The sequence below is a fragment of the Bauldia sp. genome (assembly GCF_020442045.1).
Classification (GTDB): Bacteria; Pseudomonadota; Alphaproteobacteria; order Rhizobiales; family Kaistiaceae; genus Bauldia.
In genome coordinates this window covers 1-43,535 of record NZ_JAGRLA010000159.1, presented here as the reverse complement: position 1 = coordinate 43,535, position 43,535 = coordinate 1, and the positions used below count along the sequence as shown (strand labels likewise).

The 43,535-nt window shown below is 64.7% G+C and carries 39 protein-coding genes and 1 pseudogene; 32 read left to right on the top strand and 8 right to left on the bottom strand.

What is annotated here, in order from left to right; translation table 11 throughout:
• The 6 genes and pseudogenes from KDJ86_RS17720 to KDJ86_RS17695 form a co-directional block, all read left to right on the top strand.
• A pseudogene (locus tag KDJ86_RS17720) lies at positions 1-123 on the top strand (ABC transporter permease); the annotation flags it as partial.
• On the top strand, positions 110-1,030 hold the full coding sequence (locus KDJ86_RS17715; RefSeq protein ID WP_291748887.1) for an ABC transporter permease: 921 nt from the start codon (positions 110-112) through the stop codon (positions 1,028-1,030). The pseudogene KDJ86_RS17720 and the gene KDJ86_RS17715, both read left to right, overlap by 14 nt.
• 104 nt (positions 1,031-1,134) lie before the next feature.
• Complete coding sequence (locus KDJ86_RS17710) at positions 1,135-2,205, top strand: BMP family ABC transporter substrate-binding protein (protein WP_291748884.1); 1,071 nt, start codon at positions 1,135-1,137, stop codon at positions 2,203-2,205.
• Between the two features lie 288 nt (positions 2,206-2,493).
• On the top strand, positions 2,494-3,675 hold the full coding sequence (locus KDJ86_RS17705; RefSeq protein ID WP_291748880.1) for a urate hydroxylase PuuD: 1,182 nt from the start codon (positions 2,494-2,496) through the stop codon (positions 3,673-3,675).
• A 31-nt stretch (positions 3,676-3,706) separates the two neighbouring features.
• Positions 3,707-4,228, top strand: a complete 522-nt coding sequence (gene uraD / locus KDJ86_RS17700) for a 2-oxo-4-hydroxy-4-carboxy-5-ureidoimidazoline decarboxylase (protein ID WP_291748878.1) — start codon at positions 3,707-3,709, stop codon at positions 4,226-4,228.
• Positions 4,225-5,496, top strand: a complete 1,272-nt coding sequence (locus tag KDJ86_RS17695) for an allantoate amidohydrolase (protein ID WP_291748874.1) — start codon at positions 4,225-4,227, stop codon at positions 5,494-5,496. Before uraD ends, KDJ86_RS17695 begins: the two co-directional genes overlap by 4 nt.
• A gap of 36 nt (positions 5,497-5,532) precedes the next feature.
• Here KDJ86_RS17695 and KDJ86_RS17690 read toward each other — a convergent pair whose 3' ends face one another.
• The 3 genes from KDJ86_RS17690 to KDJ86_RS17680 all read right to left on the bottom strand — a co-directional run bounded on the left by KDJ86_RS17690 (position 5,533) and on the right by KDJ86_RS17680 (position 9,750).
• On the bottom strand, positions 5,533-6,330 hold the full coding sequence (locus KDJ86_RS17690) for an ATP-binding cassette domain-containing protein (protein WP_291748871.1): 798 nt from the start codon (positions 6,328-6,330) through the stop codon (positions 5,533-5,535).
• Complete coding sequence (locus KDJ86_RS17685; RefSeq protein WP_291748868.1) at positions 6,323-8,581, bottom strand: ABC transporter permease; 2,259 nt, start codon at positions 8,579-8,581, stop codon at positions 6,323-6,325. Before KDJ86_RS17685 ends, KDJ86_RS17690 begins: the two co-directional genes overlap by 8 nt.
• Positions 8,582-8,667: 86 nt before the next feature.
• The gene (locus KDJ86_RS17680) at positions 8,668-9,750 is read right to left on the bottom strand and encodes a substrate-binding domain-containing protein (protein WP_291748866.1); all 1,083 of its coding nucleotides are present in this window, start codon (positions 9,748-9,750) and stop codon (positions 8,668-8,670) included.
• Between the two features lie 345 nt (positions 9,751-10,095).
• On the opposite strand from KDJ86_RS17680, the gene KDJ86_RS17675 reads away from it, so the two are divergent.
• From KDJ86_RS17675 to KDJ86_RS17640, 8 genes are all read left to right on the top strand, one after another.
• Positions 10,096-10,980 carry an SMP-30/gluconolactonase/LRE family protein gene (locus tag KDJ86_RS17675; protein WP_291748863.1) on the top strand — a complete coding sequence of 295 codons (885 nt, stop codon included), beginning with the start codon at positions 10,096-10,098 and terminating at the stop codon, positions 10,978-10,980.
• Between the two features lie 58 nt (positions 10,981-11,038).
• Positions 11,039-12,751 (top strand): thiamine pyrophosphate-requiring protein, encoded by a 1,713-nt coding sequence (locus KDJ86_RS17670; protein WP_291748861.1) that lies wholly within the window; start codon positions 11,039-11,041, stop codon positions 12,749-12,751.
• 198 nt (positions 12,752-12,949) lie between these two features.
• The gene (locus KDJ86_RS17665) at positions 12,950-13,999 is read left to right on the top strand and encodes a TRAP transporter substrate-binding protein (protein WP_291748858.1); all 1,050 of its coding nucleotides are present in this window, start codon (positions 12,950-12,952) and stop codon (positions 13,997-13,999) included.
• Positions 13,996-14,559: a TRAP transporter small permease gene (locus tag KDJ86_RS17660; protein ID WP_291748855.1), complete on the top strand. Its 564-nt coding sequence runs from the start codon at positions 13,996-13,998 to the stop codon at positions 14,557-14,559. Before KDJ86_RS17665 ends, KDJ86_RS17660 begins: the two co-directional genes overlap by 4 nt.
• 12 nt (positions 14,560-14,571) lie before the next feature.
• Positions 14,572-15,897, top strand: coding sequence for a TRAP transporter large permease (locus KDJ86_RS17655; protein WP_291748852.1), 1,326 nt, complete (start codon positions 14,572-14,574; stop codon positions 15,895-15,897).
• 129 nt (positions 15,898-16,026) lie between these two features.
• On the top strand, positions 16,027-16,560 hold the full coding sequence (locus KDJ86_RS17650) for a L,D-transpeptidase (protein WP_291748849.1): 534 nt from the start codon (positions 16,027-16,029) through the stop codon (positions 16,558-16,560).
• A gap of 122 nt (positions 16,561-16,682) precedes the next feature.
• Positions 16,683-17,471, top strand: a complete 789-nt coding sequence (locus KDJ86_RS17645; protein WP_291748846.1) for a hypothetical protein — start codon at positions 16,683-16,685, stop codon at positions 17,469-17,471.
• Positions 17,472-17,532: 61 nt separating this feature from the next.
• A complete protein-coding gene (locus tag KDJ86_RS17640; RefSeq protein WP_291748844.1) occupies positions 17,533-18,804 on the top strand; it encodes a low temperature requirement protein A in 1,272 nt (423 codons plus the stop codon).
• 114 nt (positions 18,805-18,918) lie between these two features.
• Here KDJ86_RS17640 and KDJ86_RS17635 read toward each other — a convergent pair whose 3' ends face one another.
• From KDJ86_RS17635 to KDJ86_RS17625, 3 genes are all read right to left on the bottom strand, one after another.
• The gene (locus KDJ86_RS17635; RefSeq protein WP_291748841.1) at positions 18,919-19,158 is read right to left on the bottom strand and encodes a hypothetical protein; all 240 of its coding nucleotides are present in this window, start codon (positions 19,156-19,158) and stop codon (positions 18,919-18,921) included.
• A gap of 96 nt (positions 19,159-19,254) precedes the next feature.
• Positions 19,255-20,025, bottom strand: coding sequence for a sulfotransferase family 2 domain-containing protein (locus KDJ86_RS17630; protein WP_291748838.1), 771 nt, complete (start codon positions 20,023-20,025; stop codon positions 19,255-19,257).
• A 188-nt stretch (positions 20,026-20,213) separates the two neighbouring features.
• Complete coding sequence (locus KDJ86_RS17625; protein WP_291748835.1) at positions 20,214-21,455, bottom strand: MFS transporter; 1,242 nt, start codon at positions 21,453-21,455, stop codon at positions 20,214-20,216.
• Between the two features lie 70 nt (positions 21,456-21,525).
• Here KDJ86_RS17625 and KDJ86_RS17620 point away from each other — a divergent pair, with 70 nt between their 5' ends.
• On the top strand, positions 21,526-21,948 hold the full coding sequence (locus KDJ86_RS17620; RefSeq protein ID WP_291748833.1) for a helix-turn-helix domain-containing protein: 423 nt from the start codon (positions 21,526-21,528) through the stop codon (positions 21,946-21,948).
• An 88-nt stretch (positions 21,949-22,036) separates the two neighbouring features.
• Positions 22,037-23,011, top strand: coding sequence for an NAD-dependent epimerase/dehydratase family protein (locus KDJ86_RS17615; protein WP_291748831.1), 975 nt, complete (start codon positions 22,037-22,039; stop codon positions 23,009-23,011).
• 100 nt (positions 23,012-23,111) lie between these two features.
• Here KDJ86_RS17615 and KDJ86_RS17610 read toward each other — a convergent pair whose 3' ends face one another.
• A complete protein-coding gene (locus KDJ86_RS17610; RefSeq protein WP_291748828.1) occupies positions 23,112-24,098 on the bottom strand; it encodes a LysR family transcriptional regulator in 987 nt (328 codons plus the stop codon).
• On the opposite strand from KDJ86_RS17610, the gene KDJ86_RS17605 reads away from it, so the two are divergent.
• From KDJ86_RS17605 to hydA, 14 genes are all read left to right on the top strand, one after another.
• Complete coding sequence (locus KDJ86_RS17605; RefSeq protein WP_367116841.1) at positions 24,097-25,671, top strand: amidase; 1,575 nt, start codon at positions 24,097-24,099, stop codon at positions 25,669-25,671. The two genes, KDJ86_RS17610 and KDJ86_RS17605, sit on opposite strands and share 2 nt — an antisense overlap.
• A complete protein-coding gene (locus KDJ86_RS17600; RefSeq protein ID WP_291748824.1) occupies positions 25,658-27,334 on the top strand; it encodes an ABC transporter substrate-binding protein in 1,677 nt (558 codons plus the stop codon). The genes KDJ86_RS17605 and KDJ86_RS17600 overlap by 14 nt, the downstream gene beginning before the upstream one ends.
• A 15-nt stretch (positions 27,335-27,349) precedes the next feature.
• Positions 27,350-28,369: an ABC transporter permease gene (locus KDJ86_RS17595; RefSeq protein ID WP_291748821.1), complete on the top strand. Its 1,020-nt coding sequence runs from the start codon at positions 27,350-27,352 to the stop codon at positions 28,367-28,369.
• Complete coding sequence (locus tag KDJ86_RS17590) at positions 28,366-29,253, top strand: ABC transporter permease (RefSeq protein WP_291748819.1); 888 nt, start codon at positions 28,366-28,368, stop codon at positions 29,251-29,253. The genes KDJ86_RS17595 and KDJ86_RS17590 overlap by 4 nt, the downstream gene beginning before the upstream one ends.
• Before the next feature lie 2 nt (positions 29,254-29,255).
• A complete protein-coding gene (locus KDJ86_RS17585; protein WP_291748816.1) occupies positions 29,256-30,311 on the top strand; it encodes an ABC transporter ATP-binding protein in 1,056 nt (351 codons plus the stop codon).
• Positions 30,311-31,381 (top strand): ABC transporter ATP-binding protein, encoded by a 1,071-nt coding sequence (locus KDJ86_RS17580; RefSeq protein ID WP_291748812.1) that lies wholly within the window; start codon positions 30,311-30,313, stop codon positions 31,379-31,381. The genes KDJ86_RS17585 and KDJ86_RS17580 overlap by 1 nt, the downstream gene beginning before the upstream one ends.
• Positions 31,282-32,313 (top strand): NAD-dependent epimerase/dehydratase family protein, encoded by a 1,032-nt coding sequence (locus KDJ86_RS17575; RefSeq protein ID WP_367116840.1) that lies wholly within the window; start codon positions 31,282-31,284, stop codon positions 32,311-32,313. The genes KDJ86_RS17580 and KDJ86_RS17575 overlap by 100 nt, the downstream gene beginning before the upstream one ends.
• Positions 32,310-33,089 (top strand): SDR family NAD(P)-dependent oxidoreductase, encoded by a 780-nt coding sequence (locus tag KDJ86_RS17570; protein ID WP_291748806.1) that lies wholly within the window; start codon positions 32,310-32,312, stop codon positions 33,087-33,089. The genes KDJ86_RS17575 and KDJ86_RS17570 overlap by 4 nt, the downstream gene beginning before the upstream one ends.
• Positions 33,090-33,107: 18 nt before the next feature.
• A complete protein-coding gene (locus KDJ86_RS17565; protein ID WP_291748804.1) occupies positions 33,108-33,878 on the top strand; it encodes an SDR family NAD(P)-dependent oxidoreductase in 771 nt (256 codons plus the stop codon).
• A gap of 23 nt (positions 33,879-33,901) precedes the next feature.
• Complete coding sequence (locus tag KDJ86_RS17560) at positions 33,902-34,807, top strand: allantoinase PuuE (protein WP_291748802.1); 906 nt, start codon at positions 33,902-33,904, stop codon at positions 34,805-34,807.
• The gene (locus tag KDJ86_RS17555) at positions 34,780-36,168 is read left to right on the top strand and encodes an ArgE/DapE family deacylase (RefSeq protein WP_291748799.1); all 1,389 of its coding nucleotides are present in this window, start codon (positions 34,780-34,782) and stop codon (positions 36,166-36,168) included. Before KDJ86_RS17560 ends, KDJ86_RS17555 begins: the two co-directional genes overlap by 28 nt.
• Positions 36,169-36,237: 69 nt before the next feature.
• Positions 36,238-37,317: an Ldh family oxidoreductase gene (locus KDJ86_RS17550; protein ID WP_291748797.1), complete on the top strand. Its 1,080-nt coding sequence runs from the start codon at positions 36,238-36,240 to the stop codon at positions 37,315-37,317.
• Positions 37,318-37,355: 38 nt separating this feature from the next.
• On the top strand, positions 37,356-38,579 hold the full coding sequence (locus KDJ86_RS17545) for a Zn-dependent hydrolase (RefSeq protein ID WP_291748796.1): 1,224 nt from the start codon (positions 37,356-37,358) through the stop codon (positions 38,577-38,579).
• Positions 38,580-38,620: 41 nt separating this feature from the next.
• A complete protein-coding gene (hydA, locus tag KDJ86_RS17540; protein WP_291748793.1) occupies positions 38,621-39,991 on the top strand; it encodes a dihydropyrimidinase in 1,371 nt (456 codons plus the stop codon).
• A 39-nt stretch (positions 39,992-40,030) separates the two neighbouring features.
• Here the strand turns inward: hydA and KDJ86_RS17535 are convergent, their stop codons facing one another.
• Positions 40,031-40,540 (bottom strand): Lrp/AsnC family transcriptional regulator, encoded by a 510-nt coding sequence (locus tag KDJ86_RS17535; RefSeq protein ID WP_291748790.1) that lies wholly within the window; start codon positions 40,538-40,540, stop codon positions 40,031-40,033.
• Between the two features lie 89 nt (positions 40,541-40,629).
• Between KDJ86_RS17535 and KDJ86_RS17530 the strand changes: the two genes are divergently transcribed.
• The gene (locus tag KDJ86_RS17530) at positions 40,630-42,108 is read left to right on the top strand and encodes an NAD-dependent succinate-semialdehyde dehydrogenase (RefSeq protein ID WP_291748788.1); all 1,479 of its coding nucleotides are present in this window, start codon (positions 40,630-40,632) and stop codon (positions 42,106-42,108) included.
• 11 nt (positions 42,109-42,119) lie between these two features.
• A complete protein-coding gene (locus KDJ86_RS17525) occupies positions 42,120-43,520 on the top strand; it encodes an aminotransferase (RefSeq protein ID WP_291748785.1) in 1,401 nt (466 codons plus the stop codon).
• Positions 43,521-43,535: the final 15 nt, after the last annotated feature.

Here is a 43,535-nt window from a genome sequence, read left to right as displayed (position 1 = left end):
CGGGTCTTCCAGGGCATGCTGCTCTTCTTCGTGCTGACCTGCGACACCTTCATCTTCTACCGGGTCCGCTTCGTTGCAGCCCGGCGACGCCAGGCGGGGGAGGTGACGCATGGACATGCTTGAGGGCATCCTGCTGACCATCGTCACCGCCGCGACACCCTTGGTCTTCGCCGCGATCGGCGAGCTGGTCTCCGAGCGCGCCGGCGTTCTCAACCTCGGCGTCGAGGGCATGATGGCGGTCGGTGCCGTCTGCGGCTTCGCGGCGGCCAATCTCAGCGGCGAGCCGGTTGTCGGGGTGCTGGCCGGCATCCTCGCCGGCATGGTCATGGCATCGCTCTTCGCCGTGGTGACGCTGATCTTCGTCGCCAACCAGGTTGCGTCGGGCCTGGCGCTGACGCTGTTCGGGCTCGGGCTCTCGGCGCTGATCGGCGACGCGTTTGTCGGCATCCCGGGGATCGGCATGCCCCATGTCCACATCCCGGTGCTTTCCGACATTCCGGTGGTCGGCGTGCTGATCTTCGGCGAGGATCCCCTGACCTATCTCGCGGTCATCCTGACCATCGTCGTCGCCTGGTTCCTGTTCCGGACGCGCGGCGGCTTGATCCTCCGCTCCGTCGGTGACAATCAGGTATCGGCGCATGCCCTTGGCTATGGCGTGGTCAAGGTGCGCTTCCTGGCCGTTCTCTTCGGCGGCGCCTGCGCCGGGATCGGCGGGGCTTACCTGTCGCTGGTCTATACCCCGCAATGGACGCAGAACATGACGGCCGGACGCGGCTGGATCGCCCTGGCGCTCGTCGTCTTCGCGAGCTGGCTGCCGGTGCGTGTCCTGATCGGCGCGGTGCTGTTCGGCGGCATCAGCATCCTCCAGCTCCACGCCCAAGGCTTCAACGTGCCGATCCCGTCGCAGTTCCTGTCGATGCTGCCATACCTGACGACCATCATCGTACTGGTGCTGATCTCTCGGAACCGGACGCTGCTTCGGGTCAATACGCCGGCCTGCCTCGGGCAGCCCTTTGTTCCCGATCGCTGACGGGGTTCGCCATGCTTGCATGGGCGGGATAAAGTGGCGCAGATTTTGCTGTTTAGTTGCGTGATCGAACGAGGAAGCGACACGTGGACAACCGGGAGAACCAAATGAACAAGTTTCTGATAGCTGCGAGCGCAGCGGCCGTGATTGCGATCGCCACCGGCTCCGCGGGAGCCGCGGACAAGCTCAAGGCCTGCTGGGTCTATGTCGGGCCGCATAACGACGGCGGCTATTCCGAAGGCCACGACAAGGGCCGCCAGATGGTCGAGAAGGAACTCGGCGACAAGGTCGAGACGACCTACGTCGAAAACGTGCCGGAGGGCCCCGACGCCGAACGCGCTATCGAGCGCCTGGCCCGTTCCGGCTGTGGCATCGTCTTCACCACCTCGTTCGGCTTCATGGACCCGACCATCAAGGTCGCGGAAAAATTCCCCGACGTGAAGTTCGAGCACGCCACCGGCTTCAAGACCGCGCCAAACGTGACGACCTATAATGCGCGCTTCTACGAGGGCCGCTACATCATCGGCCAGATCGCGGCCAAGATGTCGAAGAGCGGCGTTGCCGGCTACATCGTGTCCTTCCCGATCCCGGAAGTGGTCATGGGCATCAACTCCTTCATGCTCGGCGCCCAGTCGGTCAATCCGGACTTCAAGATCAAGATCGTCTGGGTCAATTCCTGGTTCGATCCGGGCAAGGAAGGCGACGCCGCCAAGGCGCTGTTCGACCAGGGCGCCGACATCATCACCCAGCATACCGACTCGCCGGCGCCGTTGCAGATCGCGCAGGAGAGGGGACTGCACGGTTTCGGCCAGGCCCATGACATGTACGACTTCGCGCCGAAGGCCCAGTACACGGCCATCGTCGACAACTGGGGGCCCTATTACGTCAAGCGCGTTCAGGCGGTCCTCGACGGGACCTGGGAAAGCCAGGCGAGCTGGGAAGGGCTGAAGGACGGCATGCTGGTCATGGCCGACTACACCAACCTTCCCGATGACGTCGTGCAGATGGCCGAGGAGACCGAGGCGGCGATCATTTCCGGCGATCTCCACCCCTTCAAGGGTCCGGTCTTCAAGCAGGACGGGACCGAGGTCGTCGGCGAGGGCGCCGTTGTCGACGACGGGACGCTGCTCGGCATGAATTTTTACGTCAAGGGTATCGACGGCGAAATCCCGCAATAACGGCCCGGTTCGTCGAGACAAATGAAAGTCGACGGTTCCACCCCTTGGCCTCCCCCCTCGTGGGGGAGGCCGGCCTTTGGGTTTCACGTTGCCTTGGGCGGTCCAAACCTCCCCCTTGAGGGGAGGTCGAAAGGCGCGGAGCCGAATGCGGAGCGCGTTTCGGGAGGGGGTGAGCCCGTGCTGTCTGGCATTACCCCCTCCCGAAGCTGCCATCGCTCCGCTCGGACAGCTTCGACCTCCCCTCAAGGGGGAGGTCGGGGCGCTGGCGTGGCGAGGTCCGGCTAAGCCATGTCCGGTTTCATCGTCGATTGGCTGAACCTGATCATCCGCTGGGCCCATCTCGTGGTCGGGATCGGCTGGATCGGCACGTCCTTCTACTTTATCGCCCTCGACCTCTCCCTGAGGAAGCGGGAGAACATGCCGGAAGGCGTCTACGGCACCGCCTGGGAGGTTCACGGCGGCGGCTTCTACCACGTCGAGAAATACCTGGTGGCGCCGAAGTCGCTGCCGCCGGACCTGCTCTGGTACAAGTGGGAGGCCTATCTCACCTGGGTCACCGGCTTCGGGCTGCTCGTCGTCCAGTATTACTGGAACGCCAATACCTTCCTCATCAATCCGTCGGTCCTGCCGCTGCTGCCGTCCCAGGCAGTCGTGATTTCGCTGCTCGGGCTCGCCGCCGGCTGGTTCATCTATGACGGCATCTGCCGTTCGCCGATCGGGCGCAATACCGGCATCCTCGCCGTCGCGGTCTTCGTGCTGATCATCGCCGCGGCCTACATCTTCAGCCATGTCTTTTCGGGCCGCGGGGCCCTGATCCATGTCGGCGCCTTCGTCGGCACGATCATGGCGGTCAATGTCTTCGGGGTGATCATCCCGAACCAGAAGAAGGTGACGGCGGCCCTGCTGGCCGGACAGTCCCCCGACCCGGCGCTCGGCGCGGTCAGCAAGCAGCGCTCGGTCCACAACAACTACCTGACGCTGCCGGTGCTGATCATGATGGTCAGCAACCACTATCCGATGCTCGCCAGCACCGGCCAGACGTGGCTGGTGATCGCGCTGATCCTCGTCGTCGGCGGCGGCACCCGCCATTTCATCAATCGCCACGACGCCCACGATCCGATCACCAAATTCTGGTGGGCGCTGCCGGTCACCGCGGTGGCGCTGATCGCCGCGATCTACGTCACCGCGCCGCGCAGCGATCCGGGGCTCGCCGGGATGGAGGTCAGCGAGGGCGAGGTGCTGACCATCGTCGCCCGCCATTGCGTGATGTGCCATTCGCCGCGACCGAGCCACGAGGGCTTCGACGCGCCGCCCAAGGATGTGGTGCTGGTGTCGATCGACGACGTCCGCAGGCACGGCGAGCAGATCATGGTTCAGGCCGTCAACGGCGACGCCATGCCGCTTGGCAACGAGACCGGGATGACCGACGAGGAGAGGCGCAAGCTTGGCGCTTTCATCCTGAGCCGGTAAACAACAGGCATCGTCAGAGATCGAGGATGCCATGGCGACAGAGCCGCTGCCGCTTGAAACCGCCAACCTAATGGAGACCGGCGAATTCGTCGGGATATTCGGCGATGTCGCCGAGCATTCGCCCTGGGTTGCGGAAGACGCCGCGGCGCGGCGGCCCTTTGCCAGCCTCGACGAACTGATCGCGGCCTTCCAGGCGGCGATCGGCGAGGCAGGTGTCGATCGCCAGCGCGCATTGCTGCGCGCCCACCCCGATCTCGCCGGTCGGGCCGCGGTCGCCGGTGGGCTCACCGAGGAATCGAGCCGCGAACAGGCCGGCGCCGGGCTCGACAGCCTGACGCCGGCGGAATTCGAGCGGATCACGAGCCTCAACGCCGCCTATAGCGAGAAGAACGGCATCCCTTTCATCCTGGCGGTCCGCGGCGCCACCAAGCACGACATCCTCGCCGCCTTCGAGGCGAGGATAGGCAATTCGCCCGAGCAGGAGCTCGTCACCGCGCTCGAACAGGTCTGCCGCATCGTCCGCTTCCGCCTCGAGGACCGGGTTGTTGGATGAACCGGGTCGAGCGGCCTCTGGGTGAACGCGCGCAGGCGATGATCGATGCCCTGGCATCAATCACCGCCGAGCCCGGCAAGCTGACCCGGCTCTACCTCACCGAGGAGCATCGCGAGGCGGCGCGGCTGGTCGGCGAATGGATGCGTCGCGCCGGCATGACCGTGCGGATGGACGCGGCCGGGACGATGCACGGGGTGCTGCCGGCGGGAAGGGCCGGACCGGGTTCGAACCGGCGGCTGCTGGTCGGCTCGCATATCGATACCGTCGTTGATGCGGGTCGCTTCGACGGCACGCTCGGCGTGATCGCCGGTATCCTCGCCGTCGAGGAGATGCGGGGCCGCGGCGTCTCGTTGCCCTTCGAACTGGAGGTTCTCGCCTTCGGCGACGAGGAGGGGGTGCGCTTCCCCAAGACGCTGATCGGTTCCTCCGCTGTTTCCGGGGCGCTCGGCGATACGATGCTGGACCTCGCGGATGCCGACGGGATCACCATCCGCGACGCGCTGCTGTCCTTCGGCGGAGACCCGGATTCGCTGGCCGACGAGGCCTATCTGCCGGGAAGCACGATCGGCTATCTCGAGGTCCATATCGAGCAGGGGCCGGTGCTCGACCAGGCGGCCCGGCCGCTCGGCGTCGTCAGCGCCATCGCCAGCCAGGGCCGCTACCGGATCAGCATCAAGGGCGAGGCCGGACATGCCGGGACGGTGCCGATGGACATCCGCCACGATGCCCTCGCCGCCGCCGCCCAGGTGATGCTCACCATCGAGGAGATCGCGCTCAAGCACGCCAAGGCCTCCTGCGTCGCGACCGTCGGCGAGATCAAGGCGATGCCCGGCGCCGGCAACGTCATTCCCGGGCTTGTCGAGTTCAGCCTCGACCTGCGGGCGGCAACCGATGAGGCCCGGACGACCGCCTTCGAGGCGATCCGCTATCGCCTCCGCAACATCGGCGCGAAGCGCGGCGTTCTGGTCTCGGTCGAGACGATGCACGAAAAGCCGGTGGCGACCTGCGCGCCGCGCCTCAAGACGGCGATCGCCGGGGCGATCGAAAGGACGACCGGCAAGAAGCCGATCGCGCTGATGTCCGGCGCCGGCCACGACGGCCAAGCGATGATCAGCCTCACCGATATCGGCATGATCTTTGTGCGCTGCCGCGCCGGGATCAGCCACAATCCGCTCGAACATGTCGAGCCCGAGGACCTCGGGACGGCGGTCGAGGCGCTGGTCGGGACGATCGAGTCGATCGCGACCGACTACGATCCGGGGGAATGACGCGCCCGTCCGCCACGCGCCGTCCGCATGCCCGGCTCAGGTAACCGCGGCGGCCTCCGCGAGCGCCTGATCGGCGGTCAGGGCGGTGTCGTGGGTGCCGGAGACGATGACCTGCAACACTTCCTGCTCCGTCGTGTGGGCGATGAACCGGTCGCCGACATTCTCGCCGCGTTTCAGCACCATTACCCGGTCGCCGACGGCGAAGATGTCCTGGAGGCGATGCGAGATGATGATCTGCGCCACGTTGTGTTTCTTGAGCTCGAGCATCGTCTCGAGCAGCCGCTCGGTCGCCATCACCGAGAGGTTGGCGGTCGGTTCGTCGAGGATGACGACGCGCGGCTCGAAGGAGATGGCCCGGGCAATGGCAACCGATTGCTGGCGGCCGCCGGACAGGCTCTCGACCCGCTGATAGACCGAGTTGACGTCGACCTTGAGCCGCTGGAGCACCTCATCGGCATCGCGATACATCCGCCGGCGGTCGACGAAGGGACCCCGCCGCGGCCAGCGTCCGAGGAAGATGTTCTGGCCGACATCCATGTTTCCGCACAGCGCGAAGTCCTGGTAGATCATCTCGATGCCGGCGTCGCGGCTCTCGTGCGGGCTGCGGAAGTTCGTCGGCTTGCCGTCGACCAGAACCTGTCCGCTGTCGCGGTGATAGGCGCCGGTGAGGATCTTCATCAGCGTCGACTTGCCGGCCGAGTTGTCGCCGACGAGACCGAGGATTTCGCCGGGATAAAGCACCAGATCGACGTCGATGAGTGCGTTCACCGCGCCGAAGGACTTGGTGATCCCCTTCATCTCGATGAGCGGGGTTCCGTGGGCGAGGTCAGACATTGACGGTCTCCGGCGTTGGAGATGACGAGCGGCGGAACCTGGCGCGCAGGAGGCCGAGGGCGTTGTTCTGGCGTACCCATATGTCGACCAGGACCGCGACGATCAGGATGCCGCCGACGAAGACGTTCACCCAGTGCTGCGGCATGGTGAAGCCTTCGACGTTGAGCTGGAGGAGGGCGCGAATGAGGGTGATGACCGCGGCCCCGGCAAGCGCGCCGATGACCGTGCCGTAGCCTCCGAAGATCGAGCCGCCGCCGATGATCACCGCGGCAATTCCGTCGAGCTCGCGGAACTGGCCGGCGACGGGATTGAAACTGCGGAAGTAGGCGATGTTGATGAGGCCGGCCATCGCCGCGCACAGCGCGCAGAACAGCAGCGCCGTGAAGCGGATCCACTTGGTGTTGATGCCCGCATAGTCCGCCGCGCGGCGGTTGCCGCCGGTGGCATATATGCGCTGGCCGTAGGGCATCAGCCCGAGCACGGTCCCGGCGATCACCGCGACCAGGATCATCCAGACGGTCTGGATGCTCATGACGTCGGTGATCGCGCCGATGAAGCCGGTGGGGTTGGGGATATCGAGGTAGGCGAGGATATCGTCGATCTTTCGCCCGATCAGGTTGTAGGATTCGTCCCAGCCGGTGAGCTGCTGGCCGGAGACGAGCCACGAGGCGACGCCGCGGGCGATGTAGAACATGCCGAGCGTGGCGATGAAGGCGGGCAGGTTGAGCACCACCGCGAGAAAGCCGTTGACGGCTCCCGCAGCGAGCCCGACGCCGAGGCCGACGAGCATCGCCGAGACGGGATCGAGGCCGAGCACCTTGAGCGAATAGGCGGCGGCGCTTCCGGCGAGCGCCAGCACGGCACCGACGGAGAGATCGATGTCGCCCGCGGCGATGACATAGGTGAGGCCGACGGCGATGAGTGCGAGCTCGGTGTAGTTGAGAAGCAGCGCGAAGCTGTTCGGCAGATACCACCAATAGTCCGGGCGAAGGATCAGCCCGACCAGCCACAGCAGCGCCGCGAGGATGATGGCGAGGGCGTCGCGGCGGGCGAGGAACTTGCCGAATCCCTTGGCGTTGTAGGCCATGTCGGAAGCCATGGCGCCCTTGGTCTGGGCGCCGACGATGGCGACGCCGCCGGCATCGGCGACCACCGGCGGCGGCCTGCCCTTGAGCCAGGCGACGATCCGCGCCGGAATGCGGCGGCGGATGATATAGGGCTCGATGAGGACCGCGATGATCAGCAGGATGCCGATGAAGGCGGGCACGGCCCCGGCCGGCAGCGTGAAGACCGCCTGGACCTGGACTTCCTGCCCGTTGATCTCCACCGTCCGCACCACCGGCCAGCCTTCGCGCAGCACCTTGTTGATCAGGAAGACCAGCAGCGCGCCGAGGTAGCTGCCGATCACCCGGCCGCGCCCGCCGAGGATCGATGCGCCGCCGATGATCACCGAGGCGATGACGATGAGTTCGGCCATCAGTCCGGTCTGGGGCGAAGTGCCCTTGTCCTGGGCGACGGCCATCAGTCCGGCGATCGTCGCGCACCAGGACGAGAAGAGATAGGCGCGCACCCTGACCCAGCGTGTCGGAATGCCGGCATAGATGGCGGCTTGCTCGTTGCCGCCGGTAGCGAATGTCTCGTAGCCCCAGCGGGTCTTGGCGAGGATGACGGCGCCGACGGCGACGACCACCAGCGCGATCACGATCTGGTTGTTGAATCCGAGGGCGTTGGTCTCGCCGAGCTGGAAGAACCAGGTGAAGTCGCGCGCCTTGATCGGATAGAGGATCGATTGGCCGCCGGTCAGCCCGAGCACGAAGCCGCGCCCTATGAAGAGCATGGTCAGCGTGGCGATGAAGGCGGGCACCCCGAGGATGGTGACCAGCGTGCCGTTGATCAGGCCGATCAGCGTGCCGAGCGCGAAGCAGGCGATGATCGCCGGCATCACGCCCATGTCGAAATGAGCGGGATCGAACACGTAGGCGAAGACGACCCCGACGAGGCCGAAGGTCGAGCCGACCGAGAGGTCGAGATCCTTGTTGGCGATGACGAAGGTCATGCCGACCGCCATCACCCCGTAGCGGGCGCTGTCGCGAAGCAGTGCCTGGAGCGCGTCGGTCGAGCCGAAGAAGCGGGGATTGAGGAATGCGCCGGCGATGTAGAGCAGGGCCATCATCACCAGGAGGCCGACCTCCCAGCCTCCGGCGAATTGCATCGGTCGGCGGCCAGGGGTCGATACGGTGGTGGTCGTCATCGCGGCACGATCTCTGTGGGTATCGAAGGTCGAGCCGCGGGAGAGGATATCCTCCCGCGGCCCGCCTCAGGCTATCCGGTCCTGGATTAGTTCTCGAACCGCTTGCCGACGTCGGCGACGTTGTCCTGGGTCACGAGCTGGGCGCGCGTGTCCAGGTTCGCAGCCGAGATGCCGCGGTCGATCTGCAGGTAAAGCTGCATGACCGGCCAGAAGCCCTGAAGGAACGGCTGCTGGCCGAGGGCACCCGTCAGGTTGCCGGCCTTGAGAGCCTCCTGCTGGGCCGGACCGAGGTCGAAGCCATAGGCGCAGATCTTGCCCGTCATGCCGGTCTGGGCGACGGCCTGGGCGAGGGCTGGCGTGAAGACGTTGTTGCCGGCGAAGGCACCGACCACGTCGCCGCGCGACTCGAACAGGTTGACGATGGCGTTGACCGGATCGTTGGGATCGGCATCCACACCGACGCCTTCCGGACCCGCGTCGACTGTGAACGCGTCGAGCTTGCCGGCGGCCTGCAGCCCCGCGACGATTGCCGCATAGGCCGACGAGACACGGTTGTTGACCTCGATGTTGCCCATCGCGGTCGAGTTCGGAAGGACGATCGAACCGCCTTCGACGCCCTTGTCGAGCAGGCACTGGACGAGCGCTTCGCCGGCGATTGCCGCCGCGGAGGCGTCCTGGCCGGTGTGGCTGATGCTGTTCCGGTGCAGGATGTTCGGATCGTATGAGTTGGTCGTGGCAATCGGGATGCCCAGTTCCTCGGCGGTCTTGACGATGTCGTCATAGGCGCCGACCTGCGGCGTCGTCATGATCAGTCCGTCGAGATTGGGATCCTGCAGGATCTGGTTGGTGATCTCGATGGCGCGCGCCGGGTCGTCGACCGGCGACTCCGAGCCGAGGAGCAGCACTTTCGCTCCGATCATGTTGGCGGCGGTCAGCGCCCCCGCATAGACCGGATCGAAGAAGCCGTTGCCGGCGGTGTGGGTGACGATGGCAAAGGTCAGGACGCCATCGTTGGAGTGGAAGTTCTTGGTACCGGGCGCCTCCTTGGCGGCATCCTCGAAGGAATATCCGCCGACGGCCTGGCCAACCGAGCCGGACTGCGCAAAGGCGCCGCCGGCCATCAATGACGCCGCCGCTCCTGCGGCTGCGATGGCGACAAGTTTCCTCATGTTTTCCTCCCATTTGGTCGTGCTTTCATCGCACAATTGACCCATCGGGACCGGGTGAGCGCCGCTTATCGTTGTCGAAAAATGCGTGCGGGCTCTTACGCCTGATTGATAGGCGCACTGCAATTGTAAGGCAGAGAAACCGGTTTGTCATGGCCCCTGATTGGACCGCTGTCCGGGCTCGGCCGAAGGCGGGTCGTCTGGAAACAGCGCCCCGCCGGCGCGACCATAACATCCGATGAAACCGTGAGGTGCGTACCGCAAATAGCGGCGTTGTCGCCGTCGCGCTGGCAATCGCGCGCGCAAGCGTGCAGGTTGCCGGCGAGTTGGCCAGAAACGGAGAGACCGGTGCTCGACTTCAAGCCGTTGAATGATATCCGCTGCGAACTCGGCGAAGGGCCGGTCTATGACGATCGCCGCAACGCATTGTGGTATTGCGACATCCTCGGCAGGTCGATCCATTGCTGCGAGCTGGCCGGCGGCGACACGCGGAGCTGGACGCTTCCGAGCGAGGTCGGGTCGCTTGGCCTCGCCGATTCCGGCAAGCTGGTTGTCGCCTTGCGTGACGAGGTCGGCATGTTCGATCCCGAAGACGGCACCTTCGAGAGAATCGCCTCGATCGAGGCCGACCTTCCCGACACCCGGCTGAATGACGGCAAGGTCGGGCCCGATGGCGCTTTCTGGGTCGGAACGATGGACGACGGCGACGTCCCGGTCAGGCGGCCGATCGGCGCCCTCTATCGCATCGATGCCGCCGGCTATGTCGAGCGGAAGGTCGAGGGTCTCCATGTCTCGAACGGTCTCGCCTTCTCGCCGGACGGGGCGACGATGTTCCATGCCGATTCCCGGGGGCCGTGGGTGGATTGCTGGGACTTCGATCCCGATACCGGTGCGATTGCGAACCGCAGGCGCTTCGTCGATCTGGACGATACCATCGGCCGGCCCGACGGCGGCGCCACGGATGCCGAGGGCTGCTACTGGAGCGCCGGGATCTCGGCCGGCAAGCTCAATCGCTTCTCGCCAGACGGCAGGCTCCTTGTCTCCTATGACGTGCCGGTCGTCGCGCCGACGATGCCCTGTTTCGGAGGCGAGGGCCTGGATCGGCTCTTCCTCACCAGCCTGCGGACGGGCCGCGATCCGGCGAAACTCGAGGCGCTGCCGCTGACCGGGACGGTGATCGTCGCCGACAGCCCGGTCGTCGGTTCGCCGGTCAGCCGGTTCCGCGACGCATGATCCGACGGCCAATATCCCCGGTTCACGCCCGCCTGCCGCGGCGGAGGGGATAGGGCGTATGGACACTGCCAGCACCGCCATCCTCGAGGCCCTGAGCGGCGCGGGTGTCTCCTGTCTCTTCGCCAATTTCGGCAGCGATCATCCGGCCCTGGTCGAGGCAATCGCCGCAGCGCAGGCCACCGGGCGCGAAATCCCCCGGGTCGTCACCTGCCCACACGAGATGGTCGCGCTCAGCGCCGCGCAGGGCCATGCCCAGGTCAGCGGCGAGGCCCAGGCGGTCGTCGTCCATGTCGATTGCGGCACGCAGTCGCTCGCCGGCGCCGTCCACAACGTGGCGCGGGCGCGGGTTCCGGTCTTCATCTTCGCAGGCCTGTCGCCGGCGACCCAGGAAGGCGAGCTCTTCGGCAGCCGCAACGAGTTCATCCACTGGCTTCAGGACGTTCCGGACCAGCGCGGCATTCTCCGCCAGTATGTGAAATACGAGAACGAGATACGGGCTGCCGCCAATGCCGGCCAGATCGTCCGCCGGTCGCTGCAGATCGCCGGCAGCGATCCGCGCGGTCCGGTCTATCTGGTTGCGGCGCGCGAGGTCCTTTGCGCCGAAACGGCATCGGCAGCCGGCGACCCGGCCGCCTGGCGCCCGGTCGCGCCAGCACCGCTTCCCGGCGAGGCGGTGGTCGAACTCGCCGAGGCGCTCGCCGGCGCGCATCGGCCGATCATCGTCACCTCCTATCTCGGCCGCAACAAGGACGCGGTCGGTGAATTGGCGAAGCTCTGCGATCGCCTTGGGATCGGCGTGCTCGAATCCGCGCCCGGTTACGTCAACTTCCCGCATCACGACCGGCTCTATCAGGGCAATTACTGGAACCAGCCGGTGCGGAATGCCGAGCTTGCCGAAGCCGACGTTGTGCTGGTGATCGACAGCGACATACCGTGGGTTCCGACGGTCAACCGGCCCAACGAAAAGGCGGCGATCTTCCATATCGACGTCGATCCGCTCAAGCCCTCGATGCCGCTCTGGTACATCGGTGCGCGTGCGACATTCGCCGCGGATTCGCTGACCGCCCTGCGGCAGATGAATGCCTGGCTTGACACCGCCACCGTCGACGGAAATGCGGCCGATGCCAGGCGAGCGCACTACGCGCGACGCCACGCCGACCGCTCGGCTCGCCTCGCGGCGGCCGAGAAACCCGATGGAGACGCGATTACCCCCGAATACCTGACGGCATGCGTGCGGGCGACCATCGACGATGAAACGATCGTTCTGAATGAAGGGATCACCAACTATCACACCATCTTCGATCACCTGGCCCGGTCGCGACCGGGGACGATGTTCACCAGCGGCGGCAGTTCGCTCGGATGGAATGGCGGCGCGGCGATCGGGGCGAAGCTTGCCGCGCCCGAACGGACCGTCGTGTCGATGACCGGCGACGGCTCCTACATGTTCTCCGTGCCGTCGACCGTTCACTGGATGGCCCGGCGCTACGCGACACCGTTTCTGCAGGTCGTCTTCAACAATCGCGGCTGGAAGGCGCCGAAATATTCCACGCTCGCCGTCCATCCCGATGGCCACGCAAGCCGCGCCGGCGACATCGGGGTGAGCTTCGATCCGCCGCCGGATTATTCCGCCATCGCGGCGGCCGCCGGCGGCGCCTTCGCCCGCAAGGTGGAGCGCCCGGAAGATGTCGAAGGCGCGCTCGCGGCGGGCCTCAGGGCGGTCAGGGAGGAAGGCAGGGCCGCGGTGCTTGATGTCTGGCTTCCACATCTATAGGAAAGCTGCCTGTGCGATCTCGTTGGAATATTCTTTTGATTTGTTCGATTTCCGAACAAAATACCTACTTATCGAGCGTGAATATCTGTGGCGCTATTGTCGTACGTTAGATATAATTCATAGAAAAACGGATTTGTCTTCGGCCATGATGGTCGAATGCGATTGGAAACGTGTTGAAGAACTTTGGAGGATAGCCACATGTTTGATCGCCGAACGCTCCTTTGCGGCGTGCTGGGCGGCATCAGTGCCCTTGCCCTGGCGGGCGGCGCCATGGCGCAGGAGCCGGAATTCACCCTGAAGCTGCATCACTTCCTGGGTCCGAAGGCGCCCGCGCAGACCAAGATGATGGAGCCATGGGCCAAGAAGATCGAGGAGGATTCCAACGGCCGGATCAAGATCGAGATCTACCCGTCGATGTCGCTTGGTGGCGCGCCGCCCCAGCTCTTCCGCCAGGTCGCGGATGGCGTGGTCGACATCATCTGGACGGTGAACGGCTATACGCCGAACCTCTTCCCCCGCTCGGAGGTCTTCGAGCTGCCGACGATCTACAACGGCGACATCACCGCGACGAACCTTGCCATGGCGGAGATGTTCGACGACTACCTCGCGGAGGACTTCAAGGACGTCCACGTCCTGTTCCTGCATGTCCATGCCGGCCAGGCGCTGCAGATGGCGGAAAAGCCGGTGCATCACCCCTCGGACCTTGACGGCCTGAAGCTCAGGGTGCCGGGCCCGACCGGCAATGCGGTGGTCGAGGCGCTCGGCGCGACGCCGGTGACGATGCCGGTGCCCGACCTGCCGCAGTCTTTGAGCACCAACGTCGTCGACGGGGCGCTTATCCCCTGGGAGATCATTCCGGCGCTGAAGCTGCAGGACGTCACCCAATACGATATCGAGGGGCCCGACAATCAGCGTTTCGGCACGACCACCTTCCAGGTGACGATGAACAAGGACACCTGGGACTCGCTGCCTGATGACCTCAAGGAGGTCTTCGACAAGAACTCCGGCGAGGAATGGCTGAAGACGATCGGACAGGTTTGGCGTGATGCCGACAACGGCGGCATCAAGGTCGCGACCGGTGCCGGCAACGAGCATATCGTGCTGAGCGAGGACGAGATGGCCGAGTTCGATACGGTCCTCGCGCCGGTGGTCGATGCCTGGGTCGAGGAGCGCTCGGCGCAGGGCATCGACGCCCAGGCGCTGGTCGACGCGGCGCGGGCGGCGATCGCCAAGTACAGCGCGAAGTGAGCTTCGCCTACGAGAGCGACCGGGAAGGGGCCTCCGGGCCCCGTCCATCCTTCCTCGGGCGGCTTGTCCGGTCGGTCATCCGGTATTGGGCCTTGCTCGGCGGCTTCATCATCGTCGCCCTGGTACTGCTGACGGCGGCCAGCGCGCTGTCGAACCTGGTCTGGAACAGGCCGATACCGGGCGACTACGAGCTCACCAAGCATTTCGTGGCGATCGCCATCTTCACCTTCCTTCCCTATTGCCAGCTCACCGGCGCCAACGTCACGGTGGATATCTTCACGGAAGGGATGAGCGCCCGGGCGCGCTCGGCGATGGTCGCCTTCGCCTCGCTTTTCGCCATCGCCTTCTCGCTCCTGCTGCTCCGCCAGATGTCGCTCGGCTTCGAGGATTACCTTCGCTATCCGGAGACCACGGCGACGCTCGGGCTGCCGCTCTGGACGGCCTTTCCCCCGATCCTGGTTTCCCTGGCCCTGCTGCTGGTCGCCGCCGTCGTCACCCTGATCGAGGGCTGGCGCGGCTGTCGCGGCGCGGCGGACGAGACGGCGGCGACGGCCGAATAAGGCGCAGGGGACATGGACGCCAGTTTCGCCACCGGCATCATCGGCCTCGTCGTCCTCCTGGCCCTGATCGCGATCCGCGTCCCGATCGCCTATACCATGATCCTCGTCGGCGTGGTCGGGACCAGCCTCCAATCCGGACCCAAGGTCGTTCTCTACCAGCTCAAGGACCTCGCCTATTCGCAATTCTCGATCTACGACCTGTCGGTGCTGCCGATGTTCATCCTCATGGGAGGTCTGGCGGCGCGCTGCGGGCTGAGCCGCGACCTCTTCCGGGCGGCCAACGCGTGGCTGGGGCGCTTGAACGGCGGCGTCGCGATGGCGGCGGTTGCCGCCTGCGGCGGCTTCGGGGCGGTCTGCGGATCGTCGACGGCGACCGCGTCGACCATGGCCCAGGTGGCGCTGCCGGAGTTGCGCCGCTACGCCTATTCGCCGGCGCTCGCCACCGGGACGATCGCCGCCGGCGGCACGCTGGGCATCCTCATCCCGCCGTCGGTGGTGCTGATCGTCTACGCGATCATCGTCGAGGCCAATGTCGTGACCCTGTTCGCCGCGGCGCTGATCCCGGGCCTCCTTGCGGTGGCGATGTTCCTCGTCACCGTCGCCATCTATGTCCGCTTCGTGCCCGGCGCCGGACCGCGCGGCGAGGCGGTCTCCCGGCAGGAATTCATCTCGGCGAGCATTGGGGTGCTGCCGATCCTCATCATCTTCGTCATCGTCGTCGGCGGCATCTATCGGGGCCTCTACAACCCGACGCCGGCCGGGGCGATCGGCGTCTTCCTGGTCGCGCTCTATGGCTTCGCGCGGCGCCGGCTTTCGATGCGCGATACGGTCGATGCGCTTCTCGAGACGGCGCGGACCAGCGGCATGATCTTCCTCATCCTGCTCGGGGCGGCGCTGCTTTCGATCTTCATGTCGCGGGCCGGCGTCCCGCAGGCCGCTGCCGCGGTCCTGCAGAACAGCGGCCTGCCGCCGATGGCGATCCTTGCGCTGATCGTCGTCATCTTCATCGTCCTCGGCATGCTGATGGACAGCCTGTCGATGATCATCCTGGCGATCCCGTTCTTCTGGCCGGTGGTGATCGATCTCGATTTCGGCATGCCGGTTGAGGATCTGAAGATCTGGTTCGGGATCATCGCCCTGATTGTCGTCGAGCTCGGCCTGATAACACCGCCGGTCGGCCTCAACGTCTTCATTATCAACGCCCAGGCGCGCGACATTCCGATGCGCGAGACCTTCAAGGGAGTCATGCCGTTTTTCGCCTCGGAGATCGTCCGGGTGGTTCTGTTGATGGCGATTCCGGCCATATCCCTCTGGCTGCCGCATCTCCTCAGGGGCTAGAAGCCTTGTTGTTCCGCAATTTGCGTCCTTGCTTTCGGGCGGGACCGCGGTAATTTCTGTCATGGCGCTGTCCGGCGCGGATTCCGGGCCGGCCGTTCCCCAATGTAGTCGAGAGCAGACAGGTCCGGGATGTCCATTCTTAGAAGGGTTGCCGTTGCGGGCATGGTGCTCCTGTCCACGATGGTCTTTGCGTCCGTTGCCTCAGCCGGCATCGTCGTTTCGATCGACAAGAGCGCGCAGCGGATGACCGTGACGGTCGATGGCGTGAAGAAATACTACTGGCCGGTCTCGACCGGCGCGCGCGGCTACACCACGCCGAGCGGAACGTTCCAGCCCTTCCGCATGGAGGAGGAGCACTTCTCCGAGGAATGGGACGACGCGCCGATGCCGAATTCGGTCTTCTTCACGCAGCAGGGCCATGCCATCCACGGCAGCCTGGCGACCCGCAACCTCGGCCGTCCGGTATCGCATGGCTGCGTCAGGCTCTCTCCGGCCAATGCGAAGACGCTTTACAACCTCATTGAAAAGCGCGGCATCTACTCGACCAAGATCATCATCCAGGACCGGGGCTCGGCCAAGGTTGCGACCAACGCATCGGCCGGGAAGAAGAGCGGCAAGAAGAGCAAGACCAAGATGTCGCCGCTCTGGAAGCTCTACGACTGACGGCTCGGCCCCTTCTTTTGGCGCGTCTGAACGAATAAGTTCGGTCGCCTGACAGGTTCGGGAGTCGGAATCCGGCCGCCGCCGGCGCTTCCGGCGGCTGATCGTTTTCGAGGCAGGCAACCATGCATTTCACCGTCGCCTTCGACCGTTCGGACTATGACGAGGCCGGCACCGGTCCGGTCAAGGTCGGCTGGTTCCTGAACGATGACAACAAGCCGGGCGTGGTGTTCACGCCGCCGGAGCGGGTACGCTCGGTGGAGATGAGCAAGAGCCACGCGAAATCAGCGTCGCGATGCCCGGCCGTGATCAACCTCGAGAGCCGCTACTTCCTGATCAGGTGCCCCTTCGACCTGCATCTCCAGTTCGTCCGGTCGCCCGAGGGCAAGCCGCTGGTGCGCAACGCCCTCGGCGAGAAGAGCCCGGTCCGGGCGAAGAAGCTCAGCGAACACCTTCACGTCGTCGGCGAGCCCGAATGGCGGTACAAGGATCGGCCGACCATCCAGATCTCGCTGCCCTATGTCTTCGTCGCCGACGAGCCGGTCTTCCTTTCGCAGGTCGCGCCGTTCATGCACTACCGGCCGCAGCCGCTGCCGGGGACGATCTTCGGTGGCCGCTTCCCGATCAACGTCTGGCCCCGCCCGCTGATGTGGGCCTTCGAGTGGCACGAGCCGTCGAAGGACATCATCCTGCAGCGCGGCGAGCCGCTCTTCTACGCCCAGTTCGAGACCGAGCCCGCCGATCGCCCCGTGCAGGTATTCGAGGCCGAGAAGACGCCGGAGCTGCGTGAGTATCTGGCGCATATCGGCGGCGCGGTGAACTACGTCAACCAGACCTTCTCGCTCTTCAAGGAGGCCGAGGCGCACCGGCCGGCCAGGCTGGTGAAAGCGAGGGAGATCGCCGGCAAGCCGTAGGGTGCCGTCGCCGGCCGGCCTTCCGGGCCCGTCTTTCAGCAAATCGGAGACCAGACTGTCGATGAGCATCGAGCCGGCGGGATCCGGACCCAACCATCATCACTCGCGGCAAATGGGGGGAAGGGATCCGAACGAGGCTCATCGTGCGGCGACCCCGCTCGAGTTGCTGTTCGACCTGACCTTCGTCACCAGCTTCGCCTTCGCCGCCGCCCAGTATGCCCATGCCCTGGCCGAGGCCCATTTCGGTGTCGCCTTCATCGGCTTCGGCTTCGCGAGCTTCGCGATCTGCTGGGCGTGGGTGAACTTCTCGTGGTTCGCGTCGGCCTACGACACCGATGACTGGATTTTCCGCATCGCGACGATGGTGCAGATGATCGGCGTGCTCGTCCTGGCGATCGGCCTGCCGCGGATGTTCGCCTCGATCGAGCATGGCAATCATCTCGACAATTCGGTCATGGTGGCCGGTTACGTGATCATGCGTGTCGCGATGGTTTTTCAGTGGCTCCGCGCTGCCCGGCAAAACCCCTCGCGACGCCGCGCCTGCCTGACCTATGCCGGCTCCATTGCGATCGCGCAGGTCGGATGGGTCGCGCTCAGTCTGGCCGATCTGACCATCGGCATCATGTTTGTCTTCGTTGCCATTCTCGCCCTGGTGGAGCTCACCGGGCCGGTGGTCGCCGAGCGGCGGGACGGCGGCACGCCCTGGCATGCCCATCACATCGCGGAACGCCATGGCCTTTTCGCCATCATCGCGCTTGGCGAAGGCGTGGTCGGGACGGTCGCGGCGCTGTCGGCGGCGGTCGGGGAGATGGGCTGGACGCTGGACGCGATCCTGGTCTGTGTCGCCGGAACCGGGCTCACCTTCGGCATGTGGTGGGCCTATTTCCTGGTGCCTTCCGCGCGGATTCTCAACGTCCACCGCGACCGCGCCTTCGTCTGGGGCTACACCCAGATGATTGTCGTCGCATCGATTGTCGCGACCGGGGCGGGGCTCCATGTCGCGGCATATTACATCGAGCATGTGTCGCATATCGGCGCCGTGGCGACGGTGCTGGCCGTGGCCATCCCGGTCGCCGTCTTCATCGGGGCGCTCTATGTGCTCTACACCTACCTGGCCGGCAGGTTCGACCCTCTCCACGTTTGGCTGCTGGCCGTCACCGCGGTCGTGGTGGTGGCTGCCGTCCTCGCCGCGATGTTCGGCGTCGATATGGCGATCTGCCTGATCATCCTCATGCTCGCGCCGGTGGCCAGCGTCGTCGGTTATGAGGCACTCGGCTACCGCAACCAGCTTGAGATGTTGGGCGAGGTCGAAGGGTCCGGAGAGGCCCGCTAGCCACGTTGGCCCGGGTCCATGCGCCCATCTCCCCGAGACCCGGCAGGGACGCGGGGATCATCGGCGGTGCATGCCCGCGCCTTGGGGGGGCACGGTGTCGTCGGGGCGACATGCCTACCGGTGGATATATCCCGGCGGGTAGGGCTTGCCGCAGAGCCAGACATAGGCGCGATCCTTCTGGCTCCACATCATGCAGTTGGGGAAGTCCTCCGGCTTCTGGGTTCCTCCGACCCAGCCTCGTCCGCCGCCGCCGCCGAACGACGAGCTACTGCTCCCGCCACGGGCGAATGCCGGGGGGACGAGGGCCAGCGCGGCGACAGCCACGAGAGCGATGGTTGCAGCGGATTTACGCATGAGAGCCTCCAGATTCCTGTCGGTCTTAATAGCAAATCGGGCTCCTTTGAGGCAGCCCGGGCGCGGCGTCTTGACCGGCCGTTTGGCGGGAGCGGACTACGCCGGCCCGATGTAGCGCTTGAGAAGAGCCTTCATCTCGTCGATCAGGCCCGTATTGGATCGAGCCTTTGGAGCCTTCGTCTTTGCAAGGTTGTAGAGAACCCGGTCGTTCTGAATATATTCGTCGATGAGCGCGCGCTCCTCATCGGTCGGGCTCCGGATTTCTACCGGATCGAAAGAAGCGTTCTTCGATCGCCCTTCGAGGCTGTGAACGCGCGGTATGTCCGTCGGAAGCGGCAGGTTCAATGCCTTGAACAGCGCTTCGACAAACGCTTCAAGCTCTTCGGTAATGCCGACAAGTTCGCAAGATTCAAGGAATTTTGATGCTCTGTTGAGGTCAGGCGGGGTCTTGCCACGTTTGAAATCAGGATCAAGATTCCACACGTAAAAGTCACGGAGCCAGTTATCCACTTCTCTGTCACAAAGGAATTCGTAAAGGGACATGGATTTGATTCGGAAAAGCAACTCGACATTATATTTTTTCAATGAATCGATAGTATGAGACTTCAAAAAATAGAAGTGCGACAAGAGCCGCGCCTCCGGTTCCCTAAGGACCGTAAATACCCTCGTGTTTCCAATGTTGTGAGCAATTTCACGCGCCGTGACATGTCCACATATTATTTGATCATCTTTACCGTTATTGTCTTTCCAATCAATATGTCCCGCGATAGTGCGTTTCGAAAATCTGTCGTCGGGAAAACTTGACCTCAATAGCGCATTGATAGTGCCTCCGGCGCATTTCTGGAGATGTAAGAAAACAAATGCCATGGAAAATCCGACTACGCCGTGCGGAGATTCGCAACCTTCGGAAGGAACAGAATTCTTCTGAAGCACTGTGCATCAACCAAAAAAAGTAGCATCGGTCGCGCATGTATGGAAGCCGTGCCGGCGGCCTCAGCGCTCTTCCGGCGATTGGGACGGATGGAGCGGGCGGCGAAAGCGGACTGCTTTCGGGGTCAGGCCGCACCGGTCCGGATCGATCGTGCGAAGGCGACCCACAGCGCGGCGATCATCAAGCCACCGGCGAGCATGAAGGTCAGCCGCATCCCGTCGGCGATGGCGACCGATGAGGCGTGGTCGAAATCGGTTGTGCCGGCGCCCAGCGCGAAGACGGCGCCCATGGCCGATGCGCCGGCAATCAGCCCGAGATTGCGCGAGAGATTCAGCAATCCCGAAATGAGCCCGCGCCTTTCCTTTGCGACTTCCGTCATGACCGCGGTGTTGTTGGCGGCCTGGAAGAGCTGGTAGCCCGGCGTCAGGATCGCGATCGCCGCGACATAGCCGCCGACGCCGAAGACACCGGGCAGGAGCGACAGCGTGAACGCGCCGGCCGCCAGCATGGCGAGACCGATGCCGAGCACGCGTCGCGCCCCCCATCGATCGACCGCCCGGCCGGACGGCACGCCGGTGAGGATCGAAACCACGGGACCGATCGACATGACGAGGCCGATCGGGATGTCGCCCAGGCCCAGCCCGAGACCGAGATAGAAGGGGCCGACGACGAGTGTCGTCATCATCACCGCGGCGACCAGGAAATTGGTCAGGAGGTGGCGGAGATATCGTCCGCCGCGGCGGACCGTGGCGAAAGCCGGCCCGGGCGATGTCGCGCCGACTCCACCGCGCCGCAGCCCCGTCCAGGTCAGGACCAGGGTTGCCAGCGCGACGGGAGCCTGGACGAGAAAGATGCCGCGCCAGCCGGCGACGGCGATCAGGACGCCTCCGAGCGCCGGACCGAGTGCCGTTCCGATCGCCGAAGCGGTGCCCAGCAAACCCATCGCCTGGCCCATGCGTCCTTCCCGCGCGGTCTGGCGGATGAGGGCGATGCTCAGGGTCATCACGAAAGCCGCGCCGACACCCTGGAGCGCCCGCGCCGCGATCAGTGCCGCGAGGGTGGGCGCGGCGCCGCAGAGCAGGGAGGCGACGGCGAACAGGGCGAGTCCCGCCAGGTGCATGCGCCTCAGGCCGAGGATATCGCCGAGGCGGCCGGCGAAAACGACCAGGAGGGTCAGGGACGCAAGATAGGCGATGACGACCCATTGGACGTGATGGAAGGGCGCCGCGAAGGCCCTCGAGAGCGCCGGCAGCGCGATGTTGGCGATGCTGGTTCCCAGCGACGCCAGCAGCATCGAGAGGGCGAGGGGCAGCAGGATGGGCCACTGCCTTCCGGTGCCGCCAGGCGATGACGGCGGCGTCTCCATATCCATGTCTCCACTTGCCTTCGGAGTTGCGGTAGGGCACCCTAGGACCTCAAGTCGCCTTGAGGTCAAGATGCGATTCCTGGATATTGGCGAAGTGTCCGAACGGGCCGGCCTCCCGCCCTCGGCGTTGCGCTATTATGAGGAGATCGGGCTGATCGCCTCGGTCGGCCGCAACGGGCTCAGGCGTCAGTTTCCGCCCGAGGTCCTGCTGCAGCTCAAGCTGATCGCGATGGGGAAGGCGGCGGGATTCTCGCTCGACGAGATCGCAGGAATGTTCGGCAGCAACGGCGAGCCCGATCTGCCGCGCGCGGTCCTGCGCGACAAGGCGGACCAGCTCGACCGGCATATCCGCGAAATGACCGCGCTTCGGGATACCTTGCGCCATGTCGCGGATTGTCCCGCCCCCTCGCACATGGAATGCGCGACCTTCCGGCGCCTTGTCGCCGCCGCCGGACGCCGCCGGCGTGGCCGCGGACGGTCATCGCGGGGCTAGGGCGGTTCGTCGCGCGTCCACCGGCTAAGAAATGGTATCGTGCGATCGAACGGTGAGAGAAATCACAAGATCACGGAGACAGGGTGTGATGGATTTTCTGACGGATGCCTTTCTGGTCGATCCGGAGACCTTCGACGGACCGGTGCTCGTCACCGGGGCGGGCGGATGTATCGGAGCCTGGGTCCTTGCGATCCTGACGCGTTCCTCCGTCCCGGTTGTGGCATTCGACCTCAGGGACGATCGCCGCCGCCCGTCGCTGATGCTGGGCGAGGAGGGCGCTGCGGCATTGACCTGGGAAACCGGCGATATCGCCGACGCCCGGCGGCTGACGGAGGTGGCGGAACGTCACGGCATCCGCTCGATCATCCATCTCGCCGGCCTGCAGGTTCCGTTTTGCAAGGCCAATCCGGCGGCCGGCGCGCGCGTCAATGTCGAGGGCACGATCAATGTCCTGGAGATCGCGCGTCACGCCGGTCTCAAGCGGATCGCCTATGCCAGTTCCTCGGCGGTCCACGGGATGCCGCCGGGAGGTCCGGTTCTGGCGACGCTCTATGGTGCCTATAAGCTCGCCAACGAATACACCGCCAAGGTCTTTTGGCTTGATTGGGGCGTGCCCTCGGTCGGCATCCGTCCGAACGTCGTCTACGGCGTGGCGCGCGATCAGGGGATGTCAGCGAGTTTCACGGTCGCCATCGCCAAGGCGGTGCTGGGCGAGGCTTACGAGATTCCGTTCAACGGCCCGATCAGCTGGCTCTACGGCGGCGAGGCCGCGTCGGCGTTTATCGGGGCGGTGAGGCGCGACGGCGATGAAGCTCATGTCTTCGATCTGAATGGCGGCTCCGAGACGATCGAAAATGGTCTGAAGATCCTGTCCGAGCTTGAGCCCGACCACGGTATCTCGATATCGGGGCAACCGCTGGCCATCCCCCATGACCTGGACGACGAACCGATCAGGGCCCATCTCGGGGATCTGCCGTCGATCTCGCCCCGACACGGCATCGAGCAGACCCACCGGGCGTTCCAGATGCTCCGATCGCAGGACCGGCTCACCGCGACCGCGTAGTCGCCGGGGCGTCGCCGCCTTTGGTTCGGGGTCGGCTTTCGGCGACAAGAAGCCGTCAGCGATGTTGATCTTCCGTCGGCTCGAGACAGGGCCATCGTGATCAGCGTGAAGTACGGACATGCTGGTTGGGTGGCGGAATAAGCAGGCCTTTCCTGTTCTCCGATGTCGTTACCGCAAAGTTCTCTGGCCCCCAATCGCTGAAGAAGTCATGGGCGACTCTTATGAATTTCCTGACGAATGCCGGTTTTATGTGTCCATAAACGTCGATCACGACCACTTGCGGCGCGGGAATCTTCTCCTGCAGCGGACGTCGAGCTATTTCGGGAGGATCGGCCGCGACCAGGGGCGAAGGCCGGAGGTTGAGAAGGGTGGGGCCGAACTTCAGGACGACAGCGCTGCGAACCGCCTCGTAGGATCTGGACCGGAAACAGACCTTCGGACGCTTGGCCAGGATGTCGAACGCAGCCATCAGAAATTCCTCGGTATGCGGCATGTCCAGCAGAACAAGGTCGCGTTGGGCAATTTCCTTGAGGCTGATTTCCTTCTTTCTGGCCAGCGGATCGTCCGCATGGATCGCGACATGCCGAGGCACCTTGCAAAGGGGCGTGGCGCTGCCGGGGTAATGGGGGCCGATGTCGTAGGCCATGACGACGTCCACCGTGCCGTCACTTAGCCAGTCATAGAGCTCCGTGACGTCACCTTCCTTGAGCTCGATCTCGAGCGGTCCGGTAGCGTCGACGAATTTTCGAACAAGTGCGCTCATGAAGAGCGAACTGAAAGGCCGGAAGCAGCCGATCCGAACACGCGCCGGCGTCGCGTAGGATTGTGGGCCGACACGTTGGACGAACTCGTCCTGGGCGTGCAGCAGGCTGCGCGCGGCCGTAATGAACCTTTCTCCATGGGGCGTCACCTGGGTGCCTTTGGACGCCATTCGGAAGAAGATCATCGCGCCGAACTCGCTCTCGGCATGCGCAATCGCCGCGAGGATCGACGACGTTGAAATCCTGTGGTGTTTCGCGGCCGCCTGAACGCTCCCCAATTCCGCGACGGCACAAAGATAGGACAGATGGCGAAGCGACACGTTCATGCCATCTGTTTTATTTTATGTAAGAAGGGTAGTAAATATTGCACTTTTTGGATCGCCTGACGCTTGTTATCCAAATGCCATGGAACAAGGCGTCGACGCAGCGAGGGTCGTCGGGGAACGCCGGGGTGGCGGGAGCGCGGCACATCCGTCCGCCGATGCATCCGACGTCTGCCGCATGGGGGTCGCGGACCTCACTACCGCATATCGCAGCGGTGCGCTGTCCCCGGTGGAGGTCGTGCGCGAGGTCCTGGACAGGGCTGAAATCGTGGATGCCCGGTTCAATGCCTTCGTCACCATCGACCACGAAGGGGCGATGGCGGAGGCCAAGGCGTCCGAACAGCGCTGGCATGCAGGCGCTCCAGCTTCCGGGATCGATGGCGTCCCGGCGACGATCAAGGACATCGTGGCGGTTCGCGGCCAGCCCATGCGCGCGGGGAGCAGGGCGACGGAGACCCTTCCGCAACCTGTGGACTCGCCCGCCGTTGAGCGCCTGCGCTCGGCAGGAACGCCGATCCTTGGACTGACGACCACACCCGAATTCGGATTCCAGGCGATCACGGAAAGCCCCTTGACCGGTATCACCTCGAATCCCTGGGACAGCCGCCTGACGCCGGGAGGGTCGAGCGGCGGCGCCGCGGTCGCCGCGGTGACCGGTGCCGGTGTGCTGCATTTGGGAACCGATGGTGGCGGCTCGATCCGTATACCGGCTGCTTTCACCGGAATTGCTGGATTGAAGCCGAGTTACGGTCGTGTGCCCGCCTATCCGCCGAGCCCCTTCGGCACGCTCGCGCATCTGGGTTCGATGGCGCGTGACGTGGCGGATGCGAGAGCCATGATACAGGTGATCGCGGGGCGGGATGCCCGGGATTGGTACCAGCAGAGTGGCGACTTTCCGCCCATCACGGACCGAGCGTTTCATTTCAAGGGCGCGCGGGTGGGCTTGTGGGCGGCTCCCGCAAGTGGCGGCGTCGACCCGGAATTGGCCGCAGCCTGCGAACAGGCCTGTCGCCTGATCGAAGAGGCCGGCGCGGTGATCGAAGAGATAGCGCTGCCTTCCTTTCCCTTGCTCGAAATGTTCACGACGCACTGGTATGCGGGGGCGGCGGCGCGGCTTGCGGCCATAAAGCCGGAACAACGCCAGGTCTGCGACCCCGAATTCCTTTTGATCGCCGGTGAGGGCGCCGCGCTCTCGGCGCAGGACTATTGCTCGATGTCGGCCATGCGCGCCGAGTTCGGGCGCCAGATGGACCTCCTGTTTTCGGCCTATGACGTCATCGTGTCGCCGGCAACGCCGATTGCGGCGTTTCGCACGGGCGCCCAGGCGCCCGCGGGTAGCGGTTATCGGCGCTGGACGGACTGGGCAGGCTTCAGCTTCCCTTTGAATCTGTCACAGCAGCCCGGCTGTGTCGTCCCTTGCGGCATGGTTTCCGGCAATCGCCCCGTCGCGCTGCAATTCGCGGCGCCGCGGGGGTTCGATCACGTGGCCTTGTCGGCCGCCGTCGCTTTCGAGGCCATGGCCGGAACCGAAAACATAACTAAAGACCATGGGAGCAACAGAAATGAAAACTCGTGAGTTCGATGTATCTGGAACGCCCGAAACGCTTGCTCAAGTCCATCCCGTTATGACCGGTAGAGTTAGCCGCAGATTTTTTCTGCGCGCCGCGTCTGTTCTCGGCCTAAGCGTAGTCTCGCAGCCGATCCTTTCGAAGATTGCGGGTGACCTTCCGGCCGATGCCGGTTCCGCCGACAATATTTTCGTTGTCGCCTCGGGCTCGCCCGCGATCACCCTGGATCCCGGAACGGTGTTCGATGGCCAGTCCATTCTCCTGTGGCGTGGTGTCTATGAGAATCTGGTCACCTATCGCGACGACACGATCGAAATAGCGCCCGGGCTCGCGGAGAGTTTCACGGGCTCGGACGACGGGCTGACCTATACGTTCAAGCTGCGTCAGGGCGTGAAGTTTCACGACGGCGAGCCATTCAACGCCGCCGCGGCGAAGTTCAATATCGAGCGCATTCGAGCGATGAAGGTCGGCCTCGGCTATGTGTTCGAGGATGCCGAACTCGAGACGCCGGATGAGTACACGCTGGTGATCCGGCTCAAGACGCCGCAGGACGCCTTCCTTTCCAGCCTGGCCGGCATGTGGTCGCCCTATATGATCTCGCCCAAGGCAATCCGCGACAATACGGTCAACGATGACTGGGGCGCGGCGTGGCTGCGCTCGAACATGGTCGGAACCGGCCCCTACCGCCTGAAATCGTACCAGAAGGATCAGCAGGCGACCCTCGAACGTTTCGACGGGTATTGGGATACCTCGGGCGACGACCATTTCCAGGCCGTCGTCGTGCGGTACATCAGCGATCCTTCGACGCTGCAACTGGTGCTGCAGAGCAAGCAGGTCGACTCCGCCCTGTGGCTCCCCGACGATTCCCTGAATGCGCTTCAAGGCTCGCCGGACATCAATATGGACGAGTACCCGACATTCTCGACAACCTTCTTCATGATGAACTGCGCCAAGGGACCGACCGCGGACAAGCGGATCCGGCAGGCGATCGCCTATGCCTTCGACTACGATGCCTGGATAAACAAGATCAATACCGGCAGGCTGGTCCAGGCGCGGGGGCCCGTGGCGCGTGGATTGCCGAGCTATTCCGAGGACACACCGCAATACAGCCGCGACTTCGACAAGGCCAAGGCACTGCTGGCGGAGGCAGGTCACCCCGATGGCGGCTTCTCGCTCGATTATACCTATGAGACCGGCTATGCGTGGAAACGCGAGTTCGCGCTCCTCCTGCAGGCTAATCTGAAGGAGCTGGGCATTGATCTCAATATCTCCGAGATCAGTCCCGCCGCCTGGTTCGATCTGTTGCAGAATCCGGACAGCCAGCCGCATTGCTACGGGTTCATCTGGTTCGGATCTCTGATGGCGCGCGCCTACGACGTCATGCAGTTGATGTTCGGTAGCAATGCGCAAGGAAAAAATGGCCTCAATTGGGCCTATTACTCGAACCCGGAAATGGACTCTGTCCTAGCGGAGGCGGTCAAGGAGGTTGACGCCGAAAAGCGCATCGCCCTCTACAGAAAGGCGGAGAAAATGATCGTCGACGACTCGCCGGCGCTGTTCCTGAGCTATTCGAAATATCGCGTGCCCATCGTCAAAGAGGTGGAGGGATACATATCGAACCCCATGTACATCTACACCTATCCGTTCAATCGAATGAAGTTCGCCACCTGACGGGCAGGGAGCGACATGCTCTTTCTGATCGCAAAAAGGCTTCTGTTGATCGTCGTCGTCCTTGCCGGAATGAGCGTGATCACCTTTGGCCTGACGCGAATTATACCCGGCGACCCGGCCCGGCTCCTTGCCGGGCCGGAGGCGAGGGCCGAGCAGGTCGAGGCATTGCGTCAGCAGTACGGTTTGGACAAGCCCGTGCTCACGCAATATATCGATTACATCGGCGGGCTCTTCCACGGCGATTTCGGGCAGTCGCTCACCACACGGCGGCCCGTGACGGAGGATTTTGCGGAGTTCGTGCCGGCGACTGTCGAGCTGACGGCAGCCGCGCTTCTGCTCATCGTGTTTATCGGAATCCCGCTGGGATTCCTGTCTGCCCGGCGCCCCAACGGGGTGCTCGACCATTTTTCCCGCATCCTCACCGTCGCAGGCATGTCCATGCCCGTGTTCTGGCTCGGGGTTCTTTTCCAGATCATGTTCTTCAAATGGCTGGCGATCCTGCCTTCGGGAGGCCGGCTGGGACTTATCGAAAGCGCGCCGCCGCATGTCACCGGATTGTATACGGTGGATTCTCTGCTGGCCGGCGATTTCGGCCTGTTCAAGTCGGCGGTGATCCATCTGATCCTGCCGGCTTTCACGCTGGCGCTGGCGTCGCTGGCGACCATAACGCGGGTCTCCCGCGCCGCGGTGATCGGCGTGCTGCGAACCGACTATGTGCGCACCGCCTATGCCCGAGGCCTCTCGGAGCGGCAGGTCACGACCCGGCACGTGTTCAAGAATGCGATGATCCCGACTGTCACCGTGCTGGGCATGCAGATCGGAATCCTCTTGGGCGGAAACCTGATCGTCGAGGCGGTATTCAGTTGGCCCGGCATCGGTCTCTACGCGGTCAACGCCATCAAGAATCTCGATTTCGCGCCGATCATGGGCGTCATGCTGATCAGCGCCGTGGCCTATGTCACCGTCAACCTGATCGTCGATCTTGTCTATCTTCTGCTCAACCCCCGCATCACCTACGTGCGAGAACCCGGATGACGGTTCTCCTCGCTGATGCGGCGACAGCGCGGCAACGACTTAGGTCGCGTCTCCATTCTGTCTTCAGCCGCTTCCCGATCGGCAGGAGCCGCTCGGCCCAGATCGGCTTGATCCTGTCCTTGCTCGTTGTCTTCATTGCGATCGCCAGTCCCGTGCTGACTCCCTACGACCCGCTCGCGATCGACCCTGGGAGCCGGCTTCAGCCGCCGACGGTCGAGCATTGGTTCGGCACCGACCAGCAGGGCCGCGATGTGTTCAGCCGGACGATTGCCGGTAGCCGCATATCGATCGTGTCGGCGATGATTATCGTCGCCCTGGCGGTAACGATCGGAGTGACGATCGGCATTGTCGCGGGCTATGCCGGCGGCTGGGTCGACGAGACGCTGATGCGCATAGCCGACGTGTTCCTGGCTTTTCCTCCTCTTTTGCTTGCCATGGGTGTCGCCGCGGCTCTCGGGCCCAGCCTGAGCAACGCGATCCTTGCGACGTCACTGGTGTGGTGGCCGTGGTATGCACGCGTGGCACGGGCCGAAGCCTTGCATATCAAGCACGAGGGCTTCGTGGACGCTGCTCGCACCGTCGGCGCTTCCAATGCGAGAATCCTGCGGACCCACATCCTTCCCGTGGCGCGTACCCCCATCATCGTTCAGATCAGCCTGTCGCTGGGAGCGGCCATCGTCACCCTGGCGAGCCTGTCCTTCATTGGCCTCGGCGCGCAGGCGCCGACCCCGGAATGGGGAACGATGATTGCAGAAGGACGCGCTTACCTCCTCAACCAATGGTGGATTGTCACCGCTCCCGGCGTCGCGATCTTCGTCACCATCATGGCCTTCAACATTCTGGGCGATGGTGTTCAGGAAGTCCTCTCACCGCCCGAGAAATAGCCGTGACCGAACTTCTCCAGATAGACGACCTGGCGATCCGGTTTCGGTCATACGGCCACGATATCAATGTCCTGAACGGCGTTTCCTATTCCGTGGGGTGGAAGGAATCCGTCGGCTTGGTGGGCGAATCCGGGTCCGGCAAGAGCGTCACCAATCTCGCCGTTATGGGGCTGCTGCCGACGGCGGTCATCGATCGCGGCAGAATGCGTTTCGACGGGCAGGACATCCTGGCGATGGGGCCGGCGCGGCGACGGCGGCTGCGCGGGCGTCAGATCGGAATGATCTTTCAGGATCCGATGAATTCGCTCAATCCGGTGCTCAAGATCGGCCGGCAGATCGAGGAAGGGATCATACTGCATTTCCGCGTCTCGCGATCAGAGGCGAGGCGCAGGGCGGCCGATATACTGGCAAGGTGCGAGCTCTCCGACACGGACGTTCTGCTGAACAAGTACCCGCACGAACTGAGCGGTGGAATGTTGCAGCGCGTGATGATCGCCGCCGCACTTGTCCTCGAGCCGAAGCTGCTGATCGCCGACGAGCCCACCACCGCCCTGGATGTGACGGTTCAGGCCCAGATGCTGGACCTGATGTCGTCGCGGGTTCGCGAGGCCGGCGCTTCGATGGTGCTGATTTCGCATGACCTTGGCGTCGTTGCTTCGGTCACCGATCGGGTCAATGTGATGTACGCCGGCTCCATCGTCGAAAGCGGGCCGTCAATCGAAGTGTTCCTTCGCCCGATGCATCCGTACACCGTCGGCCTGGTCCACTCCATTCCAAGCCTGTCCGAGGATCGCGGTGTGGTGCCGATCGACGGTTCGCCGCCGGACCTCGCGGCGTTGCCTCCCGGCTGTCCTTTTGCGCCACGCTGCCGATGGCGGTTGCCGGTCTGCGACCGGATCAAGCCGGCGATGGAGCCGATCCATCGGTCAGGCGCCGCCGGCTCTCGCGCGATCGCCTGCCACAATCCTGTGAGCGATCGGGAAGCCGCAAGCGGAACGCCGGAGCCTCGTGCGGTGTCGGCAGGCGTCACTCAGGCCGATCGCATGGCGGGTTTGTGATGCAGCAGGCGGGAGAAGAGCATCCGATCCTCGATCTGCGCGACCTGCGCGTCACCTACCGGATTCGCAAACCCGGGCGGCTCTGGATTCGGAAGGCGGAGCTCCATGCGGTCCAAGGCGTTTCACTTTCGTTGCGGCGTGGCCAGTCCCTGGGCCTGGTCGGGGAATCCGGATCGGGGAAGAGCACCATCGCTCGCGCCGTGATGGGCCTGACGCCGGTGCGATCCGGTCAACTGCTGCTGGACGGAAAGGACATCACGGCGCGTGACGGCGCGGAGCGCTCCGCCAGCCGCCACCGCCTGCAGATGGTGTTCCAGAACCCCTATTCGAGTCTCAACCCGATGATGACAGTGCACGACATCGTCGCCGAGCCGCTGCGTATCTTCGTCCCCGAAGACAAGGGCAACCACGGCAAGCGGGTGCAGGAAATGCTGGATGCGGTGCACCTGCCGCGGGACGCCGCGCGGCGGTTTCCGCACCAGTTCAGCGGCGGGCAGCGGCAGCGCATCGCCATAGCGCGGGCGCTCGTGCTGCGTCCGGAGGTGATCATCGCGGACGAACCGACCAGCGCCCTCGACGTCTCGATTCAGGCGCAGATCATGAATCTCCTCACGGAAATCCGGAAGGAGCGGAAGCTCTCGTATTTGGTCATCAGCCACGATCTCGCGGCAATCCGCTACCTTTGCGACGATGTGGCCGTCATGTATCTGGGCGGGATCGTCGAGCAGGGCCCCACGCGTGACGTCTTCTCGATGCCCCGGCATCCCTACACCAAAGCGCTCCTTTCGTCCGTTCGCACCATCCAGGACGTGACGGACAAGAGTCGGCCCGACCAGCGCATTCTCCTGAAGGGTGATCTGCCGAGCCCGCTGTCTCCTCCTTCGGGCTGTCGTTTCCATACCCGCTGCTGGCTGCGGCATGAAATCGGGAACCCGCAGCGCTGCGCGGACGAAACACCTTCCCTCCGGACGTGTGGCACCGGAGCCGTGGCCTGCCATTTCAGCGACAGCTCCGCGCTCCACGCGAATCCACCCGCGGCGACGGCCGAAGCGCGAGGACAAGTGTCGTGAGAGGGGACGTCATCGTCACCGGCGGCGCGGGGCTTGTCGGCCATGCCGTGCGGCAGCGCCTCGAAAGGGAGGGAATGTCGTGCATGGCCGTCGATCTGGTCCCGGCCGAGGTCGAGGGCCGGCCGGTTCTCGGCTGCGATCTTGTGGACATGCCGCGGCTGCGCGAACTGACTGCCGGGCGAGCCATCGCCGCCATCGTGCACTGCGGCGCGATGTCCGGCCCGAACGTCGGCCGGAATTCACCCCTGCAACAGGTGTCGGTCAACATCGTCGGCACGGCGAATATGCTGGAACTGGGCAGGGAGCTGGGAGTTTCTCGCTTTGTCTACGCCTCGTCCGTCAGCGCCTATGGCGACTGTCAGGGCGAGAACCTGGACGAGCAGACGCCGTTGCGCCCCACCAATGTCTATGGGGCGACCAAGGCCGCCTCGGAAATGCTGGTCATGGCCTATGCGGCGGATTTCCGCATCCGGGCCGTCAGCCTGCGTCTGTCGATGGTCTACGGGCCACGCCGGGAGACTGCCTGCTGCCTGCGCGAGATGCTGCTGAGCGGGCTGACCGGCGCGCCGATGCGGCTTCAATGGGGCCACGACCTGCGGCGGCAGCCGATTCATATCGACGACGCTGCGGCGGCCGTCGTCGCAGCCCTCAAGGCTCCCGGCTTCCGACAGGGCGCGTACAACATCACCGGCGGCGTGGCGGTCACGTTCGGCGAGGCGGCCGGGATCGTCCGTGACCTGCTGCCGCGCGCCGATATCCGGCTGGGTACGGGCATGGTGGAGGGGGACAACATCCAGGGGTCGCATTCCATCGCCGCCGCCGCGCGGGATCTCGGCTACCGGCCACAGGTCGAATTGCGCCGGGGCCTGGCCGGTTATGCCGATTGGCTGCGGGACAAGTCCCGGCCGACGCAGGACGGGGCGGCAGCATGACGGGGGTATCGCTCCATCCCGACGGCTTCTCCCTCGAGGGGCGCTGTGCGCTGGTGACGGGCGGCAGCAGCGGCATCGGCGCGGCCATCGCCGAGCTTTTTGTGCGGCGCGGAGCCACCGTGATCATCTGTCACCACCGCGATGGCGAGCGTGCGCAGGCGCTTTGCAGCCGCCTCGAAGGATTGGGAGCGGGGATCTGGCAATTCGACTGCGATGTGTCGGATGAGGATCAGGTCGCTTCGCTGGCGGATTTCGCGGAACGCGCTGCGGGCCAGGTGGACATCGTCGTGAACTGCGCCGGCATTGGCGGGGCTCTCGTCCATTTCGAGGAGATGACGCGGGCGGTCTGGGACAGGATGCTGGATGTCCACCTTCGCGGCACGATGCAGGTGACGCACGCCTTCTTCGGGCCGATGGTGGCGCGCCGGTGGGGACGGGTAATCAACATATCGTCCCAGCTTGCCCGAAAGGGGGCGGCCGGCCACACGCACTACTGTGCCGCAAAGGCCGGCGTCGAGGGGTTCACCCGGGCGCTCGCCCACGAGGGCGCTCCGCATGGCGTCCTGGTGAACGCCATCGCTCCCGGTCCCGTGGAAACCCCTTTGCTGCTGAGCCTGCCCGAAGAGTGGCGGGAGAACAAGCGCAAGGAACTGCCGCTCGGCCGACTGGGCGGCAGCGACGAGATCGCGCCGACCGCGCTGCTTCTCGCCTCCGCCGCCGGAGGCTTCTACGTCGGCCAGGTGCTCTCGCCGAATGGCGGAGATGTGATGCCTTGAGGCCAGAGCGGGAGCACCATGCGACTTTTGGGTAAGACAGCTATCGTGACGGGCGCGTCTTCGGGCATCGGGCGGGGCATCGCGTTGCGGTTCGCGAGCGAAGGCGCCACGGTCATTGTCGCCGACATTCGCGATGCGCCTCGCGAAGGCGGCGAGCCGACTCAGCGAGAAATCGAGAATGCCGGCGGAACGGCCATCGCGATCCCCTGCAATGTGGCGGTCTGGGCCGATATCGATAGGCTGATATCGACCGCCGTCGCCCGGTTCGGCCGCCTCGACATCATGGTCAACAACGCCGCGGTCATCGGGCATCGAAAGCTTTGCGACACGTCCGAACAGGAATGGGATGCGATATTCGACGTCAACGCGAAGGGCGTCTTCATGTGCTGCAAGCGCGCCGTCCAGCAGATGCTTCTCCAGACGCCGGTCGGCGATGCGCGGGGCCGGATCATCAACATCGGCTCCCAGCACGGCATCGTCGCGGCGCCGGGCAAGTTCGCGTACGGAGCCAGCAAGGCGGCAGCGCTCTACATCGCGCGGCAGATTGCGGTGGACTACGCGAAGGAGGGCATCATCTGCAATGCCATCGCGCCCGGCCGCATCCTGACAACCGGCCTGCCCGGTGAGACCGACAACGATCCTCACGACTATTCGGTGATGCGAACGCCCATGCCGCGGCTCGGCCGGCCCGCGGACGTGGCGGCGGCCGCGCTGTACCTGGCCAGCGATGAGGCGGGATACGTCACCGGGCATACGTTGATGGTCGACGGCGGCTGGATGGCATTCTGAGCGGGCGACAGGGGAAATTCACGATGGCGACGGATATCCGCGACTATGTTGGATACGGACGGCTCCCGCCCCACCCGCGTTGGCCGGGTGATGCGCGCATCGCGCTCAATTTCGTTCTGAACTACGAGGAGGGTTCGGAAAACGCCATCCCGGACGGGGATTCGTGGTCGGATTCGGCGCTGACCGAGCTTGCGAATTCGCCGGTGCCGCGCGGCCAGCGCGACCTCGCGGCGGAATCGATGTTCCGATACGGCAGCCGGGTGGGATTCTGGCGCATCATGCGCCTCTTCGCCGAGCGCGATCTGCCGATGACGATATTCGCCTGCGCCCAGGCGCTGGAGCGCAATTCCGAAGCGGCCGCCTTCATCGCCGCCTCACGGCACGACGTCTGCTGCCATGGCTGGCGCTGGATCGAACACTACAAGCTCGACGAAGCGGAAGAACGCCAGCACATTCGGCGCGCCATCACCAGCCTGGCCAGCACGGTGGGATCGCGGCCGCTCGGCTGGTACTGCCGCTACGGGCCCAGCGACAACACCCGCCGGCTGCTGGTGGAGGAGGGCGGTTTTCTCTACGACAGCGACGCCTATGACGACGAGTTGCCTTACTTCGTGTCAGTGGCCGGTCGACAGCACCTCGTGGTGCCCTATTCGCTGACTCACAATGATGGCAAATTTGCCGACGGGACATTTGCCACCGCCGACGACTTCTTCGGCTTTCTGCGCGACGGGTTTGACCTCCTCTATCTGGAGGGTGGCGACCGGCCGCGCATGATGTCGGTCGGGCTGCATGCCAGGCTGATCGGCCATCCCGCCCGGGCCATGGGGCTCGTCCGATTTCTGGATCACGTCCAGCGCCACGACCGCGTCTGGATCTGCCGCCGCGCGGATATCGCGGAGCATTGGCTGGCGACCCGGCCCGTAACTTGATGATGAGCCGCAAGATGAGTGTGCAGGAACCTCCCGTTCTTCATGGAAAAATCGGAAGCCTCGAGCATGAATCGCCTGTTCGCGCCTCCATCCTTGCCAATGTCGACAAGGCGTTTGACAGGCAGGTGGCGTTCCTTTCGTCGCTCGTCAGGTGCAAATCCCTGAGGGGACTCGAGCGTGGCGTGCAGGAAGTCGTCGAGGCTGCGCTGCGCGAGCGCGGTTTCGATGTCAGGCGTGTCGGCATCGATCGGGCGCTGATAGGCAAGCATCCGGCGTTCTCGCCAGCCACCATCGACTACGACGAGACCTGGAACGTCGTCGGCGTCAAGGAACCCGAAGTCGCCGGCGGCCGCTCCCTTGCGCTGAACGCGCATGTCGACGTCGTGCCGGCGGGAGATGCCGGGCGATGGTCGCTCGACCCCTTCGCTGGCGTTCGGGCAGGGGACTGGCTGTATGGACGCGGCGCCGGCGACATGAAGGCTGGCCTGTCCGCTCTGATCTTCGCCATGGACGCGATCGAGGCCGCGGAGCTGTCACTGACCGCCCCTGTCCAGATTCAGTCGGTGGTCGAAGAGGAGGTCACGGGCAATGGCGCAGCCGCGATGCTGCATGCCGGTTATGTCGCCGATGCGGTCCTTATCCCGGAGCCCACGGACGAAACGCTTGTGCGCGCGAATTCCGGCGTCATCAAATTCCGGATCACTCTCAGCGGCGTTCCCGCGCATCCGAGGGAAATCGGTGTCGGCGTAAGCGCCATCGATGCGGCCTTCCGGATTATGTCCCATCTGCGTCGTCTGGAGCACCGGTGGAACGAGGAAAAGGGCAATCATCCCGGCTTCCCGGACGTGGCGAATCCTGCGGCCCTGACAATCGGTACCATTGCCGGCGGCGAATGGCCCGCGTCGCTGCCCAGCTCGTGTAGCTTCGCCGGCAGGATCGGCTTCTATCCCGGCGACGATCAGCATGAACGCGTTCGTGAATTCGAGCGCTTCGTCGCCGAGGCGGTGGAACAGGACGAGGTCTTGAGGAGTTGTCCGGCGCCGGTCGTCGAATGGGTCGGCGTCATCCAGGCGGGCTACGCGCTGGAGCCCGGCACGGAGGCCGAAGCGTCGCTGGCCCGCGCGCATGAGGCGGCCCGCTCCGCCGGTAGCTCGCTGGGGTCCGCGATCATGGCCTGCTACCTCGACTCCGCCATCTTCGCCGTCCACGGCGACATCCCCTCGCTGGTCTACGGACCGGCGGCCGAAAACATTCACGCGATAGATGAGCGCGTAAATCTTCCGTCCCTGCTCCGCGTCACGAAAACCATCGCGTTGTTCGTCGCGGAGTGGTGCGGCACCAGAAGCATGTCCATCAAATAAGCCGGCCGCGACCCGATATCAGCTCCAGATTGTCCCGGCCCGCCCGCCGGCATTGCAGGCAGAATCCCGATGAACGCACAGCGCTACCGATACGAGGACCTTGTGGACTTCTCGGCCCGGTTGCTGGAGTGCGCAGGGCTTCCGGTCGAGCGGGCCAGGGTCGTGGGCTCCCTTTTCATCGAGGCCGACCTGCTCGGCTATTCCACACACGGGATGCAGCGGCTGCCGACGAATGTGGAATGGCTGCTGAAAGGGGAGACCAGAAAGGACGGCGACCATCGCGTCGAGGCCTCCACCCCGGCCTGCGAGACATGGGATGCGGATTTTCTTCCCGGCCCATGGATCACGGCCAGGGCAGTGGACCGGGCCTGTGACATGGCGGCCGAGGTCGGAGTCGGCACGGTCGTGGTGCGCCGTGCTCAGCATGTCGCCTGCTTGGCCTCGTATCTCGAGCGGGCGACGCGGCGGCGGATGATGGTCACCCTCACCGCGAGCACGCCCACCGAGGCGGTGGTCGTACCGCATGGAGGATTGAGCCGGGTCTTTTCCTGCAATCCCAGCGCGGCCGGCATCCCGACGAATGCCGATCCGATCCTGATCGACACCACGGCGGCCATGTCCGCTCAGGGGCCGCTGTTCAGGGCCCGTCGCCTCGGTAGAAAGCTGCCGCTTCCGGTCATCGTATCGCAGGACGGCCGGCTGAGCGACGATCCGTCGGAGTTCGTCGACAGGGGCGGCGGGATCCTTCCCGTGGGCGGTTTGGAGCAGGGCCACAAGGGATTCGGCATGGCCTTGCTGACGGAAGCGGTATCCGGCGCCCTCGGCGGCTTCGGCCGATCCGGGCAGAGCGGTGACAGCGAAGCGAACGGCGTCTTCGTGCAGGCGATCGATCCGGCACATTTCGCCGGCCGTGAGACATTCGAGCGCGAAATGGGTTCGCTCGCCGTCCAGTGCAGGGCCAGTGCCGTGGCACCCGGACACGACGGCGTCCGGGTGCCGGGAGACCGCGCGCTGGCCCGCAAGCGCGACCAGCTTCGCGACGGCGTGGAACTCATCGCCCCTATCGTCGACGACATCTTGCCATGGGCAGGGCGGCTGGGCTGTCCCTTTCCCGCCCCTGTCGAACCGCGGCACCGGAAACCCGCCTGAGCGGCAGGACGGACATCGCGATCTGGAAGGAACCAACAATGCCAAGGATAAACGGTGAGCGGCTCATTCAAAGGCTGCGGAAATTAGCAACCTTCGGTGCCTACGAGACCGGCGTTCATCGTCCCACTTATTCGCCGCAGGATATGGAGAGCCGCCGATGGCTGGTCGATCAGTACGAGAGCGTCGGCCTCTCGGCGCATATCGACGGAGCGGGCAACGTCTTCGGGCGCTCGCCGCGGCCGGGGCCGGCCATGCTGATAGGCTCGCACTCGGAATCGCAGAATCATGCCGGCTGGCTGGATGGCGCGATGGGCGTGATCTACGGACTTGAGATCGCCCATGCCTTCAGCGAAAGCGAGGCGTGCCGGAACATGGCCATCGATCCCGTGGCCTGGTCTGACGAGGAGGCGCATTTCGTGCCTTTCCTCGGCAGCCGCTCCTTCGTCGGCGATCTGGGGCAGGCGGAAATCGATGCGGCGCGCAGCCGCACCGGTCAGTCATTGAGCGAGGCGCTGAGGGAGGCGGGGCTCGACAAGCTCCCTCGCGAAACCATCCGGCCGGAACGTTATGCGGGCTATCTCGAAGCGCATATCGAACAGGGCGATTCACTGGAGGCGACGGGCAAGCGGCTTGGCATCGTCACTTCGATCGTCGCGATCTGGCAGTACAGGATCACCATCGATGGCGTCCAGAATCATGCCGGCACCACGCGGATGGCCATTCGCAAGGATGCGGGGATGGCCGCGGTCCGTCTGGCCAGCCTGATCGACGCGAATTTTCCGAAGGCCGCCGGCACGCGGTCCGTCTGGACCATGGGGCGCCTCGATCTCGAGCCCGGCGCGCCGAGTATCATCCCCGGCCGGGCGACGATGCTCTTCCAGTTCCGCGATGACGAGGACGCGACCCTCCTGAGGCTCGAGGAAACGCTGCACGGCCTGGTGCGGGAGGCATCGCAGATGACGGGCTGCGAGATGAAGATGGAGCGGATCGCGGCCGGCCAACCCCTCCACATGGAGGCCTCGTTCCAGGAGGCCCTGCTCGCCGCAGCGCGTGAGCACTGCCCGGACGGCTATGTGCGAATGCCGAGCGGCGCCAGTCATGATGCGCAGATCCTGGGTCGGACGATCCCGGCCGGGATGCTGTTCGTCCCGTCGATCGGCGGCATCAGCCATCACTGGACGGAGGACACGGACGAGGCGGACCTGATCCTGGGCTGCCAGGTTCTGGCGGATGCGGCGGAGCGCATTCTGGCAAGCCGATAGACCGCGCCACCGAAGGCACGACACGAAGAGGACGGATGAGCATGTTTGACCTTGTGATCAGAAACGGACTGGTGGTGAATGCCGACGGTACCCAGAGCGCGGATGTCGGTATCGCGGGCGAAACGATCGTGCAGGTGGGAGGCGACATCGCCGGAGCGGCCCGCGAGATCGATGCCGGCGGCCTTTATGTGATGCCCGGCGGCGTAGACGTTCATACCCACCTGGATCTCGATCTTCCGGGTTTCCAGACCGCCGACGACTTTCGCACCGGCACGATCGCGGCGGCCTGCGGCGGCACCACCACCGTCCTGGATTTCTGCCAGCAGCGGCACGGCCAGTCCCTGCGCGAGGCGCTCGATATCTGGCACGCCAAGGCAGGCGGCAAGGCCGTCACGGACTACGGCTTCCATATCGTCATCACGGACATGAACGCGGATGTCGAAAAGGAGTTGGCCGAGCTTCCATCGCAGGGGATCACCAGTTTCAAGCTTTTCATGGCCTACAAGGATGCGCAGATGGTCGACGACCGCACCATGCTGCGCGTCTTCGACGTGGCACGGACCGAAGGCGCCCTGGTGATGGTCCATGCCGAGAATGGCGATGCCGCCGACTATCTGATCGAGAAGGCAGTGGCGGCCGGAAACCTCTCGACGATCAACCATGCCCTTACGCGTCCTCCCCGCGTGGAAAGCGAGGCGACGGGACGGGCCATCGCGCTGGCGGAGCTGGCCGGCGCGCCAGTCTATATCGTGCACCTGACCTGCGGGGATGCGCTCGACGCCGTGATCGCGGGGCGCCGGCGCAATGTCGACGTGATCGCGGAGACGTGCACGCACTATCTTTTCGGGACGCAGGACGACCTGGCGCGTCCGGATTTCGAGGGGGCGAAATGGATCCTGACCCCGCCGCTCCGCACCCGCGAGGATCAGGAGCTGCTTTGGCGGTCGCTCGGCAACGGCACCCTCAGCGTGGTGTCCTCCGACGATGTGAGCTGGCCTTTCGATGAGCAGAAGCGGAAGGCGGACTTCACCAAGATCCCGAACGGCGCGCCGGGGATCGAGGAACGGATGATCATGACCTATCAGGGCGTCAACCGGGGCCATTTCAACGTCAACCGCTTCGTTGAGATCGTCTCCACCAATCCCGCGCGCCTTTTTGGCCTGGCACCGAAGAAGGGCGCGGTCGCGGTGGGAGCCGATGCCGACATCGTCCTGTGGGACCCCGAGGCAGAAACGGTCATCACCCAGTCGAAGCTGAACCACGCTGTCGACTTCACGCTTTTCGAGGGGCAGAAGGTCAAGGGTCTGCCGTCTTCCGTCATCCGGCGAGGCGAGGTCATCGTCGAGAATGGCAGGTTCTGCGGAACGCCAGGTGGCGGCCAGTTCGTCAGGAGGAGTCGCTATCGCCGCTGAAGTGCCGGACGCCTGGCCCCAAGCGGACGCCGGCCGACGTCACTCCGCGATCGGAAAGGCGAAGCTCGCCTTGACGCGGTCCATCACGACCATGGTCTTGAAACCCTTGATGTCGGGGTTTTCATAGAAGAATCGGCGTGTGAACTGCTCGTAGCTTTCCATGTCCCTTGCGGTGACGATCAGGATGAAGTCCGCGTCGCCAGTCACGTAATATCCCAGCATCACGTCGCGGCTGGACCGGATCGACGACTTGAAGCGGTCGACGATGTCCGCGCGCTCCCGTTCGAGCGAGACGAGCACGACCATCGTCACCGGACGGCCGGCCGCCTTCGGGGAAACGATAGCCACGTCGGCCTCGATGACACCTTCCTCCCGCAAGCGCTTCAGTCTTCGCTGGCAGGCGGTCGGAGACATGTGCACGATCTGCGCCAGGTCTTCCGAAGTCAGGCGATTGTTTCGCTGAACGGCCTCGAGCAAGGCGACGTCTACGCGGTCGAGCTTCATGCTTGCATAAATCCTGCGCCGAAACGGAAACATCAGCAGGATCATGGCTATATTCAAGCTTGTTCGCAGTCAATCGGCGTTCCGTCGGGCTAACATGAAGCCGAAATCCTTCCGTGTCTTCGCAGGTGTGCTTCATGCAAGGGGTTGCGCGGTCGGCGCTGAAAAGGCTTTGCCGGCCGGAGCTGTTCGAGCGCAGGGCCTATCTGAACGGTTCCTGGGTGGAGCGCGGCGAGACGATGCCGGTGATCGACCCGGCAACCGGGGAAAGGATTGCGGATGTGGTCGCCTGCGTCTCGGATGACGTGGACACCTGCGTTCGCGCGGCCCGCGAAGCTTTCCTCGAATGGCGCCATGTGCTGCCCGCCAGGCGGGGGGAAATCCTGCGTACATGGGCGGCGGGCATGCGTGCCTCGACGGAGGACCTCGCCGTCATCATGACGGCGGAACAGGGAAAGCCGCTGGCGGAAGCGAAGGGCGAGATCGCCTATGCCGCGACCTTTCTCGACTGGTTCGCCGCTGAGGGCGAGCGGGCCTACGGCGAGACGATCCCCAGCCACATTCCCGGAAGCCGGCTGTCGGTGCAGATGCAGCCGGTCGGGGTCACCGCAGCGATCACGCCGTGGAATTTCCCCTCGGCGATGATTACCCGCAAGGCCGGCGCCGCGTTGGCGGCCGGCTGCGCCATGATCGTGAAGCCGGCGCCCGAGACGCCGCTTTCCGCGCTCGCACTTGCGCGTCTGGCGCTGGAGGCAGGCATTCCCGGAGGCGTGTTCCAGGTGGTCACCGGCGAGCCGGTGGCACTGGCGCGGCGCCTTCTCGACCTGCCGGAGGTACGCGCATTCTCCTTCACCGGCTCGACGGAAGTTGGCCGCGCCCTGCTGGAGCGTTCCGCCAGAACTGTCAAGAAGGCGTCGCTGGAACTCGGGGGGCATGCGCCCTTCGTCGTCTTCGACGACGCGCCGCTGGATACCGCCGTCGCCGGCTGCATGGACGCGAAATTCGCCACGTCCGGGCAGGACTGCCTGGCCGCGAACAGAATCTATGTGCAGCGCGGCATCTACGAGCCCTTCGTCGACGCCCTTGCGCAGGCAGCACGCCGTCTCAAGGTGGGGCACGGCCTGGAAAGCGGGACCGATATCGGACCGATGACGCGCCCGTCGGTGGCCGAGAAATGCCGGCACCAGATTGCCCAGGCACTGGCTGCCGGCGCCCGGCTCGCGGCCGGAGGCCAGGACAGTCCGCTAGGTGGCAATTTCGTCGTGCCGACCGTGCTGGCGGACGTCACTGAAGACATGCTGATCGCGCGTGAGGAAACCTTCGGACCCGTCGCCGCGATCCTGCCCTTTGACGGCGAGGACGAGGTGATCGCGCGCGCCAACGACACCGAGATGGGTCTCGCCGCCTATGTCTACACCAGGGATCTGGCAAGGACGATGCGTCTCTCTGACAGGCTGGAATACGGCATGATCGCCGTCAACACGCCCAGGTTTACCGGCGCACCCGTTCCCTTCGGAGGCTGGAAGCAATCGGGCCTTGGCCGCGAGGGGGCGCGTCACGGCCTCAATGAATATCTGGAACCGAAATACATCTGCCTCGGCAATCTGGCGGCTTGAAAGGACCTGCAATGGCAATCGACATCGAACAGATCAACGAGCTCGACAGGAGGAGTGTCCTCCATCCGTTCACGCGGCTCAAGGATCATGCCACCGGCAAGGCCGGTGCTCCGACGATCGTCGAGACGGGTAAGGGCATCCGCATTCAGGACGCGCATGGCAACCAGCTCATCGACGGATTCGCCGGGCTCTATTGCGTCAATATCGGGTATGGCCGCACGGAGGTAGCGGAGGCGATCTCGCGCCAGGCCCATCGTCTTGCCTACTATCACTCCTACGCCGCTCACACCACGGACGAATTGGCGATCCTATCGGACCGTCTGGTGCGGATGGCTCCGGGCAGAATGAGCAAGGTGTTCTACGGAATGTCCGGCTCGGACGCCAACGAGACGCAGGCGAAGCTGGTCTGGTACTACAACACGCTGCGCGGCAAGCCGAACAAGAAGATCATCATCTCCCGCGAGCGCGGCTATCACGGCTGCACCGTCATGGCCGGATCGATGACCGGAATGAGCTTTTATCACGACCATATGGGCCTGCCGCTGCCGCAGGTGGTCCATACCGGCGTCCCGCATCATTACTGGGGCGCCGAGGCAAGAGAGACCGAGCTCGAATTCTCCGCCCGTCGCGCCAGCGAGCTGGATCAACTCATCGAACGCCTCGGCCCGGAGAATGTCGGCGCCTTCATCGCCGAGCCGGTGCTGGGCACTGGCGGCATCACCCCGCCGCCGGAAGGTTATTGGCAGGCGATCCAGCCGGTGCTGAAGAAGCACGACCTCCTGCTGATCGCCGACGAGGTGATCACCGGCTTCGGTCGCACGGGATCGATGTTCGGTTCGCAGCATTACGGAATGGAGCCGGACCTCGTCACCATCGCCAAGGGCCTGACCTCTGCTTATTTCCCGCTTTCGGCAGCGATCGTCGGCGAGAAGGTCTACAGGGTCATGGAAGACGCCGCCGATCGTGTCGGATCGTTCTCGCACGGTTACACCTATTCCGGCCACCCGATCGGGGCCGCCGCTGCGAACGCGGTCCTCGACATCGTCGAGAGGGAAGATCTGCCCGGCAACGCGCGCGAGGTGGGTGCCTATTTCCAGGGGCAGCTCAAGGCCCGGTTCGCGCAGTTGCCAATCGTCGGCGAGGTCCGTGGCGTTGGCCTGATGGGGGCCGTCGAATTCGTGGGCGAACGCGAGAGCAGGAAGCGCTTCGATGCTGCCCTCAAGGTAGGCGCACGCGTTTCCAAGGCGGCTCGCGATCGTGGCCTTATCGTGCGCGCCATGCCACATGGCGACATTCTGGGCTTCTCCCCGCCGCTGATCGCAACGCGCGGTGAGGTCGACGAGATCGTATCCATCGCCGAATCCGCGGTTCGGTCGGTGATGGACGAACTGGCGCGCGACAAGCTCATCTGAAGCCCGGCAGCCAGG

What these genes read in the sequence shown, in the direction of transcription:
- KDJ86_RS17715 (WP_291748887.1), top strand. Translation starts at nt 110, where the DNA reads ATGGACATGCTTGAGGGCATCCTGCTGACCATCGTCACCGCCGCGACA.
- KDJ86_RS17710 (WP_291748884.1), top strand. Translation starts at nt 1,135, where the DNA reads ATGAACAAGTTTCTGATAGCTGCGAGCGCAGCGGCCGTGATTGCGATC.
- KDJ86_RS17705 (WP_291748880.1), top strand. Translation starts at nt 2,494, where the DNA reads ATGTCCGGTTTCATCGTCGATTGGCTGAACCTGATCATCCGCTGGGCC.
- uraD (WP_291748878.1), top strand. Translation starts at nt 3,707, where the DNA reads ATGGCGACAGAGCCGCTGCCGCTTGAAACCGCCAACCTAATGGAGACC.
- KDJ86_RS17695 (WP_291748874.1), top strand. Translation starts at nt 4,225, where the DNA reads ATGAACCGGGTCGAGCGGCCTCTGGGTGAACGCGCGCAGGCGATGATC.
- KDJ86_RS17690 (WP_291748871.1), bottom strand. Translation starts at nt 6,330, where the DNA reads ATGTCTGACCTCGCCCACGGAACCCCGCTCATCGAGATGAAGGGGATC.
- KDJ86_RS17685 (WP_291748868.1), bottom strand. Translation starts at nt 8,581, where the DNA reads ATGACGACCACCACCGTATCGACCCCTGGCCGCCGACCGATGCAATTC.
- KDJ86_RS17680 (WP_291748866.1), bottom strand. Translation starts at nt 9,750, where the DNA reads ATGAGGAAACTTGTCGCCATCGCAGCCGCAGGAGCGGCGGCGTCATTG.
- KDJ86_RS17670 (WP_291748861.1), top strand. Translation starts at nt 11,039, where the DNA reads ATGGACACTGCCAGCACCGCCATCCTCGAGGCCCTGAGCGGCGCGGGT.
- KDJ86_RS17665 (WP_291748858.1), top strand. Translation starts at nt 12,950, where the DNA reads ATGTTTGATCGCCGAACGCTCCTTTGCGGCGTGCTGGGCGGCATCAGT.
- KDJ86_RS17655 (WP_291748852.1), top strand. Translation starts at nt 14,572, where the DNA reads ATGGACGCCAGTTTCGCCACCGGCATCATCGGCCTCGTCGTCCTCCTG.
- KDJ86_RS17650 (WP_291748849.1), top strand. Translation starts at nt 16,027, where the DNA reads ATGTCCATTCTTAGAAGGGTTGCCGTTGCGGGCATGGTGCTCCTGTCC.
- KDJ86_RS17645 (WP_291748846.1), top strand. Translation starts at nt 16,683, where the DNA reads ATGCATTTCACCGTCGCCTTCGACCGTTCGGACTATGACGAGGCCGGC.
- KDJ86_RS17640 (WP_291748844.1), top strand. Translation starts at nt 17,533, where the DNA reads ATGAGCATCGAGCCGGCGGGATCCGGACCCAACCATCATCACTCGCGG.
- KDJ86_RS17635 (WP_291748841.1), bottom strand. Translation starts at nt 19,158, where the DNA reads ATGCGTAAATCCGCTGCAACCATCGCTCTCGTGGCTGTCGCCGCGCTG.
- KDJ86_RS17630 (WP_291748838.1), bottom strand. Translation starts at nt 20,025, where the DNA reads ATGGCATTTGTTTTCTTACATCTCCAGAAATGCGCCGGAGGCACTATC.
- KDJ86_RS17625 (WP_291748835.1), bottom strand. Translation starts at nt 21,455, where the DNA reads ATGGAGACGCCGCCGTCATCGCCTGGCGGCACCGGAAGGCAGTGGCCC.
- KDJ86_RS17620 (WP_291748833.1), top strand. Translation starts at nt 21,526, where the DNA reads ATGCGATTCCTGGATATTGGCGAAGTGTCCGAACGGGCCGGCCTCCCG.
- KDJ86_RS17615 (WP_291748831.1), top strand. Translation starts at nt 22,037, where the DNA reads ATGGATTTTCTGACGGATGCCTTTCTGGTCGATCCGGAGACCTTCGAC.
- KDJ86_RS17605 (WP_367116841.1), top strand. Translation starts at nt 24,097, where the DNA reads ATGCCATCTGTTTTATTTTATGTAAGAAGGGTAGTAAATATTGCACTT.
- KDJ86_RS17610 (WP_291748828.1), bottom strand. Translation starts at nt 24,098, where the DNA reads ATGAACGTGTCGCTTCGCCATCTGTCCTATCTTTGTGCCGTCGCGGAA.
- KDJ86_RS17600 (WP_291748824.1), top strand. Translation starts at nt 25,658, where the DNA reads ATGAAAACTCGTGAGTTCGATGTATCTGGAACGCCCGAAACGCTTGCT.
- KDJ86_RS17595 (WP_291748821.1), top strand. Translation starts at nt 27,350, where the DNA reads ATGCTCTTTCTGATCGCAAAAAGGCTTCTGTTGATCGTCGTCGTCCTT.
- KDJ86_RS17590 (WP_291748819.1), top strand. Translation starts at nt 28,366, where the DNA reads ATGACGGTTCTCCTCGCTGATGCGGCGACAGCGCGGCAACGACTTAGG.
- KDJ86_RS17580 (WP_291748812.1), top strand. Translation starts at nt 30,311, where the DNA reads ATGCAGCAGGCGGGAGAAGAGCATCCGATCCTCGATCTGCGCGACCTG.
- KDJ86_RS17570 (WP_291748806.1), top strand. Translation starts at nt 32,310, where the DNA reads ATGACGGGGGTATCGCTCCATCCCGACGGCTTCTCCCTCGAGGGGCGC.
- KDJ86_RS17565 (WP_291748804.1), top strand. Translation starts at nt 33,108, where the DNA reads ATGCGACTTTTGGGTAAGACAGCTATCGTGACGGGCGCGTCTTCGGGC.
- KDJ86_RS17560 (WP_291748802.1), top strand. Translation starts at nt 33,902, where the DNA reads ATGGCGACGGATATCCGCGACTATGTTGGATACGGACGGCTCCCGCCC.
- KDJ86_RS17550 (WP_291748797.1), top strand. Translation starts at nt 36,238, where the DNA reads ATGAACGCACAGCGCTACCGATACGAGGACCTTGTGGACTTCTCGGCC.
- KDJ86_RS17545 (WP_291748796.1), top strand. Translation starts at nt 37,356, where the DNA reads ATGCCAAGGATAAACGGTGAGCGGCTCATTCAAAGGCTGCGGAAATTA.
- hydA (WP_291748793.1), top strand. Translation starts at nt 38,621, where the DNA reads ATGTTTGACCTTGTGATCAGAAACGGACTGGTGGTGAATGCCGACGGT.
- KDJ86_RS17535 (WP_291748790.1), bottom strand. Translation starts at nt 40,540, where the DNA reads ATGATCCTGCTGATGTTTCCGTTTCGGCGCAGGATTTATGCAAGCATG.
- KDJ86_RS17530 (WP_291748788.1), top strand. Translation starts at nt 40,630, where the DNA reads ATGCAAGGGGTTGCGCGGTCGGCGCTGAAAAGGCTTTGCCGGCCGGAG.
- KDJ86_RS17525 (WP_291748785.1), top strand. Translation starts at nt 42,120, where the DNA reads ATGGCAATCGACATCGAACAGATCAACGAGCTCGACAGGAGGAGTGTC.